We start from the raw sequence: 57,000 nt of genomic DNA on the forward strand, positions 1-57,000 counted from the left end.
CGGCTCAAGGCCGGCGTGGTCTTGCAGGTGCCGTCCAAGGAAGCGCTTGAAGCGATCCCGGCTGGCGAGGCCCGCGAGGTTGTTGCCGTGCAGAGTGCCGACTTCAGCGCCTACCGTGAACGGCTGGCAGCTGGCGCCGCGGCGCTGCCGTCTGCGCCTGAGGCTACCCGTGTCGCGAAGGGGCAGGTGCAGGCCGAGGTCGATGACCGCAAGGCCGCCCCTGCTCCCAGTCCCGACAAGCTCAAGCTGAGCAAGGCCGCTTCGGCTGGTCTGGAGGCCCAGGCCTCGAAGGAGGCCGAGCGCAAGTCCGAAGCGGCCCGCGTGGCTGAACTGCAGCGCAATGTCGAGGAGTTGAAGAAGCTTTCGGACGCGGCCAAGCCGGCAGCAACTCCCGCCGCTGTCGCTTCGGCGCCTTCACCGGCTGCACCGGCTGTGGCCATTCCTACGGCAGCGGTGCCGGCGAGCGTGCCGGCCTCAGTCGCAGCGCCCGCACAAGCCAAGCCTTCCGCGCCCGCGGCCAAACCGATGGTACCGCCGCCCCCGGTCGAAGCCGAACCGCCTGGTCTGGTCGAAGAATTGATGAACAGCCCGCTGGTGTTGCCGGTCGCTGGCGTACTGGTGGCTCTGCTCGGCGGTCTCGGCCTGATGCGCCTGCGCGGCCGCGCCAGCAAGCCAAAGGCGGATACCGGTTTCCACGAAAGCCGTTTGCAGCCCGATTCCTTCTTCGGTGCGTCTGGTGGGCAGCGCGTCGACACGCGCGATGCCACCAGCAGCGGCTCGTCGATGAGCTACTCGCTGAGCCAGCTCGATGCGATCGGCGATGTCGATCCGGTGGCCGAAGCCGATGTCTATCTGGCTTACGGCCGAGACCTGCAGGCTGAGGAGATCCTCAAGGAGGCTTTGCGCAGCAATCCAGAACGCCTGGCGATTCGCCTGAAGCTGCTCGAGGTCTACGCCAAGCGCCGCGACATCAAGGGTTTCGAGCAACTGGCCATCCAGCTCTATGCCGAGACCAAGGGTGAGGGCGAGGACTGGACCAAGGCGCAGGAGCTTGGCCGCCTGATCGATCCGGACAACCCGCTCTACCAGCCTGGTGGCGCGCCCGGCGAGTTGCTCGGCGATTTCGAGGGCCACCCCGAGCCGATGAACGCGAGCACGCTGCCGCAGACGGCGCAGCAGTCCACGATCGTTGGCGCCCATCTTGCGACCGAGCCAATGGACCGCGGCATTGTCGACACCGGCCCTGCCAGCGGCCTGGATCTGGATCTCGATCTGGATCTCGGCGAGTCTCCGGCGCCGGCCGTGTCGCCGACCGCGATGGAGGCAACCCAGGCCATGGCGACCACGGTGGAGCAGGCGCCCTTGTCCATGGACGTCGATCTGTCTCTGCCCGAGAAGTCCGGCGAGCCTGCAATGGCCAGCACTGAATTGGGTGAACTCAGCTTCGATCTCGAGGACCTGGGTGCACCGGCCGCGGCGCCCGCTGCCGCAGCCTCTGCTTCGGAGACGCCGGCATCGCTGGACTTCGATTTGTCTTCCATCGATTTGGACCTGCCGCAAGCAGAAGCAGCTGCTCCGGCAGGTGTCGAGGAGATTCCGTCTGCTGCCGCGACCCCCATCGAGGGCGAAGCCCTGGACAGCCTGCTGCTCGAGGAACAGTCCAGCGGGCCCTTGGCGAACGCTTTCGATGCGCTGGAGGACGAGGGCGATCCGCTGCAACGGCAGCTTGAACTGGCCGAGGAATTCCGGCAGATCGGCGATGTTGAGGGTGCGCGTGACGTGCTCACCGAACTGCTGGACAAGGCGACCGGCGATGTGAAGGACAAGGCTCAGGCCATGCTCAAGGAGCTGCGCTGATCGTCAGCCAATGATCCTGGCGGCTCGCAGCCGCTCGGTACACTTTGAAAGGCGTCCGGTCCGGCCGGACGCCTTTTCGTTTTTTGGCAGGAGCAATCACAGGTGACGATACGGGTGGCGCTGGGTATCAGCTATCGCGGCACGGCCTACAAGGGCTGGCAGAGCCAGCCCGGTGGCGGCACGGTGCAGGATGCTCTGGAGGCGGCGCTGTCGCAGTTCGCGGCCCAGCCAATCCGCACGATCTGCGCCGGCCGTACCGACACCGGCGTGCATGGCCTGAACCAGGTGGTGCATTTCGATGCGCCGGTGGAGCGCGAGCCTTTCTCCTGGGTGCGCGGTACCAACCGCTACCTGCCGCCTGACATCGCCGTGCAGTGGTGCGCCTTTCCCGGCGAGCACTTCCACGCGCGCAACCACGCGCGTGGCCGGCGCTATGCCTATCTGCTGCTCGAATCGGCGGTGCGGCCGGCGATCGAGAGCGGTGGCGTGGGCTGGGTGTTCCGCCCGCTCGATGGCGACGCGATGCGCGAGGCCGCGGCACTGCTGCTCGGCGAGCACGACTTCAGCTCCTTCCGCTCCGCCGAATGCCAGGCGGCCTCGCCGGTGAAGACGCTGCGCCGTGTTGAGATCCATCGTCGCGGCGCCTACTGGCGCTTCGAGTTCGATGGCTCGGCCTTCCTTCATCACATGGTGCGCAACATCATGGGCTGCCTGATCGCAGTGGGCACGGGCTCGCGGCCGGCGGCATGGATGAGCGAGGTGCTGGCGGCGCGCAACCGCGATGCCGCGGCGCCGACCTTCTCGCCCGATGGCCTGTACTTCGTCGGCCCGTACTACGATGCCGAGCTGAACATTCCCGAGCACACCGCAGCGATGGATTGGCTGCCTTGAACCACCCCCTACACGCTTCGCGTGCCCCCTCAAGGGTGCGAGCCCGCATGCCCGGCAGAGCCGGATCAGCGGGCTCCACGCGATCAACACCGACACGCTTCTGTTCCTGCAACCTGCTATGAGCCGCACCCGCATCAAGATCTGCGGCCTGACGCGCGAGGCTGACGTGGCCGCCGCGGTCGAGGCCGGCGCCGACGCGATCGGCTTCGTCTTCTACGCCAAGAGCCCGCGCGCGGTGACGCCAGCGCGCGCCGCGGTGCTGGCGCGGCTGCTGCCGCCCTTTGTCACGCCGGTGGGCTTGTTCGTCAACGCTGACGATGCGCTGCTTGGCGATGCGCTGCGCGCGCTGCCGAATATGCTGTTGCAGTTCCACGGCGACGAGACGCCGGCGGACTGCGAGCGGGCAGGGCGGCCCTACCTGCGCGCCGCGCGCATGGCGCCGGGCTTCGATTTGCTAGACTTCGCCCAGCAATATTCCAGCGCCCAAGGCCTGCTGCTCGACGCCCATGTCGAGGGCTATGGCGGTGGCGGAAAGGTCTTCGATTGGTCACTCATTCCAAGAAACGTGCACTCTCCAGTCGTTTTGTCTGGTGGGTTGCATGTCGGAAATGTGACCGAAGGGATCCTCGGCGTACGGCCCTGGGCCGTTGACGTCAGCTCCGGCGTCGAGGAGGCCAAGGGCCTCAAGAGCGCCGCGCTGATGCGCCAGTTCTGCGAGGCCGTCCGCGCCGCGGATGCGCGTCTCGCTTCCGAACCATCCCGCTGAGGAGTTGTTTCCCATGTTCCAGTACGATCAGCCCGATGCCCGCGGGCATTTCGGCCCCTATGGCGGCCGCTTCGTCGCCGAGACGCTGATGTTCGCGCTCGACGAGCTCAATGAAGCCTACGCGCACTACAGCCGCGACCCCGAGTTCATCGCCGAGTTCAAGAAGGAGCTCGCGCACTTCGTCGGCCGCCCCAGCCCGATCTATCACGCCGACCGTCTGAGCCGCGAGCTCGGCGGCGCGCAGATCTACCTGAAGCGCGAGGACCTGAACCACACCGGCGCGCACAAGGTGAACAACACCATCGGCCAGGCGCTGCTGGCCAAGCGCATGGGCAAGAAGCGCGTCATCGCCGAGACCGGTGCCGGCCAGCACGGCGTGGCCACCGCGACGATCTGCGCCCGCTACGGCATGGAATGCGTGGTCTATATGGGTAGCGAGGATGTCAAGCGCCAGTCGCCCAACGTCTACCGCATGAACTTGCTCGGCGCCCGCGTGGTGCCGGTGGAATCGGGCTCCAAGACGCTGAAGGATGCGCTCAACGAGGCGATGCGCGACTGGGTCACCAATGTCGAGTCGACCTTCTACATCATCGGCACCGTGGCCGGCCCGCATCCTTATCCGATGATGGTGCGCGACTTCCAGCGCGTCATCGGCGACGAGTGCCTGGAGCAGATGCCCGACATGATCGGCAAGCAGCCCGATGCGGTGATCGCCTGCGTCGGCGGTGGCAGCAATGCCATCGGCATCTTTTATCCCTACATCCCGCACCAGGGCGTGCGCCTGATCGGCGTCGAGGCCGAAGGCGAGGGTGTGGCCAGCGGCAAGCATGCTGCGACGCTGAGCGCTGGCACGCCCGGCGTGCTGCACGGCAATCGCACCTATCTGCTTCAGGACGCCAACGGCCAGATCATCGAGACGCACTCGATCTCTGCCGGTCTGGACTATCCCGGCGTCGGCCCCGAGCACGCCTATCTGAAGGATATCGGCCGCGCCGAATACGTCGGCGTGACCGACCAGGAAGCGCTGGAGGCCTTCCATCGCCTCTGCCGCACCGAGGGCATCATCCCGGCGCTGGAGTCCAGCCACGCGGTCGCGCATGCGATGAAGATCGCGCCGACGATGCGGCCTGACCAGCATCTGCTGGTCAATCTCTCCGGTCGTGGCGACAAGGACATCGGCACCGTGGCCGATCTGTCCAAGGCCGACTTCTACTGCCGGCCCTCTTGCCGCGGCCAGTCGGTCAAAGGCGGCGAGCAGACCGTTGCCGTGGTGAAGGAGGGCAAGTGATGAGCCGCATCCAAGCCGCTTTCGCCAGATTGGCGAGCGAGGGCCGCAAGGCCTTGATCCCCTTCGTCCACGCTGGCGACCCCTACCCGGAGACCACGGTCGAGCTGATGCTGGCGATGGCCGACGCCGGCGCCGACGTGATCGAGCTGGGCGTGCCGTTCTCGGACCCGATGGCCGACGGCCCCGTGATCCAGCGTGCCGCCGAGCGCGCGCTCAAGCACGGCATCGGCCTACCCCAGGTGCTGGACTTCGTGCGCGCCTTCCGTGCCAAGAACGATCAGACGCCGGTCGTGCTGATGGGCTATGCGAACCCGATCGAGCACTACGGCGCCGGGCGTTTTGTCACAGACGCCAAGGCAGCCGGCGTCGATGGGGTGCTGGTGGTGGACTACCCGCCTGAGGAATGCGAGGCCTTTGCGCACCAACTGCGCGCCGCCGGGCTGGATCCGATCTTCCTGCTGGCGCCGACCTCCACCGAGGAGCGTATGGCGCGCATTGGCCAGGTGGCCAGCGGCTATGTCTATTACGTTTCGCTCAAGGGCGTGACCGGCGCCGGTCATCTGGACACTGACGCGGTAGCCGCCACCATCCCGCGCATTCGCAAGCATGTGTCGGTGCCGGTGGGCGTGGGCTTTGGCATTCGCGATGCGGCCACCGCGCAGGCGGTGGCGCGGGTCTCGGACGCGGTGGTGATCGGCTCGCGCCTGGTGCAACTGCTCGAAGTGGAAGCACGCGATAATGTCGCCGCCAAGGGGGCCGAGTTCATCCGCGAGATCCGCGCTGCGCTCGATGCCCTGCCGCGCCAGGGCTGACCGGCTCCGGCGCCAACAAGAGACGACAAGGAGTCTGCAATGAGTTGGCTCGAGAAACTTCTGCCGCCCAAGATGCAGCAAGGCGACCCAACCGAGCGCCGTACGGTGCCCGAAGGGTTGTGGATCAAGTGCCCGTCCTGCGAGACGGTGCTCTACAAGACCGATCTGGAGCAGAACGTCAATGTCTGCCCCAAGTGCAGCCATCACCACCGCATCGGCGCGCGTGCTCGCCTGAATGCCTTTCTCGACGGCGAAGGCCGTTACGAGATCGGCCAGGAGGTGATCCCGGTCGACGCGCTGAAGTTCAAGGACAGCAAGAAGTATCCCGACCGGCTCAAGGAAGCGCTGGAATCCACCGGCGAGACCGACGCGCTGGTGGTCATGGGCGGTGCGGTGATGAGCGTGCCGGTGGTCGTGGCCTGCTTCGAGTTCGACTTCATGGGCGGCTCGATGGGCTCGGTGGTTGGCGAGCGCTTCGTGCGCGGCGTCGAGACCGCGATCGAGCAGAAGACGCCCTTCATCTGCTACACCGCCACCGGCGGCGCGCGCATGCAGGAAGGCCTGCTGTCGCTGATGCAGATGGCCAAGACCAATGCGGCGCTGACCCGCCTGGCCAAGGCTAGGCTGCCCTATATCAGCGTGCTGACCGACCCGACCATGGGCGGCGTGTCGGCGAGCTTTGCCTTCGTCGGCGATATCGTCATCGCCGAGCCCAAGGCGCTGATCGGCTTTGCCGGCCCGCGCGTGATCGAGAACACCGTGCGCGAGAAGCTGCCTCCCGGCTTCCAGCGCGCCGAGTTCCTGATGGAAAAGGGCGCGGTGGACATGATCGTCGACCGTCGTCAGCTGCGTGAGACCATCGCCCGTCAGCTGGCCATGCTGCAGCGTCAGAGCTCCGACGCCGTGGCCTGAGCCTGACTTGCCTCTCTGTCACGGCCAGGCCCGCAAGGTCTGGCCGTGCTGCTTTCTGAACTGCCATGACCAGCGACATCACCGATCAGCAGCGCCTCGACGACTGGCTCGCTCATTGCGAGAAGCTCCACCCCAAGGAAATCAGCATGGGGCTGGAGCGCGTGAACCGCGTGCGCGATGCGCTGGGCCTGCGCTTCGAGGCGCCGGTGGTGATGGTGGCCGGCACCAACGGCAAGGGTTCGACCTGCGCGATGCTGGAGTCCATCGCGCTGCAGGCCGGCTACCGCGTCGGCCTCTACATCAAGCCGCATCTGGTGCACTTCCAGGAGCGCTGCCGTATCGCCGGTGCGCCGGTCGATGCGGGCTCTCTGCTGGCCAGCTTCGAAGCCGTCGAGGCCGCGCGCGGCGAGGTGGCGCTGACCTATTTCGAGTTCACCACACTGGCCATCCTGCACCGCCTGGCGGCCGAGCCGCTGGACCTGGTGATCCTTGAGGTAGGTCTGGGTGGACGGCTGGATGCGGTGAACTGCATCGACGCCGACTGCAGCGTGATCACCAGCATCGACCTGGACCATGTCGAATACCTCGGTCCGGACCGCGAGAGCATTGGCCGCGAGAAGGCGCACATCATGCGGCCTGGCCGGCCCGCGGTCTGCAGCGATCCAATGGCACCGGCCTCGGTCGCGGCCCATGCCGCGGCAATCGGCGCCGACCTGCGCCAGCTGGGGCGCGACTTCAGCTATGGCGGCGATCGCCAGCAATGGCAGTGGGTGGGGCGCGCCAAGCGCTTCAGCGGCCTGGCCTATCCAGCGCTGCGCGGTGTGAACCAGTTGCTCAACGCAGCCGGCGTGCTGGCTGTGTTCGAGGCACTGCACGAGCGCCTGCCGATCAGTGCGCAGGCGGTGCGCACCGGCCTGGCGCTGGTCGAGTTGCCCGGGCGCTTTCAGGTCGTGCCAGGCCAGCCGGTGTTGGTGCTGGACGTGGCGCACAACCCGCATGCGGTGGCGGCGCTGGCGCAGAACCTCGACCAGATGGGCTTCTATCCGCGTACCCATGCGGTGTTCGGCGCCATGGCCGACAAGGACCTGGAGCAGATCCTGCAGCGAATCGCGCCGCTGGTGGATCGCTGGCATTTCTGCGACCTGGAGATCGCCCGGGCGGCCAAGGCGCAGGCCCTCGCCGAGCGCTTCACCGCGCTGTGGGACAGCGGCTCCATCAAGCCGCCCGCCGAGGTCAGCCTGGCCTGCCATGCGAACCCGCTCGAGGCCCTTGCTGCGGCGGCCGCCGAGGCAGACCCGGCTGATAGAATCGTCGCGTTCGGCTCCTTCTACACCGTGGGCGGTGTGCTGAAGAACGGCGTGCCTCGACTGGCGTCGGCCCACGCCGGCACTGCGCGGCCGCCACAGGGCTGAAGGCGGGTCCTGACGGTTGTCTGCAGGCCTGCTTCCTCCTCGCCCGCCATCCCAGCTTCGCACTCTCCAGCCATGGGTCTGCTGTCCTTTTTTCAACGCAAGGCCAACCCGGCCGCAACGAGCGGCAACCAGGCGTCCACCGAGCTATCGGTGCAGCAACTGCGCGTGCGTGCCAGGCGCCGCCTGATCGGCGCTGCGGTGCTGGTCGGCCTCGGCGTGATCGGCTTCCCGCTGGTCTTCGAAACCCAGCCGCGTCCGATCCCGGTAGACCTACCGATCGAGATTCCCAAGAAGGATGGTGCACCGCCGCTGGCGATTCCGCAGCCGGCACCCAGCCCAGCCGCCAGTGTGGCCGCCGTGGCGCCGTCCCTCGCGCCGGCTGTCACCCAGGCCAGCGAGCCACGCGCCGAGGCTCCCCGCGAAGTCGCTCCTGCCCCGGCGCGCAGCGACAAACCTGCCGAGTCGGCCGTGATCGAGAAGCCTGTCTTGGCCAAGGCCCACGAAAGGCCGGCCGTCGAAAAGACTGCAGAAAAGCCCGGCGACAGACCGGAAGTCAAGTCCGCCAAGCCGAGTGCGAGCGCGGCCGAGGCTGCGCGCGTGCGGGCTCTGCTTGACGGAGGAAAGCCAGCGGCCGCCGCCGCGGCGCCGGGCAGTGGTCGTTTCGTTGTGCAGGTCGGTGCCTATGCCGACAGCAAGTCAGCTCAGGACGCGCGCATGAAGCTGGAGCGCATGGGGCTGAAGACCTATGTGCAGGCGGTCGAGACCAAAGATGGCAAACGCATCCGAGTGCGTGTCGGCCCCTACGCCAGCCGCGAGGAAGCCGACAGGGTGGCTGGCAAGGTGCGCGATAGCGGCTTGTCCACCGCCGTGCTCAGTCTTTGAGCACCCAGGGCATCCGCGATGGGCTGGGTCGACTTGGTGCTGCTGTCCCTGCTAGGGATCTCGGTGCTGCTGGGTCTGTGGCGTGGCCTGGTCTACGAACTGATGGCGCTGGCGGGCTGGGTGGTGGCCTATTTCGGCAGCGCGCCGCTGGCACCGCTGGTGGCCGGCTGGCTGCCGCAGGATCGCTTCGATGCCACTCTGTTGCATGGCCTGAGCTTGGTGCTGGCCTTTGTGCTGATACTCGTCGTCTGGGGCTTGGCCGCGCGGCTGGTGCAAATGCTGGTGCGGGCCACACCGCTGAGCCTGCTGGACCGATTGCTTGGCGGCGGCTTCGGCGTGCTGCGCGGTGTTTTGATCGTCTTGCTGATGGTGGTGCTGGCCGGCATGTCGCCGCTGTCGCGCAGCGAGTCCTGGCAGGCTTCGGTGATCGCGCCCTGGCTGCGCGTCGCGCTGCAGGGCTTGAGCCCGGTGCTGCCCGAGGACGTGGTGAAATTCATCGTGACGGTCTGATCGACGGACGGTCGCGCGGCAAGTTTGAGAAAACAGCGTCTTGAGACGTCTTAGCAGGACTACGAGGAACGACCCATGTGCGGCATTGTTGGCGTGATTTCCCAGACGCCCGTCAATCAGCTGATCTATGACGCCTTGCTGCTGCTGCAGCACCGCGGCCAGGATGCAGCGGGCATCGTCACGATGCAGGGCAACAAGTGCTTCATGCACAAGGCGCGCGGCATGGTGCGCGATGTGTTTCGCACGCGCAATATGCGCGCGCTGCCAGGCAATATCGGCCTGGGCCAGGTGCGCTACCCGACGGCCGGCAACGCCTACAGCGAGGAAGAGGCTCAGCCCTTCTACGTCAACGCGCCTTTCGGCATCGTGCTGGTGCACAACGGCAATCTGACGAATGCGCATTCGCTCAAGAAGCAGCTCTTCGACATTGATCGCCGCCACATCAACACCGAGAGCGACACCGAGGTACTGCTCAATGTGCTGGCGCATGAGCTGGAGCAGGTGGCGCGCGATCTGCCGCTGACGCCCGAGTCGGTGTTCAGGGCTGTACGGGCGGTGCACAAGCGCATCAAGGGCTCGTATGCGGTGATCGCGCTGATCGCCGGCCATGGCTTGCTGGCCTTCCGCGATCCCTATGGCATCCGACCGCTGTGTTTTGGCCGCTCGGCAGACGGCGAGTTCATGGTCGCCAGCGAGAGCGTGGCGCTCGAGGGCACGGGGCATCGCCTGGAGCGTGACGTCGCGCCGGGCGAGGCACTTTTCATCGACACCCAGGGCCGCGTGCACACCGAGCAGTGTGCGGAAAAGTCGGTGCTCAACCCCTGCATGTTCGAGTTCGTCTATCTGGCCCGGCCTGATTCGGTGCTGGACGGCATCTCGGTCTATCAGGCGCGCCTGAACATGGGCGAGACGCTGGCACAGCGCGTCATCTCGACGATGCCGCCCAGCGATATCGATGTGGTGATTCCGATCCCGGAATCGAGCCGCCCGTCGGCGATGCAGCTTGCGCACAAGATCGGCAAGCCCTATCGCGAAGGTTTCGTGAAGAACCGCTACGTCGGCCGCACCTTCATCATGCCGGGGCAGGGCGTGCGCAAGAAGTCGGTGCGCCAGAAGCTCAACGCGATCGGCGTCGAATTCAAGGGGCGCAATGTGCTGCTGGTGGACGACTCCATCGTGCGCGGCACCACCTCCAAGGAGATCGTGCAGATGGCCCGTGAGGCCGGCGCGAACAAGGTCTATATGGCCTCGGCCGCGCCGCCGGTCCGCTTCCCGAATGTCTACGGCATCGACATGCCGACCAAGGAAGAGCTGATCGCGCACAACCGCAGCATCGAGGAGATCCGCCAGTACATCGGCGCCGACGCGCTGATCTATCAGGATGTGGATGCGATGAAGCGCGTCGTCGCAGCGCTCAGGCCTGGCCTGGGGGGCTTCGAGGCGTCGTGCTTCGATGGGCACTACGTCACCGGCGACGTCAGCGACGAGGATTTCGCCACGATGCAGGAGCAGCGCCTGTCCCAGGGCGATGAAGAGGATGGTCCGGCACGCACGCGGCTGGCGCTGCAAAGCGGTGGCGAGGGTCAGTGAGCATGAACGACGAGGAACGCCGCATCGCTCGCGCCAGGCTGCCTGAAGGGCTGCGGCCCGAGACGTTGGCGGTGCGCACCGCGCTGGCGCCTAGCCAGCATGGCGAGAACTCCGAGGCGCTGTTCCTCACCAGCGGCTATGTGCAGCCCGACGCCGAGACTTCGGCACGGCGCTTTGCCGCCTCGGAGGACTTCACCTATTCGCGCACCAGCAACCCGACGGTGCGCAGCTTCGAGTCGCGGCTGGCTGCGCTGGAAGGTACCGAGGCGGCGGTGGCTACCTCGACCGGCATGAGCGCGATCCTGCTGCTGATCATGGGTCTGCTGAAGGCGGGCGACCATGTGATCTGCTCGCGATCGGTGTTCGGCTCGACGATCAATTTGTTTGCCAAGGAGTTCGGCAAGTTCGGTGTCGAGACCAGCTTCGTATCGCAGACCGATTTGGCCGACTGGCGCGCGGCGATCAAGCCGACGACCAAGCTGCTCTTCGCCGAGACACCGACCAATCCGCTCACCGAGGTGTGCGATATCCGTGCCCTGGCGGACCTGGCCCACGAGGTCGGCGCGCTGCTGGTGGTGGACAACAGCTTCTGTTCCCCGGCGTTGCAGCAACCGGCGTCGCTGGGTGCCGACCTGGTGATGCATTCGGGCACAAAGTATCTGGATGGGCAGGGGCGTGTCATGGCCGGCTCGCTGTGCGGCTCGGAGAGATTGATCAAGGACGTGTTCGGCCCGGTGATCCGTACCGCCGGCATGACCCTGTCGCCGTTCAATGCCTGGGTCGTGCTCAAGGGACTTGAGACGCTGGGGCTGCGCATGAAGGCGCATAGCGCCAACGCTTTGGCCGTGGCGCGCTGGCTGGAGCAGCAGCCGCAGGTCGAGCGGGTGTTCTATCCTGGCCTGCCTTCTCATCCGCAGCACGAACTGGCGATGCGCCAGCAAGGCGAGCAGGGCGGGGCGGTCGTGTCCTTCGTGCTGCGCTCAAGTACGCCCGAGGCGTCGCGCGCTGCAGCCTTTCACGTCATTGACAGCACGCGGCTGTTGAGCATTGCGACCAATCTGGGCGATACCAAGTCCATCATCACCCACCCGGCGACAACCTCGCACGGGCGCCTGACCGAAGCTCAGCGGGCGGCGGCAGGCATCGGCCAGGGGCTGATCCGGCTGGCGGTGGGTCTCGAGCATGTGGACGACATCACCGACGATCTGCTGCGTGGGCTTTCCACTTTGAAGAACTGATGACTAGTCAAATCGAAGCGATGAATCTACCGGTCCGTACGCGTATTGCGCCGTCACCAACCGGCTTTCTGCATCTGGGCACTGCGCGCACTGCGCTGTACTCCTGGGCCTTCGCCCGCCACTACGGCGGCAAGTTCGTGCTGCGTATCGAGGACACCGATGTCGCGCGATCGACGCAGGATTCGGTGGAACAAATCCTGGCGGCGATGAGTTGGTTGGGTCTCGACTATGACGAGGGCCCGTTCTACCAGATGAAGCGGCTCGATCGCTATCACGCAGTGGTCGATCAACTGATCGCAGAAGGCAAGGCCTACCGTTGTTACTGCACGCCCGACGAATTGGATGCGATGCGCGAAGCGCAGCGTGCCCGCGGCGAGAAGACTCGCTACGACGGGCGCTGGCGCCCAGAGCCCGGCAAAACGCTGCCTGCGATTCCTGCGGGGGTGAAGCCGGTCGTACGCTTCAAGAACCCACTGGAGGGTGATGTCACCTGGGATGACCTGGTCAAGGGTCCGATCACCATCAACAATCGCGAGATCGACGATCTGATCATCCTGCGGCCGGATGGCGTGCCGACCTACAACTTTGCGGTGGTCGTGGATGACTGGGATATGAACATCACCCATGTCTTCCGCGGCGACGAGCATGTGAACAACACGCCTTGGCAGATCAACATCTTTCGTGCACTGGGCGCGCCGTTGCCGAAGTTCGGGCATGTGCCGGTGATCCTCGGCGATGATGGGCAGAAACTCTCCAAGCGACGCGGCGCCGTGAGCGTGACGGCCTACGAGGAAGGCGGCTATCTGCCCGAGGCGATGCTGAACTACCTTTCGCGCCTGGGCTGGAGCCATGGAGACGAAGAACTGTTCAGTCGCCAGCAACTGGTTCAGTGGTTCGACGGCAGCCACTTGTCCAGAAGTCCAGCACAGTGGGACCCGGCCAAACTGGTGTGGGTGAACGGCCAGTACATCAAGACTGCTGATAACGGCCGCCTGGCACGCCTTGTCTCAGAACAGTTGCACCGACGTGGCATTGTGGCTGAAGCGAACGCTGCGATGGAGACGATGTGCGCGCTGTTCAAGGATCGCTGCGGAACGACGGTGGAACTGGCGGACTGGCTGGCGATGTACTTCTCACCGGTTCAGCCCACCCAGGAGGACGTCACGACGCACTTGACCGATGCGGTGAAGCCGGTCTTGCGAGAGCTCGCTGACATGCTGCTCAGCATCGACTGGAACAAGGTCTCGATTCAGGCGGCGCTGAAGGAAGCGCTCGGCAAACACGGGCTGAAGATGCCTCAGCTGGCCATGCCCGTGCGCGTCGCTGTCTGCGGTCGTGCCCAGACGCCTTCGTTGGATGCGGTGCTTGAGCTGTTTAGCAAAGAAGTTGTGATCGAACGCTTGCGCAGTGCATGAAAAAACCTTTATACTTTCGGTCTCGCTTGAACAGCGCGACACCGAAGAAACTGAACTGCACAAACTGCAGCTAAGGTTTCAAAGGGGGTATAGCTCAGCTGGGAGAGCGCTTGCATGGCATGCAAGAGGTCAGCGGTTCGATCCCGCTTACCTCCACCAAGAGCCCTAGGGCTGAGGTGGCGCGCAGTTCAAGTCATGAAGAAGGATTAGTCCCCTTCGTCTAGAGGCCTAGGACACCACCCTTTCACGGTGACTACAGGGGTTCGAATCCCCTAGGGGACGCCAAGTTTGATGAGGCTTGGCAATTTGTCGGGATATATTCTCGATGGGTTGCGAAACTTATCCCACGCGGAGTGGTAGTTCAGTTGGTTAGAATACCGGCCTGTCACGCCGGGGGTCGCGGGTTCGAGCCCCGTCCACTCCGCCAAGGTTTGCATAGCAAACGGCCATTCATTTGGCCGTTTGTATTTTTGAGTCGGAATCAACTCGACGGCGCGAGTCGCTCGGGAAGTCAGAAAAGACTTCGCGGGGGTATAGCTCAGCTGGGAGAGCGCTTGCATGGCATGCAAGAGGTCAGCGGTTCGATCCCGCTTACCTCCACCAATAGCCTTCGGGCTGGCGGGGCGCGCAGTCGGATGAGTTCGCGAAAAGAAGGATTAGTCCCCTTCGTCTAGAGGCCTAGGACACCACCCTTTCACGGTGACTACAGGGGTTCGAATCCCCTAGGGGACGCCAAGTTTAATAAGGCTTGGCAGTTGGCTGAGAGAGTATCTCAGCGGATTGCGAAACTTATTCAATACCCTTTACGGTATTGGAGTGGTAGTTCAGTTGGTTAGAATACCGGCCTGTCACGCCGGGGGTCGCGGGTTCGAGCCCCGTCCACTCCGCCAAAAAATGAAAACCCCAGTGCGCAAGCTCTGGGGTTTTTTTCTGTTGCCTACTCATTCCAATGAGACCGGCGAACTGCCGGCTCGCCGATCAAACAGCGCCATAGCGCTGGCGGCGCTGCTCGGTGAAGTGCCACCAGGGACGTGGCGGACCGCCGGCCATGAAGTCCACAGCTGCCATCAAGGTATCGAGCATGCAAGGGTCGTGTCGCGTGCCAGTCTGGCGACACAAGCGCTGGTAAAGCGCGTAGGGGTCGTGTCGCCGCAGATCCTTTGGGCGTTGCACGCCCAGCGCACGAAGATCGGCGGCGACCGCCGGACCGACGTTCGGAATCTGCTCCAGCGTGAAGCAGTCTTCAAAATGGCGGGCCTTCATCATGATGAGCAGGTCCTTATTCGACTCAAGCGTTGAACTGCGGTCGGATCAATCCCACCGCAAGACCTTCGATGCAGAACTCGTCCTCGGGTCCGACCACGATGGGCTCGAAATCTTCGTTCTCGGGCAGCAGGGTGATCTGCTCGCGGTTGCGCCGATAGCGTTTGACCGTGACTTCCTCGCCGATGCGTGCAACGACGATCTGCCCGTTCTTTGCGTCCCGCGCCTGCTTCACGGCCAGCAGATCCCCGTCCATGATGCCGATGTCCTTCATGCTCATGCCGCGTACCTTCAACAGGAAATCGGGCTTGCGCTCGAACATGCCGGCCTCAAGCGTATAGGTCTGCTCCACATGTTCCTGGGCGAGAATCGGTTGACCGGCTGCGACGCGACCAACCAGTGGCAGCGTCAGCTGCGCGAGGCCGGCCAGCGGCAGTTCGAACTGCTGATTGGCCGCTTCGCGAGCCATGCGGGCCTGGTGAACCTGCTTCAACGTGTCCGACTTCAAACGTATGCCGCGCGATGTGCCGCCGACGAGTTCGATCGCACCCTTGCGGGCCAGTGCCTGCAGATGTTCTTCGGCAGCATTCGCGGAACGGAAACCGAGTTCAGCGGCAATCTCTGCGCGTGTCGGCGGCGCACCCGTGCGCTCAATGGCTTCACGCACCAGATCAAGGATCTGCTGCTGCCGCGCGGTCAGGCGCATCTCGTTTCCGTTGGCTTGATCTTTGGCGATGTCGTCCACGTTGTCCTCTCTCGCTGCACCCGATGAGATGGATGCCTGGCTGAGTATATATCCAGTATCTGTATGAATGTACAGCAGACTTTACCGAAGGGGGCTGCATGCTCGTGATCCTTGGCACCGGAGGCACCATCGCCGGCACTGCAGCCGATGCGGCGGACAACATCGGCTACAGCGCCGCGCAGCTCGGCGTCGGACATTTGGTGCGCGCTGTGCCGCAGCTGGCCAGCTTTTCGCTCGAATGCGAGCAGGTGGCGCAGATCGACAGCAAGGACATGGACTTCGCAACCTGGCAACGGGTTGCCCAGGCTGTGCAGCGGCATCTGGATCGGCCCGAGGTCCAAGGCATCGTCGTGACCCATGGCACCGATACGCTGGAGGAGACGGCCTACTTCCTTCAGCGTGTGCTCGCTCCTCGGAAGCCGGTCGTGCTCACCGCGGCCATGCGCCCGGCGACAGCCCTGCTGGCAGACGGCCCGCAGAACCTGCTCGACGCGGTTCGTGTCGCATCACAGCCCGGCGCGACCGGCGTGCTGTGCGCGTTTGCGGGTGCGGTACATGCGGCCGACGCGGTCCGCAAGGTGCATAGCTATCGTGTCAACGCCTTTGCTTCGGCCGAAGGCGGGCCGATGGCAGTGATCGAGGAGGGGGTTGTCCGCGCGCTTTGCCCATGGCCAGATGCAGAGGCAGGCGTGGGACTTGGCACGGTTTTGCGCCCGGCTCAATCCTGGCCGCGGGTGCAGATCGTGCTGAATCACGTGGGCGCCGATGGAGCCGTCGTTGATGCACTGCTGGCCAGCGGCGTCGATGGCATCGTTGTCGCCGGAACAGGCAACGGCACGCTGTCCAACGCGCTGGAGTCCGCATTGCTGCGCGCGCAGGCTCAGGGCGTTGAAGTCTGGCTGAGCACCCGCTGCGATGCCGGGCCCGTCATCCTGCCTGCCCAGCATGGGCGGCCGTTCCGCAGCGCGGGTGCGCTCGGGCCGGTGAAGGCGCGCATCGCGCTGTTGCTGGAACTGCTGGGCCGCAACCCATAACCGCCGCGATCAGTTCGTCGCCTGAAGGGCCTCGATCTGTTCGCCCAGTTCGAGCCAGCGCATCTCCGCGGCCTCAATGTCGTCGCCTATCGCCTTCAGTCGGCGTCCGACTTCGGCGATGCGGCCCGCCGAGCAGCTGCCGCTGGACAGTTCGTCCTCCAGAGTCTGGCGCTCGGCGGCCAGGCTGTGCAGCTTGCCGTCCAGAGCTTCCATTTCCTTGCGCAAGGGGCGGGTCTGCTCAGCCAGGCGCTGACGGGCCTGCCCCGCTGCTTTGCGCTCCTCCCGGGACTGGCCGCTGCTGCCGGCGCTGGGCGCGGCGGTAGCGGCTGAGGGCGTCGCGGCAGTCGTGGCTGCCGCCGCCTTGAGTTCGCGCGCCGCCTCCTTGGCCGTCTCGAGCAGCCAGCGCTGGTAGTCGTCCAGATCGCCGTCGAAGGGCCCGACCGCGCCCTTGGCCACGAGCCAGAACTCGTCGCAGACCTCGCGCAGCAACGCGCGGTCATGGCTGACCAGCATCACCGTGCCTTCGAACTCGTTGAGCGCCATCGATAGCGCCTCGCGCGTCTGCAGGTCCAGGTGGTTGGTCGGTTCGTCGAGCAGCAGCAGGTTGGGGCGCTGCCAGACGATCATCGCCAGCACCAGGCGCGCCTTCTCGCCGCCCGAGAGACTGCCGACGCTCTGCATCACCATGTCGCCGGTGAAGCGGAACTGGCCGAGGAAATCGCGCAGCTCCTGCTCGCGCGCCTGCGGACTGACCTCCTTCGCCAGTCGCACCATATGCGCCAGCGGCCCTTCGTCGGGACGCAGCAGGTCCATCTCCTGCTGGGCGAAGTAGCCGATGGAGAGGCCCTTGCCCTCGGTGATCTGCCCGGCCAGCGGCGGCTGCATGCGCGCGATGGTCTTCACCAGCGTGGACTTGCCCTGGCCGTTGGCACCGAGGATGCCGATGCGCTGGCCGGCCAGCACGCTGCGATTAATGCCGTGGACGATGGTCTTGTCGCCATAGCCGCAGCTGACGTCCTTGAGCGCCAGCATCGGGTTGGGCAGCGACACCGGTTCGCGGAACTCGAAGGCGAAGTCGCTGGCGGTGAGCACCGGCGCGAGCTTCTCCATGCGCTCCAGCGCCTTGACGCGGCTCTGCGCCTGCTTGGCCTTGGTGGCCTTGGCCTTGAAGCGGTCGATGAACTTCTGCAGATGCGCGATGCGGTCCTGCTGCTTCTCGTAGGCCGCCTGCTGCAGCGCCATGCGCTCAGCGCGCATCGCCTCGAACGCGGTGTAGTTGCCGCCGTAGCGGGCCAGCTTGGCCTCGTCCAGATGCAGCGTCACCTTGGTGATCGCGTCGAGGAACTCGCGGTCGTGGCTGATCACGATCAGCGTGCCGTCGAAGCGCTGCAGCCAGGCTTCCAGCCAGACCAGCGCATCCAGGTCCAGGTGGTTGGTCGGCTCGTCCAGCAGCATCAGGTCGGCCGGGCACATCAGCGCGCGCGCCAGCTGCAGGCGCATGCGCCAGCCACCCGAGAAGCTGTTCACTGGCGCATCGACCTGGTCGGCCTTGAAGCCCAGGCCCATCAGCAGCGCCTGCGCGCGGGCACGCGCATCGAAGGCGTTGGCATCGGTCAGCAGCACATGCGCTTCGGCGATCGCATGGCCGTCGCCGTTGGCTTCCGCGGCGGCCAGCGCGGCGCGTGCGGCCATCAGCCGCGTATCGCCTTCCAGCACGAACTCGGTGGCCGGCGCATCGGTCTCAGGCATGTGCTGTGCGACTTCGGCCAGCCGCCACTGGCGCGGGATCTCCACATCGCCGCGGTCGGCATGCAGTCGGTCGGTGAGCAGTGCAAACAGGCTGGACTTGCCCGCGCCGTTTCGGCCCACCAGGCCGATCTTCTCTCCGGGCTGCAGCGTGACGCTGGCGTCGTCGAGCACGATCTTCACGCCGCGACGCAGCGTGACGTTCTTCAGCGTGATCATGATGCGGACGCCGCGCCGTGAGCCGCCTGCAGCAGCGCTTCGCGAGTGACCAGCAGCACCTGGTCATCGCCCGCTGAAGTCTCCAGCCAGACGACTTCCAGTTGCGGGAACGCTGCCTCGAAGTAGGCGCGCTCGTTGCCGATCTCCAGCACCAGCACCGCGTGTTCGCTCATGTGTGCGGGCGCATCGGCCAACAGCCTGCGCACGAAGTCCATGCCATCGGCGCCGCCGGCCAGCGCCAGCCGCGGTTCGGCCAGATACTCTTGGGGAAGCGAGGCCATCGACTCGCTGTTCACATAGGGCGGATTGCACAGGATCAGGTCGTAGAGCCCCTGCGCAGGCGCCAGCCCATCGCCCAGCAGCAGGCGGATGCGCTCTGCCAGGCCGTGCTGGTCGACATTGATGCGCGCCACCTCGAGCGCGTCGGCACTGATGTCGATCGCATCCACCTGCACCTCCGGCCAGGCCATCGCTGCCAGCACCGCCAGGCTGCCGTTGCCGGTGCACAGGTCCAGCACGCGTCGTGTCTGGTCCGACAGCCAGGGGTCGATGCTCTCGTCGGCGATCAGCTCGGCGATGAAGGAGCGCGGCACGATCGCGCGCTCGTCCACATAGAAAGGCACGCCCTGCAGCCAGGCCTCCTGCGTCAGGTAGGCGGCCGGCTTGCGCGTGGCGATGCGCTCGGCCACCAGTGCCTCGATGTCCGCCTGCTGCTCAGGGCTCAGGTCCTGCTCGGCATGCTCATCCAGGCTGTCCAGCGGCAGGTCCAGCTGCCACATCGCCAGCCAGGCAGCCTCGTCGAAGGCATTGCTGGTGCCATGCCCAAAAGAAACGCCCGCCTCGTTCAGGCGGGCGGCTTGTTGTTCGATGCAGGTGATCAGGTTCACGGGGCGGGAGATTCGAGCAGCAGCGTGCGCAGCGTGCGCAGATAGACGTTCTTCAGCGGGTCGAGGCAGTCGGCCGGCACGTTCTCGTCGACCTTGTGGATGGTCGCGTTGATCGGGCCGAACTCCAGCACCTGCGCGCAGATCTTGGCGATGAAACGGCCGTCGGAGGTGCCGCCGGTGGTGGAGAGCTCGGGACGGCGACCGCATTCTGCCTCGATGGCTGCGCTGACCGCCTCGGACAGCGTGCCGATCGGTGTCAGGAAGGGCTCGCCGCCGAGTACCCAGTCCAGCCGGTACTCGAGGCCGAGACGGTCGAGCAGCGCGTGCACGCGTGTCTTCAGGCCCTCGGGTGTGGACTCGGTCGAGAAACGGAAATTGAAGTCGATCACGACCTCGCCGGGGATGACATTGGTCGCGCCGGTGCCGGCGTGGATGTTGGAGATCTGGAAGGTCGTGGCCGGGAAGTAGGCGTTGCCGGCGTCCCACTCGGTCACCGCCAGTTCGGCCAGTGCCGGTGCGACCTGATGCACCGGGTTGCGCGCCAAATGCGGGTAGGCGACATGGCCCTGGATGCCCTTGACGGTGAGCTTGCCCGACAGCGTGCCGCGACGACCGTTCTTGACCATGTCGCCCAGCGTCTCGACCGAGGTCGGCTCGCCGACGATGCAGTAGTCCAGGCGTTGGCCGCGTGCCTTCAGCTTTTCGCAGCAGACCACGGTGCCATGCACCGCCGGGCCTTCCTCGTCACTGGTGAGCAGCAGCGCGACGCTGCCGTGATGGCCGGGATGCGCTGCAGCGAACTCTTCGGCGGCGACGACCATCGCTGCGAGCGAGCCCTTCATATCGGCGGCACCTCGACCATAGATGCGGCCGCCGCGATAACTGGGCACGAAGGGGTCGCTGCCCCAGGCAGTCAGGCTGCCGGGCGGCACCACATCGGTATGGCCGGCAAACATCAGCACCGGCGCCGCGTCGCCGCCGCGGCCCTTGCGGATGGCCCAAAGATTGGCGACGCGCGCGCCTTCGGGGCCGCTGTCCATGCGTTCGATCTCGAAGCCACAGCGCGTCAGGCGTTCGGCGATCAGCTGCTGGCAGCCCGCGTCGTCGGGGGTGACCGAGGGACGCGCGATCAGCGCTTCCAGCAACTCAAGCGTGGGACTCATTCAGGGCGTACGTCCAGGGTGATCTCGGTGAAGCTGGCCAGATCGCTGGCAGGCTCCTCCTTGGTGGCGTTCTGCTTGCCGTTGGTAGCCGGGGTCTCGTTCTGCAGGCGCCAGAGCAGATTGGTCGGCGAGTCGGCGAAGGCCAGGCCTTCCTCGCGAGTGATCGTGCCGTCCTTGATCAGCTTGGCGAAGTGTTCCTCGAAGGTCTGCGAGCCTTCGGCAATGGACTTCTCCATCGCCTCCTTCACGCCGCCGAAGTCGCCTTGCTCGATCAGCTCGGCAATCAGCTTGGTGTTGAGCAGGATCTCGATCGCCGGCACGCGGCCGCCAGCAGTAGCGCGCACCAGCCGCTGCGAGATCACCGCCTTCAGACCGGCGCCGAGGTCGTTCAACATCGCCGGGCGCGATTCCGGCGTGTAGAAGGACATGATGCGGTTCAAGGCGTGGTAGCTGTTGTTGCCGTGCAGCGTGGCCAGCACCAGATGGCCCGACAGCGAGTAGGACAGCGCTGCGGTCATGGTCTCGCGATCGCGGATCTCGCCGATCAGGATGCAGTCGGGCGCCTGCCGCAGCGCGTTCTTCAGCGCGATCTGCAGCGAGGCGGTATCGCGGCCCACCTCGCGCTGATTGACCACCGAGCGCTTGTTGCGGAACAGGTACTCCAGCGGATCCTCGATGGTCAGGATGTGGCCGGCCATGGTCTGGTTGCGCTGTTCCAGCATCGAGGCCAGCGTGGTGCTCTTGCCGGTGCCGGTGGCGCCGACCATCAGGATCAGGCCGCGCTTTTCCTGCACCAGCTTGCCCAGGATGGGGGGCAGGCGCAGGCTTTCCAGCGAGGGGATGGTGTGCGGGATGTGCCGGAACACGCCAGCGATGGTGCCGCGCTGCTTGAAGCCCGAGAGGCGGAAGCTACCGACGCCGTTGACCGACACGGCCATGTTCAGCTCGCCGGTGGCCTCCAGCTCGGCCATCTGGATCTCGTCCAGCACTTCCGAGATCAGCAGCTTGGGCTGCTGCGGTGACAGCACCTGGTCGGACAATTGCACCATCTGTCCGTTGATGCGGAACAACACCGGCATGCTCGCCGACAGATAGCAATCCGACGCCCCCTTCTCGGCCATCAGCCGCAGGATGCGCTCCATGTTTCCGCTGCTGGCCATGCTGCAGTCCTCCCTGACTTGCGATCTAGGCGATGCGCGCCGCGCTAGGCATGCCGCCTACGAGCCGAGCGACGTCCGAGGATCCGGCTCCGCCGGTCCTACGGACGTGCCCCCTCGAGGGGGCGCGCGCAGCGCGTAGGGGGTGGTCCATCAGTCGCGCAGCAGATCGTTGATGCTGGTCTTGGCGCGGGTGCCGGCGTCGACCTTCTTCACGATGATGGCAGCGTAGAGGCTGTACTTGCCGCCATCCTTGGGCAGCGAACCGCTGATCACCACCGAGCCGGCCGGCACGCGGCCGTAGCTCACGGTACCGGTTTCGCGGTCGTAGATCGGCGTGCTCTGGCCGATGTAGACGCCCATCGAGATCACCGAGTTCTCTTCAACGATCACGCCTTCGACCACTTCCGAGCGCGCGCCGATGAAGCAGTTGTCCTCGATGATGGTCGGGTTGGCCTGCAGCGGCTCCAGCACGCCGCCGATGCCCACACCGCCGCTCAAGTGCACGTTCTTGCCGATCTGCGCGCAGGAGCCGACGGTGGCCCAGGTGTCGACCATCGTGCCTTCATCGACATAGGCGCCGATGTTCACGAAGGACGGCATCAGGATCACGTTCTTGGCCTGGAAGCTGCCGCGGCGGGCCACGGCCGGCGGCACCACGCGCACGCCGCTGGCGCGGATCGCGGCCTCGTCCATCTGGCCGTACTTGCTGGGCACTTTGTCGAAGAAGGTCAGGTCGCCGGCACCCATCAGCTTGTTGTCGTTCAGGCGGAAGGACAGCAGCACCGCCTTCTTCACCCACTGGTGCACGGTCCACTGGCCCACGCCCTGGCGCTCGGCGACGCGCAGACGACCGGCGTCCAGCTCGGCAATCACATGCTCGACGGCCTCGCGCACTTCAGGCGCGTTGGCGGGGTTCAGGGTGGCACGGCCGTCCCAGGCCAGCTCGATGACGGATTGCAGTTGTTGGGTCATGGGGAAAGACTCAAAGAGAAGAAGAGGATGCGGAAGAGGAAGAAGGGCGGTACGAGCGGGTGAACTCGACGATGCGACGGGCGGCTTCGAGGCATTCGTCCACCTCGGCGACCAGGGCCATGCGGATGCGGCCCGCGCCCGGATTCACCCCATGGGCGGTTCGCGCCAGGAGGCTGCCAGGCAGCACTGCGACATTGTATTGAGCGAGCAACTGCAGCGCGTAGTCGATGTCGTCGCCACCAGGCACGCCGGCCCACAGGTAGAAGCTGGCATCGGGCAGCGCCACGTCCAGCACTTCGGCCAGCGGCGGCGTCACCTGGGCGAACTTCGCGCGGTACTGCGCGCGGTTGTCGATGACGTGCTGCTCGTCGCCCCAGGCGGCGATGCTGGCCGCCTGCACGATGGGACTCATCGCGCTGCCGTGGTAGGTGCGGTAGAGCAGGAAGCGCTTGATGATGCTGGCGTCGCCGGCGACGAAACCCGAGCGCAGGCCCGGCACATTGGAGCGCTTGGAGAGACTCGTCAGCGCGATCAGGTTGCGGAAGTCGCTGCGGCCCAGCTTGGCCGCGGCTTCCAGACCCGACAGCGGCGGCTCGTCGCGGAAGTAGATCTCCGAATAGCACTCGTCCGACGCGATGACGAAGCCGTACTTGTCCGACAGTTCGAACAGCTCCTTCCACTCCGATAGTGGCATCACCGCGCCGGTGGGGTTGCCGGGCGAGCAGGTGTAGAGCAGCTGCGTCTTCGCCCAGGTGGCCTCGTCGATCTGGCGCCAGTCGGCGGCGAAATTGCGCGCCGGGTCGCTGTTGGCGAAGGCGGTCTGCGCGCCGGCCAGGATCGCTGCGCCCTCGTAGATCTGATAGAAGGGATTGGGGCAGACCACGGTGGCGCCCGGGCGCGTCGGATCGATCACGGTCTGCGCCAGTGAGAACAGCGCCTCGCGCGAGCCGTTGACCGGCAGGATCTCGGTGGCCGGGTCGACATTGAGCCCATAGCGGCGCTGCAGCCAGGCCGAGGCTGCGGCGCGCAGCGCCGGGTCGCCGGCCGTGGGTGGATAGGCCGACAGGCTCTTCAGGCTGGCCATCAGCGCCTCGCCGATCAGCGCCGGCGCCGGATGCTTGGGTTCGCCGATGCCCAGGCTGATCGGCTTGTAAGCCGGGTTGGGCGTGATGTCCTTGGTGAGCGCGCGCAGACGTTCGAACGGGTACGGGTGCAGCTTGTCCAGCAAGGGGTTGTGCGGCGCCTGGGCAGCGTGGCTCATCGTTGGGCGGCCTTCCTGATCAGCGCAGCAGGCCGGTCTCGAAGCCGTGCGCCGGCAGGTCCACGCGCGGCGCGGGCTTCCAGCCCTTCTTGCGGTGCTCGACGACCACATTGGTGTAGATGCCGCCGCGCACATACCACTTGGCGGTGATGCGGATGAAGCGCGGGTTCGTCACCTTCACGATGTCTTCGAGGATGGTGTTGGTCACCTTCTCGTGGAAGGCGCCTTCGTCGCGGTAGCTCCAGAAGTACATCTTCAGGCTCTTCAGCTCGACGCAGTATTTGTCCGCGATCATGTCGATCGTGAAGTGCGCGAAATCAGGCTGGCCGGTCAGCGGGCAGTGGCAGGTGAACTCGGGAACCTGGAACTGGATCACATAGTCGCGCTCGGGCGCCGGGTTGGGGAACACATGCAGTTCCTTGCTCGGGCGCGACGGCGGGTTGGGCGGCATCTCGCGCATCTTGGGCGCGGCTTGCTGTGCCTTGGGCGTCTTGGGCGCGGCCGCCTTGGCGGCGGGCTTGCTGCGGGCAGGTTTGGCGGAGGAGGCGGGGGTGTTCTTGGCCATGTTCTTGACAGCGTGGCTGCAGGCGAGGGAGGGGACGCGCGCAGCCGGATTTCGACAGAGGTCGGATGGTATCATCCGGCCCCGTGAAGAGCCCCGTGATCGGGGCTTTTCTGCAAATAAATCAAAGGCTTAGTCGCGGTCTGATCCCCTCTCAATGCGCCTGAACTCGATCAAGCTCTCGGGCTTCAAGTCCTTTGCCGAACCGACCCACTTCCAGCTGCCGGGGCAGCTGGTCGGCGTCGTCGGGCCGAACGGCTGCGGCAAGTCCAACATCATGGACGCGGTGCGCTGGGTGCTGGGCGAGAGCAAGGCCTCCGAGCTGCGTGGCGAGTCCATGCAGGATGTGATCTTCAACGGCAGCGGCAACCGCAAGCCGGCAAGCCGCGCCAGCGTCGAGCTGATCTTCGACAACACGCTGGCCCGCGCCGGCGGCCAGTGGAACCAGTTCACCGAGATCGCGGTCAAGCGCGTGCTGACCCGCGACGGCACCAGCAGCTACTTCATCAACAACCAGCCGGTGCGTCGCCGCGATGTGCAGGACGTGTTCCTCGGCACCGGCCTGGGCCCGCGCGCCTACGCGATCATCGGCCAGGGCACGATCAGCCGCATCATCGAAAGCAAGCCCGAAGAGCTGCGCCTCTTCCTCGAGGAAGCCGCCGGCGTCTCCAAGTACAAGGAACGCCGCCGCGAGACCGAGAACCGGCTCAAGGACACGCGCGAGAACCTGACCCGCGTCGAAGACATCCTGCGCGAGCTCACCAGCAACCTCGAGCGTCTGGAGAAGCAGGCCGAGGTGGCGGCCACCTACCGCCAGCTGCAGGAGCAGGGGCTGCTCAAACTGCACCAGCTGTGGTTCCTCAAGCACCGCGACGCCGCCAGCGAAGAGACGCGCGTGAAGAGCGAGCACGCCCAGGCGACCAATGCGCTGGAGTCGCGCCTTGCCGAGCTGCGCCATGTCGAGGCCGAGCTGGAGACCATCCGCCAGGCCCATTACGCCGCCGGCGACGAGCTGCATGCCGCGCAGGGCCGCATGGCCGAGGCGCAGCTGGAAGTCAGCAAGCTCGAAGAGCGCATCCGCTACGTCGTCGAGGGCCGCGCCCGCGTCGAGGCGCGCCAGGCCGAGCTGGCCGCGCAGAGCCGGCAATGGGCCGAGCGCGCCGACGAGGCCCGCGCCGAGCAGGAGACGATTGGCGAGCAGATCGCCGCGGCCGAGGAGCAGAGCGAGATCCTCGCCGCTCAGGCCGAGGAACAGACCGGCCAGCTGCCCGGCGTCGAAGACCTGCTGCGCGCCGCGCAGGCGCGCGCCAACGAGCAGCGCGCCCAGGTGGTGCAGGTGCAGCAGCAGATCCAGGTGCTGGCCGCCGAGAGCCGCAGCCTGGACGAGCAGACCCGTGCGCTGCGCACGCGGCGCGAGCGCCTGGCCGGCGAGCGCCAGGGCCTGGCCGCGCCCGACGCCGAGCGCCTGAACGAACTGAAGCGCCAGAGCGAGGCGGCCGACGAGGCGCGCGAGCTGGCCGACGCGCGGCTGCACGAGCTCTCCGAGCAGCTGCCCGCGCTGGAAGAGGCGCGCCGCGCAGCGCAGCAGGATGCCAACGCACAGAGTGCGCGCCAGTCCGAGCTGGCTGCGCGCCTGGACGCGCTGCGCGCGCTGCAGGAAAAGGTGCAGACCGAAGGCAAGCTCAAGCCCTGGCTGGCCAAGCATGGGCTGGAAGGACTGCAGGGCCTGTGGACGCGGCTGCACATCCAGCCCGGCTGGGAAAACGCGCTGGAAGCCGCGCTGCGCGAGCGCATGAATGCGCTGTCGGTCGGCCGGCTGGAGACGGTGCGCGCCTTCGACCAGGACCCGCCGCCAGCGCGCCTGGCCTTCTACTCGACGCCGACCGAGGTCTTGGTCAACACGCATCAGACGCTGCCGCGCCTGTCGGAGCTGCTGCGCCTCGACGATGCCGGGCTGAAGGCGCTGCTCAACGACTGGCTGGAAGGCGTCTATACCGCCGCCTCGCTGGACGAAGCGCTGGCTTTGCGGCCCAAGCTCAGCCACGGCGAGCTGATCATGACCGCGCAGGGCCATGCGGTGAGCCAGTTCGCGGTGAGTTTCTATGCGCCCGATTCCGAGCAGGCCGGCATGCTGGCCCGTGCGCAGGAGATCGAGCAGCTGACGCTGGAGCTGCGCGCGCAGACGCTGATTGCCGACGAGGCCAAGAGCGCGCTGGTGCGTGCCGAGGCTGGATACACCGAAGCTTCGTCGCGCATGGCCACCGTGCGCCGCGAAGCCAGCGAGGCCCAGGCCCGCGCGCACCAGCTGCATGTGGAGCTGCTGCGCCTGTCCAGCCAGGCTGAGGCCGCGAACAGCCGCCGTGCCCAGCTGGAGGAAGAGCTGGCCGAGGTCGACGCGCAGCTGGAAGAGCTGCAGGAGCGCCGCGTCACCGGCGAGGCGCGCTTCGAAGAGCTGGACATGCAGCTGGCCAACAGCCAGGAGCGCCATGCCGAGCTGGAAGACGGCGTGATCCAGGCCGAGCGCCGCATGGCCGACGCCCGCGAGCAGCTGCGCACGCTGGAGCGCCGCGCGCAGGAAGCGCAGTTCCATGCCCGCACGCTGGCCTCGCGCCGCGGCGAGCTGCAGCGTGCGATCGAGACCGCACAGCAGCAAATCGAGCAGGCCACGCAGAGCGCGGCGGCGCTGCAGCAGGAGCTGGACACGCTCAACGATGCCGCCGCGCAGGCTGGCCTGCAGGAGGCGCTGGCGCTGAAGCTGGCTCGCGAGCAGGAGCTGGGCGCGGTACGCAGCAGCTATGACGACCTGACGCTGCGCCTGCGCCGCGCCGAGGAGCAGCGCCTGGAGTTCGAGCGCAGCCTGGAGCCGCTGCGCGAACGCCTGACCAAGCTGCAGCTGGAAGAGCAGGCCGCGCAGCTGGGCGGTGCCCAGTACATGGAGCAGCTCACCGCCGCAGGCGCGGACCTGGAGGCGATCGCCAAGAGCATCGAGGACGGCGCCGTCAAGCTCTGGGGCCTGCAGGGCGAGATCGACCGCATCAACCGCGAGATCGCCGCGCTGGGTGCGGTGAACCTGGCCGCACTGGACGAGCTGACTGCGGCGCGCGAGCGCAAGACCTTCCTCGACGCGCAAAACGCCGACCTCACGTCGGCGATGAAGACGCTCGAAGACGCGATCCACAAGATCGACCTGGAGACGCGCGAACTGCTGATGACGACCTTCAACCAGGTCAACGAGCATTTCGGTCGCATGTTCCCCAGCCTCTTCGGCGGCGGCCAGGCCAAGCTGGTGATGACAGGCGAAGAGGTGCTGGACGCCGGCGTGCAGGTGATGGCGCAGCCGCCGGGCAAGAAGAATTCGACCATCCACCTGCTGTCGGGCGGCGAGAAGGCGCTGACCGCGATCGCGCTGGTGTTCGCGATCTTCATGCTCAACCCGGCGCCGTTCTGCCTGCTCGACGAGGTGGACGCGCCGCTGGACGACGCCAATACCGAGCGTTATGCCAAGCTGGTCAAGGAGATGAGCAGCAAGGGCACGCAGTTCCTCTTCATCTCGCACAACAAGATTGCGATGGAAATGGCAGAACAACTGATCGGCGTGACCATGCAGGAGCAGGGCGTCTCGCGCATCGTCGCGGTGGACATGGAAGCGGCGCTGAACATGGCGGAGGCGGCCTGAGCATGAAGGACCTGAGCCTGACCGCCTGGCTGGCCATCGTCGGCGGCCTCGTGCTGATAGCCGTGCTGGCCCATGGCCTGTGGACCGCGCGCCGCGCCGGCCCGCGCCGCATGGCGCCGCCGATCGAGCCGACAATGTCCGGCGCCGAGCGCGCCGAGCCCACGCTGAACGAGGCGCAGGCCGCCGTGGCCGAGCCCTTCGACGAACACCCGCCGCTGGTGCCCAGCCTGGACGACACCGTGCCCGCGGTGGCACGGCAGCCGGCACGCAAGCCCTCGACGCGCATCGATGCGCTGATCGACGCGATCGCCACCATCAACGTCGAGTCGCCGATCGCCGGCGAGATCGCGCTGGCGCATCTGCCCGGCAGCCGCCGTGCCGGCACCAAGCCCTTCCATATCGAGGGGCTGAACGCCGAGAGCGGCGAATGGGAGTTGCCGATGGCCGGCCGTCGCTACGGCGAGTTCCAGGCTGGCGTGCAGATGGCCAACCGCAGCGGTGCGCTCAACGAGATCGAGTACTCGGAGTTCGTGCAGAAGATCCAGGGCTTCGCCGACGGCATCGGCGGCTTTGCGCAGTTCCCCGACATGTTGGACGTGGTGGGCCGCGCCCGCGAGCTGGACCAGTTCGCTGGCGCGCACGACGCTCAGCTGGCGATCCGTCTGCGCGCCCGCGGCGCCGCCTGGACCTTGGGCTATGTGCAGCAGATGGCGCTGCGCCACGGCTTCGTGCCCGGCGCGGTGCCGGGCCGTCTGGTGCTGCCCGCGCACGACGAAGGCGCTCCGCCGGTGCTGACGCTGGCCTTCGAGGCCCAGGCCGCGCTCGCCGAGGACCCGCAGGCCTCCAGCTTGCGCGAGCTGACGCTGGCGCTGGACGTGCCGCAGACGCCCGAGGCGCTGGAGCCATTCGCCGCCTGGCAGGAAGCGGCGCGCGCCTTGTCGCGCGACTTCGAGGCCGAGATCTGCGATGACCGCGGTCAGCCGCTGAACCTGCACGCTTTCGCTGCGATCGACCAGGAGCTGGGCACGCTCTACAAGGCCCTGGCCTCGCGCGATCTGGCCGCCGGCTCGCTGGCGGCGCGCCGCCTGTTCAGCTGAACTGCTGCGGCTGCGTCTCGCCGAACAGCGAGGCGCGGAAAGCCGGCGACTTGGATTCCTCGTCCTTGGCGGCCCAGAGCAGCAGCGCCTCGGCCGACATCGGCTTGGCGAACAGATAGCCCTGCAACTCGTCGCAGCCGATCTTGAGCAGCCACTTCTGCTGGCGCTCGGTCTCCACGCCTTCGGCGACGACGCGCAGGTTCAGCGCATGGGCCAGGCGGACGATCGCATCGACCATGGTCAGGGCGCTGGAGTTGGTGTCTATCTCGGTGACGAAGCTGCGGTCGATCTTCAGCTCTTTGGCCGGCAGCTGGCGCAGGTAGGCCAGGCTGGAGTAGCCGGTGCCGAAGTCGTCGATAGACAGGTGCACGCCCAGTTCGCCGAGTTGCCGGAAGGTTTCCTGCGTGGCACGTGTGTCCTCCATCGCCACAGATTCGGTGATCTCGCAGGTCAGCAAGGAGGGCTGGATGCGGTGCTCCTTCAAGGCCGCGGCAATGCGATCGATCAGATCGGCTTGGCGCATCTGGTGGGCCGACAGGTTGATCGCCACGCGCATGCGCAGCCCGTGTTCGCGCCAGATGCGCGCCTGCGTGCAGGCGGCGGTGATCACCCAGTTGCCCAACTCGCGCATCAGGCCGAAGCGTTCGGCCACCGGGATGAACACCGTCGGCGAGACCACGCCGCGGCTGGGGTGGTTCCAGCGCAGCAGCGCTTCTGCCGCAGTGACCTGACCGCTGATGGCGTCGATCTTGGGCTGGAAGAAGAGCTGGAGCTCGTTGCGCGCGATCGCCTGGCGCAACTCGGTGAGCAGTTCCACCTGGCCGCGCGAGTCCTTGGCCATGCTGCGGTCGTAGATCGCGAAGCAGGCTCCGCCTAGGCGCTTGGCGTCCTGTGCCGCCAGCGCGGCGAAGCCGAGCAGCCGGCTGGCCGCGCCATGCTCGGGGTAGAAGGCGATGCCGACCGAGCAGGACAGCGCCGCCTCATGGTTCAGCGCCCGGAAGGGCTGCGACAGCAGCAGGATGAAGCGGCGCGCGCGGGCGCTCACCGCGTCCACATCCCCCGCGTCGGGCATCAGCAGCACGAACTCGTCCGAGCCCAGCCGACCGCAGATCTCGTGGCTGGAACAGTTGCCGCGCAGCCGCGACGCCGTCTCGCGCAGCAGCAGATCGCCGAATTCGTGGCCGAAGCCGTTGTTGACGGACTGGAAGCCGTCCAGATTGAAGACCATCACGGCCAGCGAGGACTGGCTCTTGTCGCTCCGTGTGGCCAGCGCAGCCATCTCGCGTTCGATGCCGGTGCGGTTGGGCAGTCCGGTCAGCACATCGCTGGATTGCTGCTGGCGCAGCGTGACGATGGTGTCGCGGTCGCTGGCCGAGCTGTCCCTTGAACTCTGCAGCAGGTAGCTCAGCGCCGCGGTGGCGACGAGGCCCAGCCACAGCAGGTCGGGCGACAGCGCGCTGGGCTGAAGCTCGGGTAGCGGCACGCCGCGCCAGCCCAGCATCAGCATAGGGCTCGCTGTCATCATCAGCAGCAGCAGTGGCATGCCCAGCACGATCAAGAGCCGCTGTGTCGGCGCCGACATGCCTTCCAAGCCGCCATGTCCACGCACCAGCAGCAACACCAGCGCGGCTGCCTGCAATAGTGAAGCGACCAACAGCGGCAGCGACAGCTGGGCCAGCGTCGCGCTGCTGCGCGTCTGCATCGCCGTCAGATTGCTCGCTCCGAGCAGCAGCAGCGCAATGGCCAGCGCGATGGAACCGCGCAGCATGCTGTCTTCCGGCTTGCTCAGCAGGACCTGCGCACTGCGCACCGCCAGCAGGCAGCTCAGCCAGGCCGCGCCCGCCCACAGCAGCATGCGCGAGGCCCCGTCGGTCGAGAGTGGCGCCGGCAGGCCCAGCCACTGCGGCCACCACAGCGACAGCGAAAGCAAGAGCGTGACGGCAGCCTGCCGCCGCTGATGGGTGCGGTTGCCGGGCCGAAGCGGTTCACAGCTTTGTATCGCGACCCAGCCCAGCCAGATGGCTAGAAGCAGGCTGAGCAAGGGAAGTGGACTGGTGTGTGGCGACATCGGCATGGCTGCTACGGGCTCCTGCGACAGCTCAGTCTAGCGCCGCTGGCGCCCGGGCAGCGGCCGGAAATGCCTCGCGCGTGAAGAGCTGCGCCACAATGCCGCCGATGAGTCAGACCGATCTGTTTTCCGCTGCCGAAACCGTCCCAGCGGGCGCGACGACGCCAGCGGCACGCGCCGCCGAGCTGCGTCGCCTGCTCAACCACCACGCCCATCTCTATTACGTGCTCGACCGGCCCGAGCTGCCGGATGCCGAGTACGACCGCCTCTACCAGGAGCTGCAGGCGCTGGAGACGGCGCATCCCGAGCTGCTGACGCCCGATTCGCCGACGCAGCGTGTGCTGGGCAAGGTGCTGGACGGCTTCACGCCGGTGCGCCATGCGGTGCCCATGCTGTCGATCCGCACCGAGACCGATACCGAGGCCAGCGGCGCCGAGAATTTCGACGCGCGCGTGCGCCGCGAGTTGGAGCTCGACGAGCAGGCGCCGGCGGTGGAGTACAGCGCCGAGCTGAAGTTCGACGGCCTGGCCATCAATCTGCGCTACGAGCAGGGCGTGCTGGTTCAGGCCGCGACGCGCGGCGACGGCGAGACCGGCGAAGACGTGACGCAGAACATCCGCACCATCAAGCAGATCCCGCTGCGGCTCGAAGGCGTCACGGCCGAGGTGGTCGAGGTGCGCGGCGAGGTCTATATGCGCCGCGACGATTTCGAGGCGCTCAACGAGCGCCAGCGCGAGAAGGGCGAGAAGACCTTCGTCAATCCGCGAAATGCCGCCGCCGGCGCGGTGCGCCAGCTGGACCCCGGCATCGCCGCGCAGCGGCCGCTATCCTTCTTCGCCTACGGCCTGGGCGAGGTGAGGGGCTGGGAGCTGCCGGCCACGCATGCCCAGGTGCTCGATGCGCTGCAGGCGATGGGCGTGCCGGTATGTGCTGAGCGCGCCGTGCTGCAGGGCGCGCGCGGCCTGGTGCGTTTCCACGACGAGGTGGCGGGCAAGCGCGACGCGCTGGCCTTCGACATCGACGGCGTGGTCTACAAGGTCAACAGCCTGGCGCTGCAGCAGCGCCTGGGCTTCGTCACCCGCGAGCCGCGCTGGGCGGTGGCGCACAAGTACCCGGCGCAGGAGCAGATGACGCGGCTGAACGACATCGACATCCAGGTCGGCCGCACCGGCAAGCTCACGCCGGTGGCCAAGCTGGAGCCGGTCTTCGTCGGTGGCACCACGGTCAGCAATGCGACGCTGCACAACGAGGACGAGGCGCGCCGCAAGGACGTGCGCATCGGCGACACGGTGATCGTGCGCCGCGCCGGCGATGTGATCCCCGAGGTGGTCGGCGTGGTGCTGGAGCGCCGGCCGGCCGATGCTGGCGAGCCCTTCGACCTCTACAAGCGGCTGAACGGCCAGTGCCCGGTCTGCGGCAGCGCGATAGCACGCGCCGAGGGCGAGGCCGACTGGCGCTGCAGCGGCGGCATCTACTGCCCGGCGCAGCGCAAGCAGGCGCTGCTGCACTTCGCCGGCCGCCGCGCGATGGACATCGAGGGCCTGGGCGACAAGCTGGTCGACCAACTCGTCGATGCCGGCATCGTCGCCAGCCTGCCCGGACTCTACAAATTGGGCGTGGCCAAACTGGCGGCGCTGGACCGCATGGCCGAGAAGAGCGCGCAGAACATCGTCGATGCGCTGGAGAAGAGCAAGCGCACGACGCTGGCGCGCTTCCTGTTTGCGCTGGGCATCCGCCAGGTCGGCGAGGCCACGGCCAAGGATCTGGCCCGTCACTTCGGCAACCTGGACCGGCTGATGGCCGCCAGCGTCGAGGAGCTGCAGCAGGTCAAGGACGTCGGGCCCATCGTCGCGCAGAGCCTCCACACCTTCTTCGCGCAGCCGCACAACCGCGAGGTGGTCGAGCAGCTGCGCGCCGCCGGCGTGCATTGGGAAGAGAGTGATGGCGCCGCTGCCAACCAAGGCCCGCAACCCTTGGCCGGCAAGACCCTGGTGCTGACCGGCACGCTGCCGACGCTGAGCCGCGACGACGCAAAAGCGCTGATCGAAGCCGCCGGCGGCAAGGTCAGCGGCTCGGTGTCCAAGAAGACCGACTACGTGATCGCCGGCGACGAAGCCGGCTCCAAGCTCGACAAGGCGCGCGAGCTGGGCGTGGCGGTGCTGGACGAGCAGGGGCTGCATCAGCTGCTCGCCAGCTAGCCTGCAGCGTCGCGCCGTACGGCAGCAGGAACAAAGGGGGAGACGATGGACTATGTCTACATCTGGGAGTTCGAGATCAACGAGGCCTGCCGCGAGCAGTTCCTGCACAGCTATGGCCCCGACGGCGAGTGGGTGGCCCTGTTCCGCCAGGCGCCGGGCTATGTGGGCACGACGCTGATGAGCGATACCGAGCATCCGCTGCGTTTCCTGACCCTGGACCGCTGGCGCAGCCGCGAGGCGCAGCAGGAATTCGCTGCCGACTATCGGGACGAGTACGCGTGTATCGACAGCCAGTGCGAAGCCTTCACCGTGCGCGAGGCCTGCGTGGGCCATTTCTGGGCGCCGGCTGCAGCAGCGCTCTGAGTTGAGCATTCAAGCCGAAGGCTGCTGGCACGGCAGGGTGCCCAGATCCCCTGCCACTATCGCCGCCGGCGCTGGACCATGTCGGATCGCCGGAACGCGGTGTGTTGTCGGGGAAAACGCCGGGTCGCACGCTTGATTGCTACGGCAGAATCGCGGCGCCCCGAGGAACAGCCGGCAGTGCCAACTTGACGTTAGGTGCAAAGACCGGTCCGGGGCGGACGACGCGATGGTGCAGTGCATGCTTGGGGGCTTCATGCGCCGCGGCGGTTAGGCCCGCAATTGGAGGGAGGACTCCGGTGAACTGGTACAGAATTCGTATGCGCATTGCTGCGTTGATCGCGGCCATCTCATTGCTTGCCTGCGGCGGAGGTGGGGGCGGGGCTCCTGGTGATCACCTGGCGCCCGTGGTTTCATCCGTCAGTCCGCTTGATCAAGCGACGATCAGTCCAGGCAGTTCAACGGTCGCCGTGACCTTCAGCGAGGCCATCGACTGCAGCAAGGTGAACGCCTCGGCACTGGCGGTGACGGAAGGCGCGACAGCCGTGCCTGGCACTGTCAGTTGCAGCGGAAACACGCTCAGCTTCACCGCAGCGGCAGGTTTGCCCACCGACGCGACCTTGTCCGCCAAGGTGGACGCATCGATTGCTGACTTGGCCGGGAATCGCCTTGCTAGCACTTATTCCTGGGCCTTTCGCGTGAGGCCCTGGACGGTGCAGACCGGCACGTCATCGGCAGACAGCGTCGGCGCCGTTGCCGTCGACGCCAGCGGCAATCTCTACCTCGTGGGCGCGTCGGCCGGCAGCCTGGATGGCGGGCCTAGCGCCGGCCTGTTCGATGCGGTGCTGATCAAGTACGACCGCTTTGGCACCAAACAATGGAGTCGCCAGTTCGGATCCGCTGCCGATGAGACTGCGCTTGCAGTGGCGGTCGATGGCGCCGGCAATGTCTATGTCGGTGGCGTGAGCGACGGCCATATCGATGGCGCCACTCCGAATTCAGCGTCAGGCGCTTTCGTCGCCAAATTCGACAGCGCCGGCTCTCGCCGGTGGATACGCCAGATCAGCTCGGGTCAATATGAAATGGTGCGGTCGCTGGCAGTCGATGCGGCCGGGGACGTTGTCGCTGCCGGCTACACGACGGGAGACTTGTTTGCGCCCTATGCAGGAGGTGGGGCCGACCTTTACGTGTTGAAGCTGGATGGCGACGGCAACCTGAAGTGGGGACGGCAATTCGGTACGTCTCGCACCGACAACGCTAGCGGTGTTGCGGTGGACGCGCAGCGAAACGTATTCGTCGTTGGCTATACGTTCGGCGGGGGCGCGAACGCCGGCTCGGCGGACGTGCTGGTGGCGAAATATGACGCCAACGGCGTTTCGCAGTGGATGCAGCAGTTCGGCACCGCTGATCTGGATGTCGCGTCGGGCGTCGCTATCGGACCCGGTGGCAGCCTGTATGTTGTCGGCCGCACGGAAGGCTCCTTTGCCGGTGAGACCAATGCCGGCGGACAGGACGCCTTCGTCGCCAGGCTTGACACATCCGGTCATTTGGCTTGGTTGCGGCTGATTGGCTCAGGTGCGGATGAGATGGCGCGGGGGCTCGCTGTCGATGCGACAGGGAATGTGATGGTCGTCGGCGAAACGACGGGGACGCTGACGGGTGCCGCCTCGGCCGGAGCTTCAGACGGCTTCCTCGCAAAGTTCGATCAGTCCGGTACCAGACTCTGGCTGCGGCAGTTCGGTACTTCGGGCAACGAGACGGTCACCAGCGTTGGCGTCGATGGTGGCGGCAATGCCTTCGTTGCCGGCCAGACACCTGGCTCATTCGACGGCAAGACCAATCTTGGCGACAGCGATCTGTTCCTGCTGAAGTTCGCGCCGGACGGAACGAAACGCTGACGCTCCAGCGGTGTCGCGCCCAGGGTGAACCATGCGATACGTTTGACGGCTACGCACGGTTCACGCCTCGCGCTCTTCACCATGTCCATCCGCATCCTCCGCCTCGGCAGTCCGCGCCAGCCCGATGAGGGCCTGCGTTTGGGCACGGTCCGCCGTCCGCCGCGCGGTGTGCCCAAGAGCGAGTTCGCGTCGCAGAACTGGTACGACCTCTGGTACCCGACGCTGGCGCCCAGCGCCGAGACGATGAAGCTGGGGCAGGGCGCAGAGACGCCGGCGCAGTGGGCGGCGTTCACGCGCAAGTACCGCAGCGAGATGGCCGAGCCGGCAGCGGCGCAGGCGCTGGATCTGCTTGCGGCGCTGTCGCATCGGACGAATCTGTCGATGGGCTGCTACTGCGCGGACGAGGCGCACTGCCATCGCGCCATCCTGCGCCAGCTGCTGCAGGAGCGCGGCGCCGATGTTGCCTGAGCCCATGCAGGACGGTGGAAAATTCTTCGGACGCCTGCCGCTGCAGCTGACACGGCTACAGCTGCGTCTTCTCTCGAGCGCTGATCTGCACGAGTTCCAGGCCTATCGGAGCGATCCGCTGGTGGCGCGCTTCCAGGGCTGGTCGCCGATGAGCGACGAAGAGGCCACAGCCTTCCTGCGCGAAGAAGCGGCCCACAGGAAGCTGCGGCCCGGCGCGTGGCACCAGCTCGGCATTGCCCTGCCGCTGGGCTGCGGTGCGTCGAGCGCCTCCCCGCTGGTCGGCAGTGCTTCGAGCGCCTCGCTGCTGGTCGGCGATATCGGCCTGTGGCTGTCGCCCGATGCCAGCGAGGCCGAGTTCGGCGTCACGCTGGCGCGCGGGCATCAGGGCCTGGGCTATGCGCGCGAGGCCTTGGGCGGACTGCTGGACTTGCTCGATGCGACGACCGGTGTGCTCAAGCTGCATGCCCGCACGGACAGTCGCAACAGTGCATGCCTGGCCTTGTTGGTCAAGCTCGGCATGCGCCATGTGGGCAGCGCGACCGAGGTCTACAAGGGCGAGACCTGCATCGACGAGTTGTTCTGCCTGCCACGCCCGCCGACGCGCTGCTGAATCAGCTGTCCAGCTTGCGGTGACGCACGGTGCGCAGCGCCGGCATTCAGCGCATCTCGAAAAGCTCCTGGTGGAAGCGCTCGGCTGGCAGCCCGGCCTGCAGCAGCGCGCTGCGCAGGCTTTGCCCGAAGCCGGCCGGCCCGCAGAACCAGAACTCAGCGTCGCGCCAGTGCGGCAGCATCTGCATCAGCCGCGGCGCATCGAGCCGGCCGTCGCGGCTGTCCCAGAGGATGTGCAGGCCCACACCGGCGGCCTGGGCATCCTGGCGCAGCATCTCCATCACGCGCTCGTCGTAGTCTGCCGTGGTGTGGATCAGGTCGATGGTCTTGCCGTCGCGGGCCTCGGCCAGCGCCTTGAGCCGCGCGATGAAGGGGGTGATGCCTATGCCGCCGCCGATCCAGATCTGCCGCTGCGCCGGGCCCTGGAAATTGAAGCGGCCATAGGGGCCCTCGATGCGCACCGTGTCGCCGACCTGGGTGCGCGCCGGCAGGCTGCGCGTGTAGTCGCCCAGCGCCTTGATGGCGAAGCTGATGCGACCGTCGTGCTGCCAGGCCGAGGTGATGGTGTAGGGGTGCGGCCCCTCGTCCTCATGCAGCGTGACGAAGGCGAACTGGCCGGCCTCGTGCCCGGGCCATTCGCCCTGCATGCGCACGGTCAGCGCCAACACCTTGAGGCTCTCCAGGTGCTGCAGGCTCTCGACTTCGCCGAGCACCTGGCGCTTGCGTGCCACACGGCGCAGCAGCACGCGCAGCGCCGCGATGCCGGCGGCGAGCATCAGCAGGCCGAGCAGCGGACCCTGCAAACGCGTCCAGGTCTCGAACTTCAGCAGCACCAGCGAATGCCACAGCAGCGCGATGAAAGCCACCGCGATCAGCCGGTGCGTCTTGAAGAACCAGCGGTAAGGGAAGCGCTTGATCAGTGCCAGCGCGATCAGCAGCACCGCGGCATAGAAGCCCCATTCGCCGATCTCCTCGGCCAGGCCGCGCTGGCTGGCAAGGAACTGGCGCAGCCACTCGGTGTCGGGGATCTCCGGGCGTGGTCCGCGCTTGGGCCGCTCCAGCAGCCCCCAGCCGACCAGCCACTTCGGCGCCTTGGCCAGCAGCCAGTGCGCCACGCTGACGATCAGCGCTGCGATGCCCAGCCACTTGTGCAGACGGTACATCTTGTCCAGCCCGCCGAACCAGGGCTCGACGCGCACCGGCCGCAACGCCAGCAGCACGGCCACGCTCATCAGCCCGATGGCCAGCACGCCGCTCCACTGCAGCAGCAGATTGCGCCAGGCGAAGAAATTGGCCGGCAGCGCGTCCAGATAGACGGCATCGCTGAGCAGCCAGAGGCCGCTCAGGCCGAGCAGCAGCAGCACGAAGAATCGCTGGATGGCGCGCATGGACTCTTGAAGAAAAACGTCGATCGCTGGCACTCGTGTGCGGGCACTGTCTTCTCGTGCCTGGCGGGGTCAGACAGCCGCTTGCTGACGAGCGCTACCTGCCTCCCGCGGCGTTGGCCCGGGCTTTTAGTCATCATGCCGTGAACGCCTAGGCCAATCCTTGATGCGCGTCGAGTCGGGCCCTCATTCGTGCTGGCCCTGCCGCCGTCCTGCCAGGCAAGCGCGACTGAGCGCTTCCGAATACCGGTTGAAATCCACGCCTTGAGGACAGATCGCGTGAAGCCTGCCGGTGTCAGTATTGCAAAATGATTGAATTGATCATTTTGAGATGGCCTCAATGAAGCAAACAATTACAACGATGCCCGAGAGCACGCCCGGCTGGCTTCGACCTGGTGTGACGTGGTTGCGCAGGATGATGTTTCCCGGCAAGGCAGCGGTCGTGCTCGTGCTGTTGCTGGTGCCACTGCTGCTGTTGCTGACCTTCTACACGCGCGACCGGCTGGCGGCGATAGAGGTCACAGCCAACGAGCGTCGTGGTGTCGCGGTGGTGCAGGAGATCGTGCCGGCAATGCAGGCCACGCAGTTGCTGCGTCGCGCGGTGGTTGACCAAGCCAATGGGCAGGCGCGCCCCGATCTGCAGACGCTGCGGGCCGACTTCGATAAGCGCTACGCCACGATGCTGGCGTCGGTCAAGCAGCAGCATGAGTACTTCGGTGGCGATGGCGACGCTCACATCAAGGCTACACAGGCTGCGCATGCAGCTGTGCAAGCCATAGACCCGAAGGCGCCGGCTGCAGAGCAGCGAAAGCCTTTCGTGAAACTCAGTGGCGAGTTGCAGGCCCTCATCCAGCACTTCGTCGATGTCAGCGGCCTGGCGCTGGACCCGGACGGCGACAGCTACTACCTGATGCTGGTCTCCATGGTCGAGCTGCCTGAATTGATGGAGGCGATGGGCCTGACGCGCGGAGCCATGGCGACACTCGCCCGCGACGGCATCAATCCAGCGACCTTGGCGCCAGCTGCCGCCCTGACAGCGGTCGACAAGGCCACGCTGCATCGAATCCAGATGCAGTTCCATCGTGCGATCGAGTTCAACCCAGACTTGAAGAAGCTCCGCTTTGAGGAAGGTCTGCAGCGTGCCGAGGCGTTCTTCAAGGCAGCAGACCAGACGATTGCCGGAGCTCCGGGCGCTATGGCTGCTGATGTCGTGGTGCGCGACGCGACCGCGGCGCTGCAGGACTTGCAGGAGCTCCAAGCGCGCGTGGCGAAGGCGCTTGACGAGCTCCTGGCCAAGCGCGAGGCCGCGCTGCGCAGCGCGATGATCAGCTTTGATGTGCTCACCGTTGTGCTGCTACTGACAGCGGGCTATTTCTTCTATTGCTTCTATCGCGCAATCAACGGCGGCATGCGCACGCTGGTCGTCCACATGGAGGAGATGGCCAGCGGTGATCTCTCTCGTTCGATCGAAGTGAAGGGGCGTGACGAGACGGCCTTGCTGATGCGTGCACTCGTCGACATGCAGCAGTCGCTGCGTGAGACGGTGGCTCAGGTGCGCCTGAGTTCTGAATCGATCATCGGCATCGCCACCGAGGTGGCGGCGGGTACGATGGATCTGTCGCGGCGCACCGAGCAGTCGGCCGCCAATCTGGAAGAGACCGCGGCTGCGATGGAGCAGATCGGCTCGCGCGTCGGCACCACCACGGACGGGTCGCAGCAGGCCTCGCAGCTCGCTTCGGGCAACGTGGGCCTGGCGCGCCGTGGCGGCGAAGTGATCGGTCAGGTGGTGCAGACCATGCAGGAGATCCGGTCGTCCAGCCAACGCATAGGCGAGATTATCGGCGTCATCGACGGCATCGCTTTCCAGACCAACATCCTGGCGCTCAATGCGGCCGTCGAGGCGGCGCGTGCCGGTGACCACGGGCGGGGCTTTGCCGTCGTGGCGTCCGAGGTGCGTGCGCTGGCGGGGCGCTCGGCCAGTGCGGCTCGCGAGATCAAGTCGCTGATCGTGGCCAGCGGCGAGCGCGTCGAGTCAGGCAGCCGCATCGTCAGCGATGCCGGCAGCACGATGCACGAGATCGTGACCAGCACCGAGCAGGTCGGCGGGCTGCTGCAGGGCATCTCCGCCGGTGCGCGCGAGCAGGCCTCGGGCATCGCGCAGATCGCCAAGTCCATTCACGAACTGGATCAGATGACCCAGCAGAACGCGGCACTGGTCGAGCAGACGGCGGCAGCCTCGGACACCTTGAAGGCGCAGGCACAGACGCTGGGTACGGCGGTGCAGGTGTTCAAGCTGGGCTGACCGGGCGGCGCCGGATCAGCTCCACCGCCAGCGCCGTGCCCAGCAGCACGATGGCGCAGCCCAGCGCCATGCGCAGCGTGAAGGCCTCGCCGAGGAACAGCCAGCCCCACAGCACCGCGAAGCCGGGAATCAGGAAGGTCACGGCGATGGTGTTGGTCGCGCCGATGCGCGACATCAGGCGGAAGAACAGGATGTAGGCCAGCGCCGAGCACAACAGCGCCAGCATCGCCGCGCCGAGCCAGGCCCTGGCGCTGGGCATCGACGCCGGCCACAGCAGGGCCGCCGGCAGCGCCAGCAGCAGCGCCGCGTAGAACTGGCTGCCGGTGGCCACCGCCAGCGGGCTGACCTGGGCGAGACGCTTCTTCGTAAAATTGGCCGCGATGCCGTAGCTCAGTGCCGCCCCCAGGCAGGCCAGCACCGCGAAGCCGCTGCCGCCGGGCTTGAACGAGGCCTGCTCCCAGGCCAGGAAGACCACGCCGGCAAAGCCGAGCAGCAGGCCCAGCACGCGCAGCGGCGTCAGGCCCTGGCGCAGCCACAGCCACGCGACCAGCGCACCCCACAGCGGCGTGGTGGCGTTGAGGATGCTCGACAGGCCGGCAGTGATGGACAGCGCCGCGTAGCTGAACAGCGCAAAGGGCAGCGCGCTGTTGAGCAGCGCCACGATCAGCAGCGGGCCGGCATCGCTGCGAAGTGCGCCCAGACCCTGGCGGGCGCCGAGCAGCGGCAGCAGCACGAGGCTGGCGCCAGCGACGCGCAACGCGGCCAGCACGACCGGCCCGAATTCATGAGCTCCCATGCGCATGAAAAGGAAGGAAGCCCCCCAGATCGCGGCGAGCGTGAGGAGTTCCAGCAGATCGGCAGGGCGAAGGCGCATGGCAGGTCGGGGGCTCCGTCAGTCGGGTTGGGTTGCGGGTCGGGCGGGCCGGATCGCCGCTGCCGCTTCAGCGCATTGTCGGCCTCGCCGTGTGCTGTCCGGTGCGGCGGCATGAAAGCTGCTGACAGCTGGCGTCAGCAGCCGGCTGCGGCAAGGGTCTGCTGCTCCAGCGCCAGCAGCGCCTGCTTTCGCGCCAGGCCACCGGCATAGCCGGTGAGGCTGCCGTTGCTGCCCAGCACGCGATGACAGGGGATGAGCAGCGAGATCGGATTGCGACCCACGGCAGCGCCGACTGCGCGCGCAGCGCCAGGGCGGCCCAGAGTGCCGGCCAGCCAGGCGTAGCTGCATGAGTGGCCGACGGGGATCTGGCGCAGCAGCGTCCAGACTTCGCGCTGAAACGCCGTGCCCTGCGGCGCCAGCGGCAGGCCGCCCAGTTCAGTCGGCAGTGGCCGGCCGGCAAAGTAGTCGGCCAGCAGCGTGGCCGTCTGCGCCAGCACGGCGTCGTCCGCGATGTCGATCCGCGGTGCAGCGATCGCGCCGGGATGGTGGCGTTGCGCATCGAACCACAGGCCGGCCAGACCCGCCGCCGAGCGTGCCGCAGTCAGCGGGCCCAGCGGCGTGGCGATGCGCGCCTGCGCCAGCAGGGCAAGGGCGGTCGGCTTGCTCATGAACGGTCTTCTTCCTTCTTCATCAGCGCCGCGGCACGCCAGAGGTGCAGCACCGCATAGCTGCGGTAGGGGCGATAGGGCTGGGCGGCAACATCGACGGCTGCATTCGACAGCGGCGTCGCGGCATCGCCAGCCAGCACCCGGCGCAGCACGATGTCGCCGGGAGGAAAAGCATCCGGCCAGCTCCAGCCGCGCATCAGCATGTAGGCCGCCGTCCAGGGGCCGACACCGGGCAGTGACAGCAACTCGGCGCGGGCCTGATCGACCGTGCCGCCGCCGCGCGCGAAGCTTAGCTCCGGCCAGGCCCTGGCGATGGCGCGCAGCGCCTCGGCACGCTGACGCACGATGCCGAGCTCGGCGATGCGCTCGACCGGGGCCGCGGCCAGGGTCGGCGGGGTCGGGAACAGCAAGGTGACGCTGCCGCCGTCCGCTGCAGCGTCCGCGCCCAGCGGGGTGCCGAAGCGTTGCACCAGCCGGCTTGCCAAGGTGCGCGCCGCCGCCACCGTGACCTGCTGGCCCAGCACCGCGCGCACCGCCAGTTCGAAGCGGTCGACGCAACCGGGCAGGCGCAGTCCCGGCGCGTCAGCGGCCAGCGCGCCCAGCGTGGCATCGATGCGACCAGGTTCGGCGTCCAGGTCCAGCCAGCGGCGCAGCAGCGGCAGCAGACTGGCGCTGGCCGCCCACAGCGCGGCATCGGGCCAGACCAGCAGCTGCGCTGCCCGTGGATCGAACTGCACGGCGACGCGGCCCTGCAGCGTCTGGCCCCGGTGCTCGATGCGCAAGCTTCTCTCGATGCGCAGCGCAGCGATGTCAACCGACTCGATGCCGGGAATCGCGCGCTGGGCGAGGAACTGCAGCAGCTCCGGCACCGCGTAGGGCGGGCGGTAGGCCAGCCGCAGCGTCGGCGCGCCGAGCGGGCGGACGGCGCTGCTCTTGCGCAGCGCGCTCGGCTGCAGCCGGTATTGCTCGACGAAGGCGGCATTGAAGCGCCGCAGGCTGGCGAAGCCCGCCGCATGGGCAACCGCGGTCACCGGCAGCGTGGAGTCGGTCAGCAGCTGCTTGGCCAGCAGCAGTCGCCGCGTCTGCAGGTATTGCAGCGGGGAGACGCCATGCTCGGCGACGAAGATGCGACGCAGATGGCGGCCGCTGATGCCCAGTGCAGCAGCGACCTGTTCCATCGAGGCTTCGGGATCGTCGCAGCGCTCCAGCCGGTCGGCGGCCTGGCGGGCCAGCGTGCGCGAGGCGTCCATCACGCTCCAGGGGGCGTGTCCGGCCTGCGGCGCCAGCTCGGGCCGGCACTTCAGGCAGGGGCGGTAGCCGGCGGCCTCGGCCTGGGCGGCGCTGGCGTAGAAGCTGCAGTTCTCGCGCCGCGGCGTGCGCACGCGGCAGATCGGCCGGCAGTAGATGCCGGTGGACGAGACGCCGACGAACCACAGTCCGTCGAAGCGGGTATCGCGGGCGAGCAGGGCGGGGTAGCAATGCTCGGGATCCAGCGTGGCAATGTCCGGCGTGTCCATGATGAATTCATCATAGGCGCCCAGGCCCAGCCGGACTGGCCGGATCCGGACATCTGGACCGTGCGCTCAAGGGCGCAGATAGCGCTGTTGGAGCCGGGCGACCGTGCCGTCGGCCTGCAACTGCTGATAGGCCCTGATCCAGCGCTCGGCCTCGGCGTCGGAGAGCTTCAGCGAGGCGCCCATGTAGAGCGTCGCTTCGCTCAAGGTCGTGTGGAGCTGGAACTGGCTGCGCTCGAAACCGTACTCGTCGATCGCGGCGTTCAGCATCGGTGCGCCTGCATAGATGGCCGTGATGGCCTTCAGCTGCAGCAGGCGCAACAGGTCCTTGTAGTCCTTGGCTTCGACTATGTCGGTGAACTGTTCCGCCTGCAGGTTGCGGATGATGGGTGAGCCGCGCAGCACGCCGATGCGCTGCTTGCGCAACTGCTCCAGCGACAGCGCCGGCCCATCGGCTCTGCCGACGAAGGCGTACTTCACGGCCATCAGCGGGATCAGCCAGCGGTAGTGTGATTCGCGGTCCGGGGTGCGCGCCAGCGGGAAGATGCCGTAAGACTCGCCTTCCTTGGCCATCTTCACCGCCCGTGCCCAGGGGTAGTAGCTGACCTGCAGCGGGCGGCCCAGGCGCTGTGCCATGCGGATGGCGAGCTCATGCGCATAACCCTGCGGCCCGTTGTTGCCTATCCAGGCGAAAGGCGGCAGATCACCGGCCACCCATTGCAGCGGCGTGTCGGCGCCTGCGGCTTGCGACATTGCCGGGCCGGCGCCAAGGCCCGCTGTGCAAGAGGCCAAGAGCACAAGCAGGCGGACTCGTGAGCGCGCGCGGGCGTACTGATGCATGCCGATTCGCCATGACGGAGCCGAGCAGGTCTGCTGCCTGATGGACCCGATGACTCCCTGTCAGCTACTGTAAGACACAGGCTTACATGGCCCTGAACAGATGGACATAGGCGCGGCTGACCGGCAGTTCGCGCTCATGGCCGCGTATGCGCAGGAATAGCCGGCTGGCCGCGTCGCGCCGCGTGCCGGCCAGGTGGGCCAGATTGACCACGGTGGAGCGATGCACCTGCCAGAACTGCTCGGGATCGAGTTGGGGCAGCAACTCGACGATGGGGGTACGGATCAGGTACTCGGCGTCCGTCGTTTGTACACAGGTGTACTTGTCGTCGGCATGGAAGTACAGCACCTGCTCGACCGGCACTTGATGGGTCAGCTCGCCCTGGCTGGCCCGTATCCAGCGCAGCCGCGGCTGCGTCGGTGCGGCGTGGATGCGTTGCAGGGCCTGCGACAGGGCGGGGCCAGGCTCGGCGGGGGCTGCCGCGAGCGCGGCCCGCACCCGCTGGACGGTCTGTGCCAGGCGTTCGGTCTTGATCGGCTTGAGCACATAGTCCAGCGCCGCCTGCTCGAAGGCCTGTACCGCGTACTCGTCATAGGCGGTCACGAAGACCACCTGCGTCGAACCTTCGATGCCCTGCGCCACCTCCAGGCCGCTGAGTCCGGGCATCTGGATGTCCAGAAAAGCGACATCGGGCTGAAGTTCGTCGATCTGGCGGGCCGCCTCGTCGCCATTGCGGGCCAGGGCGACGATCTCCAGCCCCGGCCACAGGGCCAGCAGCTGCTCCTGCAGGTGGCGGGCGAGATGCGTCTCGTCGTCGGCAATCAGGGCGCGACTCATGCTTGCAAGGTCTCCTTCTCAAGGGGCAGGCGCAGCGTGGCGCAGCAGCCTGAGTCGTTCAGCTCGAGGCTGAGCGACGCGGCGTCATCGTAGCGGGCGGCCAGACGCTCGCGGATGTTCTTCAGCGCCAGGCCATTGCCGGGTCGGGCGCGTCGTTTCGGTGCCGCGGAACCCAGACCGTTGTCACGGACCTGCAGCGTCAGCAGACCGTCGGCGACGCTGGCGCTGATCTGCAGATGGCCGCCGTCGGTCTTGCCTTCCAGGCCATGGTTGATGGCGTTCTCCACCAGCGGCTGCAGCAGCAGGGGCAGCAGTCGTGCACGGCGGGCCTCGGGCGTGGCCTGGATCTCGAAGCTGAGCCTATCGTCCATGCGGATCTGCATCAGGCCCAGATAGCTCTGCACCGCCTGCAGCTCCTGCTCAAGCGTGCAGACCTCGGCGCGCAGGGTCTGCAGGCTGGCGCGCAGGTAATCGGTGAAATGTTCCAGCATCTGCTTGGCGCGCGCCGGCGCCGGGTCGATCAGGCTCTGCACCGCGGCCAGGCTGTTGAAGAGGAAGTGCGGCTCGATCTGCGCCTGCATGCGTAGCAGCTGTGCCTCGGTGGCTTGCAGCTGCAGGCTGCGGCGCTTGGCCGCCTGCCAGGCCAGATAGGTGCCGATCAGCGCGAACACCAGGCTGATGAAGAGGAACTGGCCGATGGCGCGCGTGGAGTCGAAGGGCGTGCGCGCGACCTCGATCTGCGCCAGCGCCCGCAGCAGCTGGACGAAGATCCAGAAGCTCAGCAGCATGATGGCGATGGGCACCACGGCGAAGAACACGCCGGCTTTCAGCTCGCCGCGGTTCAGGCGCTGCAGCGTGGGCTCCGGCGTGAGCAGCTCGAAGACGCGGTAGAAGCCGTGGATGCTGTAGGCGATGAACAGGCCCAGCGCATAGCTGACCAGCAAGGTCGGCAGGCCGATGCTGGCGCGGCCGAACACGACGCCCAGGCTGAGGAACAGTGTGGGGAAGAACAGACCGATGCCGCTGCTGATCAGCAGCCGCGCCCAGGCCGGCTCGTCACGCCGCTTGTAGAGGCGGAAGTAGCGGCTCAGGGCATGGGCGAAGTCGTCTTGCAGGCGCTGGAATGACATGGTGTGCAGTCTCGGGCTGGGATGCTCGGCAGACTAGACGGGACGACCCGGGGCCGCCCCGGTGCAGCGACGAATCGACAGCCGGGGCGACGAATGGTCGCCGGCCCTGCCTACAATCCGCGCTGCCCGTGGCACCCACGATCAACCGAGCACAGCTTCATCACCATGCAAGTACCTGCCTCCATCTTCAAGGCCTATGACATTCGCGGTGTCGTCGGCAAGACCCTGGACGAAGCCTTGGCCGAGCATCTCGGCCGCGCCTTCGGCACCGAGGCCAAGGCTCTGGGAGAAAAGGCGGTGGTGGTCGGCCGCGACGGTCGCCTCTCGGGACCCGGACTGGTGCAGGCGCTGGCGCGCGGCATCCGCTCCACCGGTCTTGATGTGGTGGATCTGGGCATGGTGACCACGCCGATGCTCTATTACGTCGCCGCGACGCGCGGCAAGCACGGCTGCACCTCGGGCATCCAGGTGACCGGCAGCCACAACCCAAAGGACTACAACGGTTTCAAGATGGTGCTGCAGGGCGCCGCCGTCTATGGCGAGCAGATCCAGGGCCTGCGCCGCCGCATCGAGGCCGAGGACTATGCGACGGGCCAGGGTCGCCTGGCCAGCATGGACATCGGTCCCGAGTACCTGCATCGCATCGTCTCCGACTGCAAGCTCGCGCGCCCGATGAAGATCGTCGTTGACAGCGGCAACGGCATCCCCGGCGCCAGCGCGCCGGCCATCCTGCGCGCTTTGGGCTGCGAGGTGATCGATATCTATTCCAAGGTGGATGGCGACTTCCCCAACCACCACCCCGATCCTTCGCGCCCCGAGAACCTCGAAGACCTGAAGAAGATCGTCCATGCCACCGACGCCGAGCTGGGCCTGGCTTTCGACGGCGACGGCGACCGCCTGGGCGTGGTCACCAAGGACGGCCAGATGATCATGCCGGATCGGCAGATCATGCTGTTTGCGGCCGACATCCTGGGACGCAACAAGGGCGCCGAGATCATCTTCGACGTCAAGTGCACGCAGCGCCTGGCGCCGTGGATCCGCGAGCACGGCGGCCGTCCGCTGATGTGGAAGACCGGCCACTCGCTGGCCAAGGCCAAACTCAAGGAGACCGGTGCACCGCTGGCCGGCGAACTGTCGGGCCACATCTTCTTCGCCGAGCGCTGGTACGGCTTCGACGACGCGATGTACACCGCCGCGCGCCTGCTGGAAATCCTCTCGCGCGAGCACGACCCCAGCGCCGTGCTCAACGCGCTGCCCAACAGTTATGCCACGCCGGAAATCAACGTGCCCTGCGCCGAGGGCGAGCAGCACAGCGTGGTGGCGATGCTGCAGGAGACCGCCGAGTTCCCCGGCGCGCTGGAGATCAACAAGATCGACGGCCTGCGCGTCGAGTACGCGGACGGCTTCGGCCTGATCCGCGCGTCCAACACCACGCCGGTGCTGGTGCTGCGTTTCGAGGGCCACACGCCCGAGGCGATGGCGCGCATCGAGCATGCGCTGCTGGCCCAGCTCAAGCGTGTGAAACCCGACGCCAGCTTTGCCGCGGCGGCGCACTGATTGCCCGCTGCGCTTCGCTTTTGGTCCAGGCCGACACGCTGACCGAGCGCCTGGCCCGCTGGGCCTACGGCGCAGTGTTGCGCCTGCTCACGCCCGCCTACCTGCTGCGGCTGTGGCGGCGCGGCAAGGCCGAGCCGCTGTACCGCCACGCGATGGGCCAGCGCCTGGGTCTGGGCTACGCGCCGACCGAGCCCGGCCGGCTGTGGCTGCATGCCGTCTCGCTGGGCGAGACCCGCGCCGCCGCGCCGCTGATCGAAGCGCTGCGCGAGCGCCAGCCGGGGCTGCGCCTGCTGCTGACGCACAGCACGGCCACCGGCTTCGAGGCCGGCCGCGAGCTGCTGCGCGAAGGCATCGATGCGCAGACCTGGCTGCCCTACGACACGCCGGGCGCGGTGCGCCGTTTCCTGCGCCACTGGCAGCCGGCCGTCGGCGTGCTGATGGAAACGGAGATCTGGCCGGCGCTGCAGCGCGAGACCGACCGTGTCGGCCTGCCCATGGTGCTGGCCAATGCACGGCTGTCGGCCAAGAGCCTGCGCCAGGGCGAGCGCTTCGCGCTGCTGATGCGTCCCGCGGCGCGGCGCCTGCGGCTGGCGCTGGCGCAAGGCGAGGCGGACGCGCAACGATTGCGTCAGGCCGGCGTGGCCGAGGTGCAGGTCTGCGGCCATTTGAAGTACGACCTGCATCCTGACGCGGCGCAGCTGGCGCGCGGCCAGCGCTGGCGTGCGCAGCTGGCCCGGCCGGTGCTGCTGATGGCGGTCAGCCGCGAAGGCGAGGAGGCGCCGCTGCTTGCAGCGTGGGCGCGGCTGCCGGCGGCGGGGCGGCCGCTGCTGGTCATCGTGCCGCGCCATCCGCAGCGTTTCGACGAGGTCGCAGCGATGGTCGAGGCGCAAGGCCTGCGGCTGGCGCGCCGCAGCAGCTGGGACGATGCGCCGCCGCAGGACGCCCTGGCCGCCGAGGTCTGGCTTGGCGATTCGATGCGCGAGATGCCGCTGTACTACGGCGTCGCCGATGTCGCGCTGCTCGGCGGCAGCTTTGAAAAACTGGGCGGCCAGAACCTGATCGAGGCGGCGGCCTGCGGCTGCCCGCTGCTGATGGGCCCGCACACCTTCAATTTCGCCGAGGCGGCCGAGCTGGCGCTGACCGCCGGCGCGGCACGGCGGGTGGCTGACATGGCGGCGGCCATCGAACAGGGCCTGGCCCTGTGCGCGGACGACCCGGCACGTGCCAGGATGCAGCAGGCCGCGCAGGCCTTCGCTGCCCAGCATCGCGGCGCCGCGGCCCGCATGGCGGCAGCGATCGCGACGCTGCTTGCGCGCTGATCAGCGGACCTCGGTGGCTTCGATCTTCCGGCCCAGCCGCACCAGGTAGCGCTTGGCCAGTTCGGTGCGGCCACGCGCCAGCCATTTGATGCAGTCCACCAGCTCCCAGATCAGCCCGGCGTCGCCGTACATATAGGGCTCGAAGTCCTCGTGACGGATCGGTTCGCCCTCGGTCGCGCAGGCGGCGGCGAGGTTCTCCGGGTCCCAGATCACCAGATAGGGGCGATACAGACGGAAGCCCGCGGCCATGCCGAAGGCGTGCAACTCCACGCTGCTGAAGTCGAGGTAGACGTACTTGCGGAAGGCACCGATGTCGCGATGCCGTCCGTCGAAGCGGTCCAAGATCTGGACACCCGCGCCGAGCAGGGGCTCGGCCAACTCGAGGATGCGCTGTTGCTGTCCGTCGTCGACGAGTGCGACCAGGTCCAGATCGGAGACGCGATTGCCGCTGCCCTTGGCAAAGGAGCCGACCAGGAACAGCGCGCGGAGACTCGGCTCCTGCCGGGCCAGACCATGCAGCGCCTCGATGCGCTGCAGTTGCGAGTCCGGCGCGTGCTGCTCCCGCAGCCTGTCGAGCAAGGTGGTCAGCTCGCTCACGGCTCGCGGGCGAATCGCAATTGCTGTCCGCCCTGCAGCAGCGTCAGCGCCGGGGACGCACCGCCCGGCTCGCCATCGAACACGATCTCCAGCGGCGTGATGCGGGCAAAGAACTGGCGTGGCGCTTTCGCGAAGAGCTCGAACTCGCCCTGACCGGTGGCCTGGGCGAAGAGGCGCTCACCGCGCGTCGTGATGCGCAGCTTGAAGCCGCTGTTGAAGGCGTAGACGCCGGCAAGCAGTGCCAGCTGCTCGGCCGTCAGCGCGATGGCAGCTTGCTGCGTGCTGGCGAAATTTTTCGCCGGCACGCTGGCGTCCAGCAGGTGCAGCGCCAGGTCGCTGACCTCGACGGAAGCATTGGCCAGCACGGCGGCGGCACGTCCGCGCTGCGGGTCCAGCCACAGCGAGCTGGCGAAGCCGCCGGTGCCGCCATCGTGGTTCAGCACGGTCCGCCCGTTCAGCGGGGCGATGATCCAGGCCAGGCCGGTCGGGTTCATCGGGCCAAGGCCATCGGCATGTCGGCGCTGGCACAGCGCAAAGGCTTCGGCCAGCGGCTTGGCCGGCAGCTGGCCGAGCGCCGCCTGGGCATAGCGTGCCAGGTCCTGCAGCGGGGCGAGCAGGGCGCCGGCGCCCGCCATCGCGGGCTGGAAGCGCCAGCCCGGCACCGGCTTGCCCTTCGCATCATGGCCGGGCACCAGCAGGCTCTGTGCCGTCGGCGCAAGGCGCGTGGCCGTCAAGCCCAGCGGCTTGAGCACGCGATCGCCCAGCAGCGCATCGAAGGGCAGGCCTGCCTTCATCGACAGCGCCTGCCCGAGCAGTCCGTAGCCGAGGTTGGAGTACTCGTAGTGCGCGCCGCGTTCCCGCTGGGGCTGCCAGCCGCGCAGAAAGATCTGCAGATCGGACCAGCTGTAGTCGGCGTAGGGATTGGCCGCGTCGCGAGGCTGCAGATTGCCGGGCAGCCGCGGCAGCCCCGAGCGGTGCGTGGCCAGGTCGATCCAGCGCAGCGGCTGGCCGCTGCGGTCGCGCAGCTGCAGGTCCAGCACCGGTTCCAGCGGGTCGTCCAGGCGCAGCTCGCCGCGCAGGCTGGCGTCGGCCAGCAGCAGCGCGGTGAAGGTCTTGGTGATCGAGCCGATCTCGAACAGCGGCCGCTGCTCCAACGGCGGTGTGGCTCCGGCAGCGGCCAGCGCCAGACGGTCGCCGTCCAGCTCGAAGGCCTGCAGGCCCACGCCCTGGTAGCGCAGGCGTTCATCCAGCTGGCGGCGCAACCGTTCGGAGGCGCCGTCGGCCGGTGCCGCACGCAGCAGGCCGGGGCTGCACAGCAGCGCAGGCCCCGCCGCGAGCGCGCTGACCAAGCGCCGGCGCTGACGATGGCCGGCAGTCAATTCCTTACAAGTCCGCATCGCATCGGTCCTCCCTGCCCGCGATGCTAACGCAGGGGCATTGCGTCCCTGCGCTGATGTGGCAGGCCGTGCGCCAGCGTGGCCGAGATCAGCCGCGGACGGCCAGGCGCGGGCCGGCGGCGTCGGCCGCCTCGATATGGCCGACCACCGCCGCGCGGGCGAAGCCGTGCGCCTTGAAGACGGCCAGCACCGCCTCCAGCGAGGACGGCGCGCAGGACACCAGCAGGCCGCCGCTGGTCTGCGGGTCGGACAGCAGCGCGCGGTCGGCGTCGGCGAAGCCCGCGGGCAGCTCGACATCGCTGCCGTAGCTGGCCCAGTTGCGGCCCGAGGCGCCGGTGATCAGACCCTGCGCGGCCAGCTCGCGGGCGCCCTCGATCAGCGGCACCTGCGGCCAGTCGATCACGACGCGGGCCTGGGCACCGCGCGCCAGTTCCAGTCCGTGGCCGGCCAGGCCGAAGCCGGTGACATCGGTCAACGCATGCACGCCGTCGATGGCGGCCAGCTCGGGGCCGGGCGTGTTGAGCTTGGTGGTGTTGGCGATCATCTCGGCATAGCCGGCCTCACCGAGCTTGTCCTTCTTCAGCGCGGCGGAGAGCACGCCCACGCCGATCGGCTTGCCCAGCACCAGCAGGTCGCCGGGCTTCGCATCGGCATTGCGCTTGACGCGCTTGGGATGCACCAGGCCCAACGCGACCAGGCCGTAGATCGGCTCCACCGAATCGATGGTGTGGCCGCCGGCGATCGGGATGCCAGCGGCAGCGCAGACCGATTGGCCGCCGGCCAGGATGCGGCCGATGGTCTCCGGCGGCAGCACGCTGATCGGCATGCCGACCAGGGCCAGCGCGAGGATGGGCTTGCCGCCCATCGCATAGACGTCGCTGATCGCGTTGGTCGCGGCGATGCGGCCGAAGTCGAAGGGGTCGTCGACGATGGGCATGAAGAAGTCGGTCGTCGCAACCAGCGCCTGCTCGTCGTTGAGCTGGTAGACGGCGGCGTCGTCCGAGGTCTCGATGCCCACCAGCAGCTGCGGCGGGACGATGGCGCTGGCGCCGCTGTTCTTCAGGATCTCGGCCAGCACGCCGGGGGCGATCTTGCAGCCGCAGCCGCCTCCATGCGACAGGGACGACAGGCGAGGCGGGGTCGATGTGGGAGCGGTCATGCCAGATTGCAGCGCGAGTAAGGGTCGGTGGGAGGCCAAGCGGCCGGCGGCGATGATACGGCGCTGCCGCCGGGCGTGCCGGGCTCAGCCGAGTTCGCGCAGCTTGCGGTACAGGGTGCTGCGGCCTATGCCCAGCTGACGGGCTGCGGCGGAGAGGTTGCCACTGGCAGCCTGGATCGCGGCGCGTATCGTCTGGCGTTCCAGCTCGCGCAGATTGTGCGAGCCTTCGGCAGGGGCGGCAGCGACGGCCGCCGGAGCCAGCGCGGGCGGAGCCGGCAGCGGCTGGCTGCGTTCGAACACCGGCTCATCCGCCAGTTCTCGGCGCGTCTGCGTGCGTTGTGCGCCCAGACCCTGCGGCGCCAGGCTGAGCTTGGCATGCAGCGTGTCCGCAGGCCGCAGGGGGTGGCGCAGGCGCAGCGTGCCTTCCGGCAGGCTGCGCACCGCGTGGGCCAGTCCGCCCATGCTGCAGCCGAACAGGCGCTCCACCGTCTCACGTCGCAGCACCGCGGGGCCCAGGCCGAGCAGTTCGATCGCGCGACGATCGGCACCGAGCACGCGGCCGTCCTCGTCCAGCGCCAGCTGTGCCTCGTGCAGCGTGCCCAGGCCCATCGGATTGGTGTGCAGATGCAGTCGCGTGCTGTGGCGGAAGCGGTCGGCGAACCACTGGCCCTCTATCATGCGGGCCGACATCGTGGCCAGCGCCAGCGTGTGCGGATGGTAGGAGCGGCGGTCGCCCGAAACGTCGATGACACCGAGCAGCGTGCCTTTGTGATCAAAGATCGGTGCGGCCGAGCAGGTGAGGAACTGCATCGCGCGCAGGTAGTGCTCATGGGCGTGAACCAGCGTCGGTGCCTCTGTCATCAGCGTCGTACCGACGGCGTTGGTGCCCTTTTCGGCCTCGGCCCACAACGCCCCGGGCGCCAGCGCCACCTGCTGTGCCCGCTCCAGAAAGCCGGCGTCGCCACGCGCGTGCAGGATGCAGCCGCTGGCGTCGGTGAGCAGCACCATGCTCTGCGCATGGGTGAGCTGCTCGTAGAGCATGTCCATCACCGGCAGCGCTTGCGCGCAGAGCCGGGCATTGCGCTGCTGCAGATCGGTCAGCGCGCTGGCATCGAGCCGACGCAGATCCGGCGCCGCATGAGCGCTCAGACCGAAGGCCTGGCAGCGTTCGTGCGACGAGGCGATGGCCTGGGCATGCGCGACGTCGACCACGGCGCGCGGCGGTGCGGCCGAGGCGGCGGCGGACAGGGAATGGGCCATGACGGAACTCCGTACAGAGGCCCGCGGACGAGGGTGATCGTCAGTCGCGGGCCGGGGCGGCGCGATTGCCGCCGGTTGCCGTCATTATCGCGTCAGCGTTCAGCTGTTGCTGTTGGCGCGGACTTCGGCCAGCGAGGTGACGCCGGCCAGCACCTTGACGATGCCATCCTGGCGCAGCGTGCGCATGCCTTCGGCGAGCGCGGTCTGCAGGATGTCCTCGGCGCGACCGCCGGTCTGGATCAGGCGGCGCACTGTCTTGCTGACGGTCAGCAGCTCGTGCAGGCCGGCGCGGCCCTTGTAGCCGGTGTGCTCGCAATGGCCGCAGCCGGGGCTGTGGTAGTGCATCAGCCGGCCTTGCTCGCCGTAGCTCTGCTGCCACTCGGCGCGCAGGGCCTCGCGCGTCGGTCGCTGCTCGGCCGGCATCACATGCAGGTAGTCGGCCATCAGCTCGTCGAGCTCGGCATCGCCCAGCGGTTCGCTCTTGCGGCAGTGCGGGCACCAGCGCCGCACCAGGCGCTGCGCCAGCACCGCCAGCAGCGAGTCGGCGAAGTTGAAAGGGTCCATGCCCATGTCCAGCAGACGCGTGACCGTCTCCGCAGCGCTGTTGGTGTGCAGCGTGGACAGCACCAGGTGGCCGGTCAGCGAGGCTTCGATGGCGATCTCGGCCGTCTCCTGGTCGCGGATCTCGCCGACCATGATCACATCCGGGTCGGCGCGCAGGAAGGCGCGCAGGGCCTTGGCGAAGGTCCAGTCGATCTTCGGGTTGACCTGCACCTGGCGCAGGCCGGCCTGGGTGATTTCCACCGGGTCCTCGGCGGTCCAGATCTTGCGCTCGGGCGTGTTGATGTGGGCCAGCGCAGAGTGCAGCGTGGTCGTCTTGCCGGAGCCGGTGGGGCCGACGCACAGCACCATGCCGTAGGGGCGCGACACTGCCTCCTTCAGGTGGCTGAGGTTGTGCGCCGACAGACCCAGCTTGTCCAGCGGCAGCGGGCGAGCGGACGAGAGCAGGCGCATCACCACGTCTTCCAGACCGTTGTTGGTCGGGATGGTGGCCACGCGCAGCTCCAGCTTGTGCTGGGCCGAGTAGCGGGCGAAATTGATCTTGCCGTCCTGAGGCTTGCGGCGCTCGGAGATGTCGAGATCGCACATGATCTTGATGCGCGCGATCATCGCGTTGCGGTAGGTGTGCGGCAGCTCGAGATAGGGATGCAGCACGCCGTCGCGGCGGAAGCGGATCTTCAGCTTCTCGCGGCCCGGATAGGTCTCGATGTGGATGTCGGACACGCCCTGGCTGTGCGCCTCGATGATCATCGAGTTGATCAGTCGCACCAGCGAGTTGTCGGACTGCTCGATCGGCTTGTCGTCGTCGCGCGCGCCAGCGTCGCCGCCTTCGCGCTCCAGCGTCTCGATCAGCTTGTTGGCATTCTCGAGGTCGAAGTCCAGCGCGGCAGCCGGCAGGCGCAGATCGTTCGCACCCACGGCCTCGACGCCGAGGCGGTCGTAGACGGCGGGCAGCGTGAACTGCAGCGTACCGACCTTGGTCAGCGTCGGCACGACCTTGAGCTGGGAGACGAACTCCGCTTCTTCGATGGCGTCGCGGCGCGTCGGGTCTTCCATCGCGACGATCAGCTTGCCGTCGCGCAGCACCAGCGGCAGCATCTCCAGCCGCTTGGCCACCGAGAAGGGCAGCTTGCGCACCGCGTCGACTTCGACCGGGAAGTTCTCCACGTCGACCAGCGGATAGCCCATCTTGCGCGCCAGCGCCGACTGCAGCTGCTGACGCGTCACCACGCCCTTGCGCACCAGCAGCTGGCCCAGCGGCACCGAGCGGTCCTGACGTTGCTGCGCCAGCGCTTCGTCGAGCTGCGCCTGCGTGATCAGCTCCAGCGCCAGCAGCGCCTCGCCGATGCGGACCATGGGCATCTTGGCCTGCTGCTCGATCGCCTGCATCAGCTGGTCGGGCGAGACCACCTGCTTGGCCACGAGGATGTCGCCGACGCGGCGGTTGCGCATGTCCTGCTGCTCGCGCGCCACTGCCTCCACCTGATCGGCTGCCACCGCCTGCTCGCGCACCAGCAGGTCGCCGATGCGCTCGCCGATGTCGAAACTGGCCAGCGCCTCGCGCGGCACGAAGATGCGCTGCACCGAATCGTCGCTCTCGCCGATAGGCGGGAACAGATACAGGCCAAGTTCATCCTGGAAGTGGCCGATGGTCACGCCCTTGAATTCCCCGCCGGCCACGAAGTGCAGCGTGAACGGATGGCGAGGACGCTCGTGCAGAGGCAGCGGGTCGTCGGCGCCGACGGCCTCGCGGGGCAGGGCCGCCACCGGGCGCAGCAGCTTGAGCGCCCGGAACTGGTTGAACTTCAGCGGCATCGGGTTGCGCGCCGGCGGCACGTTGACCTGGGCAAGCCTGTCCTCGGGCACCATCAGGACCAGCAGGCCGACGGTGCGGCTGTTGTTCAGGCCGATGATCTCGCAGGGCTCCGAGCCGCTCTGTGCCGCCGGCTGCGGATAGGCAGCATAGGGCGGCGTGGGCCAGGTGAAGATGCTGCCCAGCGCCTCACTACGGGCGGGAGTCTTTCCCTCGGTCCAGGCGAGTGGCGTGGACAGGTCTTGCATCGATGCCTTCCTTGAGCGTCTTGGGGTCTTGGCCGCGCAGCGTACCGCATGCGCGGCTGGCGCGTGCGCCTGCAGCAGCTTAGCCTCTTGCCCGGAGGCTGCCGTGCGGAACTATGCCGCAGAGCCGGTGTAGTTCTCGTGCGTATCGACCCCATGCGGCTTGAGTGCCTGGATCGGGGCCTGGGTGTTTCCCCGCGCGCGGGGCGCACAGAGGGGTGCATGTCGCCAATGGGGGCGACGGCAGCGCGCCTACACTGTGTCGCGCCAAGACGACGATCACGCCTGGGCGTGCAAAGAAGACTTCCGAGATGACGAGCACGACGAGTACCGCCGCCACCACCGGCCGCTGGCAGTTCTGGATCGACCGCGGCGGCACCTTCACCGACATCGTCGGCCGCCGCCCCGACGGCAGCCTGGCCACCGCCAAGCTGCTGTCCGAGAACCCCGAGCAGTACCGCGATGCCGCCGTGGCCGGCATCCGCCGCCTGCTGGGCCTGAGCGCCGACGCGCTGATCCCGGCCGAGCGGGTCGAGTGCGTGAAGATGGGCACGACGGTGGCCACCAATGCGCTGCTAGAGCGCA

Annotated in this window: 46 protein-coding genes and 6 tRNA genes (2 of these 52 only partly in view); 30 read left to right on the top strand and 22 right to left on the bottom strand. The window is 67.4% G+C overall.

Features of this window, described 5'->3' with window-relative positions; all coding sequences use genetic code 11:
* From AC2EBS_RS03940 to AC2EBS_RS04025, 18 genes are all read left to right on the top strand, one after another.
* On the top strand, positions 1-1,857 hold the 3' portion of the coding sequence (locus AC2EBS_RS03940) for a FimV/HubP family polar landmark protein (protein ID WP_484727556.1). 717 nt of this gene lie to the left of the window's left edge; the window shows 1,857 of its 2,574 coding nt (coding positions 718-2,574); its start codon lies off the left edge, out of view; it ends in the stop codon at positions 1,855-1,857.
* 108 nt (positions 1,858-1,965) lie between these two features.
* On the top strand, positions 1,966-2,748 hold the full coding sequence (truA, locus tag AC2EBS_RS03945) for a tRNA pseudouridine(38-40) synthase TruA (RefSeq protein ID WP_484727557.1): 783 nt from the start codon (positions 1,966-1,968) through the stop codon (positions 2,746-2,748).
* A gap of 118 nt (positions 2,749-2,866) precedes the next feature.
* Positions 2,867-3,514: a phosphoribosylanthranilate isomerase gene (locus AC2EBS_RS03950; RefSeq protein WP_484727069.1), complete on the top strand. Its 648-nt coding sequence runs from the start codon at positions 2,867-2,869 to the stop codon at positions 3,512-3,514.
* A 13-nt stretch (positions 3,515-3,527) separates the two neighbouring features.
* Positions 3,528-4,802, top strand: coding sequence for a tryptophan synthase subunit beta (gene trpB / locus AC2EBS_RS03955; protein ID WP_484727070.1), 1,275 nt, complete (start codon positions 3,528-3,530; stop codon positions 4,800-4,802).
* Positions 4,802-5,614, top strand: a complete 813-nt coding sequence (trpA, locus tag AC2EBS_RS03960) for a tryptophan synthase subunit alpha (protein WP_484727071.1) — start codon at positions 4,802-4,804, stop codon at positions 5,612-5,614. Before trpB ends, trpA begins: the two co-directional genes overlap by 1 nt.
* A gap of 39 nt (positions 5,615-5,653) precedes the next feature.
* Positions 5,654-6,526 (top strand): acetyl-CoA carboxylase, carboxyltransferase subunit beta, encoded by an 873-nt coding sequence (gene accD, locus AC2EBS_RS03965; protein WP_484727072.1) that lies wholly within the window; start codon positions 5,654-5,656, stop codon positions 6,524-6,526.
* Positions 6,527-6,591: 65 nt separating this feature from the next.
* Positions 6,592-7,938 (top strand): bifunctional tetrahydrofolate synthase/dihydrofolate synthase, encoded by a 1,347-nt coding sequence (gene folC / locus AC2EBS_RS03970; protein WP_484727073.1) that lies wholly within the window; start codon positions 6,592-6,594, stop codon positions 7,936-7,938.
* Positions 7,939-8,010: 72 nt separating this feature from the next.
* A complete protein-coding gene (locus AC2EBS_RS03975; RefSeq protein WP_484727074.1) occupies positions 8,011-8,820 on the top strand; it encodes an SPOR domain-containing protein in 810 nt (269 codons plus the stop codon).
* 18 nt (positions 8,821-8,838) lie between these two features.
* Positions 8,839-9,330, top strand: a complete 492-nt coding sequence (locus AC2EBS_RS03980) for a CvpA family protein (RefSeq protein ID WP_484727075.1) — start codon at positions 8,839-8,841, stop codon at positions 9,328-9,330.
* 75 nt (positions 9,331-9,405) lie between these two features.
* Complete coding sequence (gene purF / locus AC2EBS_RS03985; RefSeq protein WP_484727076.1) at positions 9,406-10,920, top strand: amidophosphoribosyltransferase; 1,515 nt, start codon at positions 9,406-9,408, stop codon at positions 10,918-10,920.
* 2 nt (positions 10,921-10,922) lie between these two features.
* Positions 10,923-12,158: an O-succinylhomoserine sulfhydrylase gene (locus tag AC2EBS_RS03990; protein ID WP_484727077.1), complete on the top strand. Its 1,236-nt coding sequence runs from the start codon at positions 10,923-10,925 to the stop codon at positions 12,156-12,158.
* A gap of 20 nt (positions 12,159-12,178) precedes the next feature.
* A complete protein-coding gene (gltX, locus tag AC2EBS_RS03995; RefSeq protein WP_484727078.1) occupies positions 12,179-13,573 on the top strand; it encodes a glutamate--tRNA ligase in 1,395 nt (464 codons plus the stop codon).
* Between the two features lie 83 nt (positions 13,574-13,656).
* Positions 13,657-13,732 (top strand) — tRNA-Ala (locus AC2EBS_RS04000).
* A gap of 50 nt (positions 13,733-13,782) precedes the next feature.
* A tRNA-Glu gene (locus AC2EBS_RS04005) sits at positions 13,783-13,858 on the top strand.
* A gap of 65 nt (positions 13,859-13,923) precedes the next feature.
* Positions 13,924-14,000, top strand: a tRNA-Asp gene (locus AC2EBS_RS04010).
* A gap of 100 nt (positions 14,001-14,100) precedes the next feature.
* Positions 14,101-14,176, top strand: a tRNA-Ala gene (locus AC2EBS_RS04015).
* 56 nt (positions 14,177-14,232) lie between these two features.
* Positions 14,233-14,308 (top strand) — tRNA-Glu (locus AC2EBS_RS04020).
* Between the two features lie 78 nt (positions 14,309-14,386).
* A tRNA-Asp gene (locus AC2EBS_RS04025) sits at positions 14,387-14,463 on the top strand.
* Between the two features lie 88 nt (positions 14,464-14,551).
* On the opposite strand, the gene AC2EBS_RS04030 is transcribed toward AC2EBS_RS04025, so the two are convergent.
* Together AC2EBS_RS04030 and lexA are read right to left on the bottom strand one after the other, a co-directional pair.
* Positions 14,552-14,839 (bottom strand): helix-hairpin-helix domain-containing protein, encoded by a 288-nt coding sequence (locus AC2EBS_RS04030; protein ID WP_484727079.1) that lies wholly within the window; start codon positions 14,837-14,839, stop codon positions 14,552-14,554.
* A gap of 22 nt (positions 14,840-14,861) precedes the next feature.
* Positions 14,862-15,542 (bottom strand): transcriptional repressor LexA, encoded by a 681-nt coding sequence (gene lexA / locus AC2EBS_RS04035; RefSeq protein WP_484727558.1) that lies wholly within the window; start codon positions 15,540-15,542, stop codon positions 14,862-14,864.
* A gap of 137 nt (positions 15,543-15,679) precedes the next feature.
* Between lexA and AC2EBS_RS04040 the strand changes: the two genes are divergently transcribed.
* Positions 15,680-16,615, top strand: a complete 936-nt coding sequence (locus tag AC2EBS_RS04040; RefSeq protein ID WP_484727080.1) for an asparaginase — start codon at positions 15,680-15,682, stop codon at positions 16,613-16,615.
* A 9-nt stretch (positions 16,616-16,624) separates the two neighbouring features.
* Here AC2EBS_RS04040 and AC2EBS_RS04045 read toward each other — a convergent pair whose 3' ends face one another.
* The 7 genes from AC2EBS_RS04045 to queF form a co-directional block, all read right to left on the bottom strand.
* Positions 16,625-18,580, bottom strand: coding sequence for an ATP-binding cassette domain-containing protein (locus AC2EBS_RS04045; RefSeq protein ID WP_484727081.1), 1,956 nt, complete (start codon positions 18,578-18,580; stop codon positions 16,625-16,627).
* Entirely contained in the window at positions 18,577-19,467 is an 891-nt protein-coding gene (gene prmB / locus AC2EBS_RS04050) for a 50S ribosomal protein L3 N(5)-glutamine methyltransferase (RefSeq protein WP_484727082.1), read from the bottom strand. The genes AC2EBS_RS04045 and prmB overlap by 4 nt, the downstream gene beginning before the upstream one ends.
* Positions 19,464-20,630: a succinyl-diaminopimelate desuccinylase gene (dapE, locus tag AC2EBS_RS04055; RefSeq protein ID WP_484727083.1), complete on the bottom strand. Its 1,167-nt coding sequence runs from the start codon at positions 20,628-20,630 to the stop codon at positions 19,464-19,466. The genes prmB and dapE overlap by 4 nt, the downstream gene beginning before the upstream one ends.
* Positions 20,627-21,790, bottom strand: a complete 1,164-nt coding sequence (locus AC2EBS_RS04060) for a PilT/PilU family type 4a pilus ATPase (RefSeq protein WP_484727084.1) — start codon at positions 21,788-21,790, stop codon at positions 20,627-20,629. Before AC2EBS_RS04060 ends, dapE begins: the two co-directional genes overlap by 4 nt.
* A 150-nt stretch (positions 21,791-21,940) precedes the next feature.
* Positions 21,941-22,762, bottom strand: a complete 822-nt coding sequence (gene dapD, locus AC2EBS_RS04065) for a 2,3,4,5-tetrahydropyridine-2,6-dicarboxylate N-succinyltransferase (RefSeq protein ID WP_484727085.1) — start codon at positions 22,760-22,762, stop codon at positions 21,941-21,943.
* 10 nt (positions 22,763-22,772) lie between these two features.
* Positions 22,773-24,023, bottom strand: a complete 1,251-nt coding sequence (gene dapC, locus AC2EBS_RS04070) for a succinyldiaminopimelate transaminase (RefSeq protein ID WP_484727086.1) — start codon at positions 24,021-24,023, stop codon at positions 22,773-22,775.
* Positions 24,024-24,042: 19 nt separating this feature from the next.
* Complete coding sequence (queF, locus tag AC2EBS_RS04075) at positions 24,043-24,474, bottom strand: preQ(1) synthase (protein ID WP_484727559.1); 432 nt, start codon at positions 24,472-24,474, stop codon at positions 24,043-24,045.
* Between the two features lie 268 nt (positions 24,475-24,742).
* Between queF and smc the strand changes: the two genes are divergently transcribed.
* Both smc and AC2EBS_RS04085 read left to right on the top strand, forming a co-directional pair.
* Entirely contained in the window at positions 24,743-28,261 is a 3,519-nt protein-coding gene (gene smc / locus AC2EBS_RS04080; RefSeq protein ID WP_484727087.1) for a chromosome segregation protein SMC, read from the top strand.
* A 2-nt stretch (positions 28,262-28,263) separates the two neighbouring features.
* Complete coding sequence (locus AC2EBS_RS04085; RefSeq protein WP_484727088.1) at positions 28,264-29,358, top strand: cell division protein ZipA C-terminal FtsZ-binding domain-containing protein; 1,095 nt, start codon at positions 28,264-28,266, stop codon at positions 29,356-29,358.
* Here AC2EBS_RS04085 and AC2EBS_RS04090 read toward each other — a convergent pair.
* Complete coding sequence (locus AC2EBS_RS04090; RefSeq protein ID WP_484727089.1) at positions 29,351-31,288, bottom strand: putative bifunctional diguanylate cyclase/phosphodiesterase; 1,938 nt, start codon at positions 31,286-31,288, stop codon at positions 29,351-29,353. The two genes, AC2EBS_RS04085 and AC2EBS_RS04090, sit on opposite strands and share 8 nt — an antisense overlap.
* A gap of 245 nt (positions 31,289-31,533) precedes the next feature.
* On the opposite strand from AC2EBS_RS04090, the gene ligA reads away from it, so the two are divergent.
* The 5 genes from ligA to AC2EBS_RS04115 all read left to right on the top strand — a co-directional run bounded on the left by ligA (position 31,534) and on the right by AC2EBS_RS04115 (position 36,960).
* On the top strand, positions 31,534-33,624 hold the full coding sequence (gene ligA, locus AC2EBS_RS04095; RefSeq protein ID WP_484727090.1) for an NAD-dependent DNA ligase LigA: 2,091 nt from the start codon (positions 31,534-31,536) through the stop codon (positions 33,622-33,624).
* Between the two features lie 45 nt (positions 33,625-33,669).
* Positions 33,670-33,987 carry an antibiotic biosynthesis monooxygenase family protein gene (locus AC2EBS_RS04100; RefSeq protein WP_484727091.1) on the top strand — a complete coding sequence of 106 codons (318 nt, stop codon included), beginning with the start codon at positions 33,670-33,672 and terminating at the stop codon, positions 33,985-33,987.
* Positions 33,988-34,283: 296 nt separating this feature from the next.
* Positions 34,284-35,882, top strand: coding sequence for an SBBP repeat-containing protein (locus AC2EBS_RS04105; RefSeq protein WP_484727092.1), 1,599 nt, complete (start codon positions 34,284-34,286; stop codon positions 35,880-35,882).
* 81 nt (positions 35,883-35,963) lie between these two features.
* On the top strand, positions 35,964-36,350 hold the full coding sequence (locus tag AC2EBS_RS04110) for a DUF488 domain-containing protein (RefSeq protein WP_484727093.1): 387 nt from the start codon (positions 35,964-35,966) through the stop codon (positions 36,348-36,350).
* A complete protein-coding gene (locus tag AC2EBS_RS04115) occupies positions 36,340-36,960 on the top strand; it encodes a GNAT family N-acetyltransferase (RefSeq protein WP_484727094.1) in 621 nt (206 codons plus the stop codon). The genes AC2EBS_RS04110 and AC2EBS_RS04115 overlap by 11 nt, the downstream gene beginning before the upstream one ends.
* A gap of 46 nt (positions 36,961-37,006) precedes the next feature.
* On the opposite strand, the gene AC2EBS_RS04120 is transcribed toward AC2EBS_RS04115, so the two are convergent.
* On the bottom strand, positions 37,007-38,347 hold the full coding sequence (locus AC2EBS_RS04120; RefSeq protein ID WP_484727095.1) for a ferredoxin reductase family protein: 1,341 nt from the start codon (positions 38,345-38,347) through the stop codon (positions 37,007-37,009).
* A 358-nt stretch (positions 38,348-38,705) separates the two neighbouring features.
* On the opposite strand from AC2EBS_RS04120, the gene AC2EBS_RS04125 reads away from it, so the two are divergent.
* A complete protein-coding gene (locus AC2EBS_RS04125; RefSeq protein WP_484727096.1) occupies positions 38,706-40,646 on the top strand; it encodes a methyl-accepting chemotaxis protein in 1,941 nt (646 codons plus the stop codon).
* Here AC2EBS_RS04125 and AC2EBS_RS04130 read toward each other — a convergent pair.
* The 6 genes from AC2EBS_RS04130 to AC2EBS_RS04155 form a co-directional block, all read right to left on the bottom strand.
* Positions 40,633-41,520 carry a DMT family transporter gene (locus AC2EBS_RS04130; protein ID WP_484727097.1) on the bottom strand — a complete coding sequence of 296 codons (888 nt, stop codon included), beginning with the start codon at positions 41,518-41,520 and terminating at the stop codon, positions 40,633-40,635. The genes AC2EBS_RS04125 and AC2EBS_RS04130 overlap by 14 nt on opposite strands.
* 134 nt (positions 41,521-41,654) lie before the next feature.
* The gene (locus tag AC2EBS_RS04135) at positions 41,655-42,188 is read right to left on the bottom strand and encodes a methylated-DNA--[protein]-cysteine S-methyltransferase (RefSeq protein WP_484727098.1); all 534 of its coding nucleotides are present in this window, start codon (positions 42,186-42,188) and stop codon (positions 41,655-41,657) included.
* Complete coding sequence (locus AC2EBS_RS04140) at positions 42,185-43,705, bottom strand: DNA-3-methyladenine glycosylase 2 family protein (protein ID WP_484727099.1); 1,521 nt, start codon at positions 43,703-43,705, stop codon at positions 42,185-42,187. Before AC2EBS_RS04140 ends, AC2EBS_RS04135 begins: the two co-directional genes overlap by 4 nt.
* Before the next feature lie 66 nt (positions 43,706-43,771).
* The gene (locus AC2EBS_RS04145; RefSeq protein ID WP_484727100.1) at positions 43,772-44,455 is read right to left on the bottom strand and encodes a substrate-binding periplasmic protein; all 684 of its coding nucleotides are present in this window, start codon (positions 44,453-44,455) and stop codon (positions 43,772-43,774) included.
* A gap of 169 nt (positions 44,456-44,624) precedes the next feature.
* Positions 44,625-45,377, bottom strand: a complete 753-nt coding sequence (locus tag AC2EBS_RS04150) for a LytR/AlgR family response regulator transcription factor (RefSeq protein ID WP_484727101.1) — start codon at positions 45,375-45,377, stop codon at positions 44,625-44,627.
* Positions 45,374-46,507 carry a sensor histidine kinase gene (locus tag AC2EBS_RS04155; protein ID WP_484727102.1) on the bottom strand — a complete coding sequence of 378 codons (1,134 nt, stop codon included), beginning with the start codon at positions 46,505-46,507 and terminating at the stop codon, positions 45,374-45,376. Before AC2EBS_RS04155 ends, AC2EBS_RS04150 begins: the two co-directional genes overlap by 4 nt.
* A gap of 165 nt (positions 46,508-46,672) precedes the next feature.
* Here AC2EBS_RS04155 and AC2EBS_RS04160 point away from each other — a divergent pair, with 165 nt between their 5' ends.
* Both AC2EBS_RS04160 and AC2EBS_RS04165 read left to right on the top strand, forming a co-directional pair.
* Positions 46,673-48,064: a phosphomannomutase/phosphoglucomutase gene (locus AC2EBS_RS04160; protein WP_484727103.1), complete on the top strand. Its 1,392-nt coding sequence runs from the start codon at positions 46,673-46,675 to the stop codon at positions 48,062-48,064.
* A gap of 20 nt (positions 48,065-48,084) precedes the next feature.
* Entirely contained in the window at positions 48,085-49,383 is a 1,299-nt protein-coding gene (locus AC2EBS_RS04165) for a 3-deoxy-D-manno-octulosonic acid transferase (protein ID WP_484727104.1), read from the top strand.
* Here AC2EBS_RS04165 and AC2EBS_RS04170 read toward each other — a convergent pair whose 3' ends face one another.
* The 5 genes from AC2EBS_RS04170 to AC2EBS_RS04190 form a co-directional block, all read right to left on the bottom strand.
* Positions 49,384-49,980: a nucleotidyltransferase domain-containing protein gene (locus AC2EBS_RS04170; protein WP_484727105.1), complete on the bottom strand. Its 597-nt coding sequence runs from the start codon at positions 49,978-49,980 to the stop codon at positions 49,384-49,386.
* Positions 49,977-51,377, bottom strand: a complete 1,401-nt coding sequence (locus AC2EBS_RS04175; RefSeq protein WP_484727106.1) for a serine hydrolase — start codon at positions 51,375-51,377, stop codon at positions 49,977-49,979. The genes AC2EBS_RS04170 and AC2EBS_RS04175 overlap by 4 nt, the downstream gene beginning before the upstream one ends.
* An 88-nt stretch (positions 51,378-51,465) precedes the next feature.
* Entirely contained in the window at positions 51,466-52,536 is a 1,071-nt protein-coding gene (gene selD / locus AC2EBS_RS04180) for a selenide, water dikinase SelD (RefSeq protein ID WP_484727107.1), read from the bottom strand.
* Between the two features lie 84 nt (positions 52,537-52,620).
* Positions 52,621-53,796: a sigma-54-dependent Fis family transcriptional regulator gene (locus AC2EBS_RS04185; protein WP_484727108.1), complete on the bottom strand. Its 1,176-nt coding sequence runs from the start codon at positions 53,794-53,796 to the stop codon at positions 52,621-52,623.
* Positions 53,797-53,895: 99 nt separating this feature from the next.
* Positions 53,896-56,418, bottom strand: a complete 2,523-nt coding sequence (locus AC2EBS_RS04190) for a GspE/PulE family protein (RefSeq protein ID WP_484727109.1) — start codon at positions 56,416-56,418, stop codon at positions 53,896-53,898.
* 308 nt (positions 56,419-56,726) lie between these two features.
* Between AC2EBS_RS04190 and AC2EBS_RS04195 the strand changes: the two genes are divergently transcribed.
* Positions 56,727-57,000 carry the beginning of a hydantoinase B/oxoprolinase family protein gene (locus tag AC2EBS_RS04195; protein ID WP_484727110.1) on the top strand. Its footprint extends 3,365 nt past the window's final position, so the window shows 274 of its 3,639 coding nt (coding positions 1-274); its start codon is at positions 56,727-56,729; its stop codon lies beyond the right edge, outside the window.

Source organism: Roseateles sp. T103, assembly GCF_057219915.1.

Excerpts from the sequence above, each read along its gene's own strand:
- purF (WP_484727076.1), top strand. The coding sequence starts at position 9,406 with ATGTGCGGCATTGTTGGCGTGATTTCCCAGACGCCCGTCAATCAGCTG.
- folC (WP_484727073.1), top strand. The coding sequence starts at position 6,592 with ATGACCAGCGACATCACCGATCAGCAGCGCCTCGACGACTGGCTCGCT.
- AC2EBS_RS04140 (WP_484727099.1), bottom strand. The coding sequence starts at position 43,705 with ATGGACACGCCGGACATTGCCACGCTGGATCCCGAGCATTGCTACCCC.
- AC2EBS_RS04060 (WP_484727084.1), bottom strand. The coding sequence starts at position 21,790 with ATGGCCAGCAGCGGAAACATGGAGCGCATCCTGCGGCTGATGGCCGAG.
- AC2EBS_RS04115 (WP_484727094.1), top strand. The coding sequence starts at position 36,340 with ATGTTGCCTGAGCCCATGCAGGACGGTGGAAAATTCTTCGGACGCCTG.
- AC2EBS_RS04145 (WP_484727100.1), bottom strand. The coding sequence starts at position 44,455 with ATGTCGCAAGCCGCAGGCGCCGACACGCCGCTGCAATGGGTGGCCGGT.
- dapE (WP_484727083.1), bottom strand. The coding sequence starts at position 20,630 with ATGAGTCCCACGCTTGAGTTGCTGGAAGCGCTGATCGCGCGTCCCTCG.
- lexA (WP_484727558.1), bottom strand. The coding sequence starts at position 15,542 with ATGCGCCTGACCGCGCGGCAGCAGCAGATCCTTGATCTGGTGCGTGAA.
- AC2EBS_RS04040 (WP_484727080.1), top strand. The coding sequence starts at position 15,680 with ATGCTCGTGATCCTTGGCACCGGAGGCACCATCGCCGGCACTGCAGCC.
- AC2EBS_RS04125 (WP_484727096.1), top strand. The coding sequence starts at position 38,706 with ATGCCCGAGAGCACGCCCGGCTGGCTTCGACCTGGTGTGACGTGGTTG.
- AC2EBS_RS04185 (WP_484727108.1), bottom strand. The coding sequence starts at position 53,796 with ATGGCCCATTCCCTGTCCGCCGCCGCCTCGGCCGCACCGCCGCGCGCC.
- AC2EBS_RS04130 (WP_484727097.1), bottom strand. The coding sequence starts at position 41,520 with ATGCGCCTTCGCCCTGCCGATCTGCTGGAACTCCTCACGCTCGCCGCG.
- queF (WP_484727559.1), bottom strand. The coding sequence starts at position 24,474 with ATGCCGCCCAACCCGCCGTCGCGCCCGAGCAAGGAACTGCATGTGTTC.
- gltX (WP_484727078.1), top strand. The coding sequence starts at position 12,179 with ATGAATCTACCGGTCCGTACGCGTATTGCGCCGTCACCAACCGGCTTT.
- AC2EBS_RS04120 (WP_484727095.1), bottom strand. The coding sequence starts at position 38,347 with ATGCGCGCCATCCAGCGATTCTTCGTGCTGCTGCTGCTCGGCCTGAGC.
- ligA (WP_484727090.1), top strand. The coding sequence starts at position 31,534 with ATGAGTCAGACCGATCTGTTTTCCGCTGCCGAAACCGTCCCAGCGGGC.
- AC2EBS_RS04045 (WP_484727081.1), bottom strand. The coding sequence starts at position 18,580 with ATGATCACGCTGAAGAACGTCACGCTGCGTCGCGGCGTGAAGATCGTG.
- selD (WP_484727107.1), bottom strand. The coding sequence starts at position 52,536 with ATGACCGCTCCCACATCGACCCCGCCTCGCCTGTCGTCCCTGTCGCAT.
- AC2EBS_RS03975 (WP_484727074.1), top strand. The coding sequence starts at position 8,011 with ATGGGTCTGCTGTCCTTTTTTCAACGCAAGGCCAACCCGGCCGCAACG.
- accD (WP_484727072.1), top strand. The coding sequence starts at position 5,654 with ATGAGTTGGCTCGAGAAACTTCTGCCGCCCAAGATGCAGCAAGGCGAC.
- dapC (WP_484727086.1), bottom strand. The coding sequence starts at position 24,023 with ATGAGCCACGCTGCCCAGGCGCCGCACAACCCCTTGCTGGACAAGCTG.
- AC2EBS_RS03950 (WP_484727069.1), top strand. The coding sequence starts at position 2,867 with ATGAGCCGCACCCGCATCAAGATCTGCGGCCTGACGCGCGAGGCTGAC.
- AC2EBS_RS04135 (WP_484727098.1), bottom strand. The coding sequence starts at position 42,188 with ATGAGCAAGCCGACCGCCCTTGCCCTGCTGGCGCAGGCGCGCATCGCC.
- AC2EBS_RS04190 (WP_484727109.1), bottom strand. The coding sequence starts at position 56,418 with ATGCAAGACCTGTCCACGCCACTCGCCTGGACCGAGGGAAAGACTCCC.
- AC2EBS_RS04110 (WP_484727093.1), top strand. The coding sequence starts at position 35,964 with ATGTCCATCCGCATCCTCCGCCTCGGCAGTCCGCGCCAGCCCGATGAG.
- AC2EBS_RS03980 (WP_484727075.1), top strand. The coding sequence starts at position 8,839 with ATGGGCTGGGTCGACTTGGTGCTGCTGTCCCTGCTAGGGATCTCGGTG.
- trpA (WP_484727071.1), top strand. The coding sequence starts at position 4,802 with ATGAGCCGCATCCAAGCCGCTTTCGCCAGATTGGCGAGCGAGGGCCGC.
- AC2EBS_RS04175 (WP_484727106.1), bottom strand. The coding sequence starts at position 51,377 with ATGCGGACTTGTAAGGAATTGACTGCCGGCCATCGTCAGCGCCGGCGC.
- AC2EBS_RS04100 (WP_484727091.1), top strand. The coding sequence starts at position 33,670 with ATGGACTATGTCTACATCTGGGAGTTCGAGATCAACGAGGCCTGCCGC.
- smc (WP_484727087.1), top strand. The coding sequence starts at position 24,743 with ATGCGCCTGAACTCGATCAAGCTCTCGGGCTTCAAGTCCTTTGCCGAA.
- dapD (WP_484727085.1), bottom strand. The coding sequence starts at position 22,762 with ATGACCCAACAACTGCAATCCGTCATCGAGCTGGCCTGGGACGGCCGT.
- AC2EBS_RS03990 (WP_484727077.1), top strand. The coding sequence starts at position 10,923 with ATGAACGACGAGGAACGCCGCATCGCTCGCGCCAGGCTGCCTGAAGGG.
- AC2EBS_RS04085 (WP_484727088.1), top strand. The coding sequence starts at position 28,264 with ATGAAGGACCTGAGCCTGACCGCCTGGCTGGCCATCGTCGGCGGCCTC.
- AC2EBS_RS04030 (WP_484727079.1), bottom strand. The coding sequence starts at position 14,839 with ATGATGAAGGCCCGCCATTTTGAAGACTGCTTCACGCTGGAGCAGATT.
- trpB (WP_484727070.1), top strand. The coding sequence starts at position 3,528 with ATGTTCCAGTACGATCAGCCCGATGCCCGCGGGCATTTCGGCCCCTAT.
- AC2EBS_RS04160 (WP_484727103.1), top strand. The coding sequence starts at position 46,673 with ATGCAAGTACCTGCCTCCATCTTCAAGGCCTATGACATTCGCGGTGTC.
- AC2EBS_RS04150 (WP_484727101.1), bottom strand. The coding sequence starts at position 45,377 with ATGAGTCGCGCCCTGATTGCCGACGACGAGACGCATCTCGCCCGCCAC.
- AC2EBS_RS04155 (WP_484727102.1), bottom strand. The coding sequence starts at position 46,507 with ATGTCATTCCAGCGCCTGCAAGACGACTTCGCCCATGCCCTGAGCCGC.